The sequence below is a fragment of the Leptolyngbya sp. CCNP1308 genome, assembly GCF_034932455.1.
GTDB lineage: Bacteria > Cyanobacteriota > Cyanobacteriia > Phormidesmidales > Phormidesmidaceae > Nodosilinea.
The window spans coordinates 1-57,671 of record NZ_JAYGIH010000112.1; the positions used below are offsets into that span (position 1 = coordinate 1).

Here is a 57,671-nt window from a genome sequence, read left to right on the forward strand (position 1 = left end):
ATTTGTGGGCTTCCCGGCTTTTTCAGACATCACGAGATGACCTTGAGTACGTTAAAGTCCCTCGCCCTATCTTCGACACCTGGACCGAGCTACTTTGCCATGCCGCCTGATTGGATAAAGTCGAGCTCAGGGGGAGTCAGATCCTTGACTATTTTGAACAACAACGGCTTCTTTTTTGGGAAGCGTTTTTTTCAGGTGGTCTGCCAGCCGCAATGTCAGCGCCAGTATGGTCAGCGTGGGGTTTGCGTATCCCCCCGTGGGAAAGACAGAGCTACTGGCAATGTAGAGATTGGGAACTGAATGCACCTGACAGTTTTCGTTGACAATCCCTTGATTTGGGTCGGAGCTCATGCGAGTTGTACCCAAGTGGTGGGCCATCCCCGCCGGCCCCGGAATGCTGAGTTCTCCATCTTCAAAGTTGCTGACATAGCGCCCTAGGCCTGTGGTTTCTGCTGCCGCCGCGAATAAATCTTGGGTTCGCTGAGCATCGTCGATGTTGAAGCGCCCCCACCGCCAGTTGAGTTCTACCCTCGGCATCCCCAATGGGTCTCGATCGCGGCTGAGCTGAACCCGATTAGCTGGATCGGGAGCCTGTTCCCCAACGAATAAAACTTCGTAGGTCTTGAAGCGATCGTAGATTTGAGGACTCTCGGACCATCCGCCTCGGCCAAAACCATGCATGAGAGATTGATCATATTTTCGAGCGTCGGAGACGACGCGGGCTACATAGTCTAGCCCCCCGGCTACCTTGAGAAGTTTTTGGGCGATCGCAGGCCAATGCTGAGGAGTAGGATGGTTTAGATAGCCATTCTCGATTAGATCTTTGAGCGCCAGCACAGCCTGGGTTTGGCGTTCACTAGGCCGAGGAAATAAAACCAAAGCATTGTTTAACAGCTGTTGCTCAACCATCGCCTTTTTAGTGAAAGCGATGTGCCCCATGACGGGGCTACCCTTGACCTGCCGCAGGTCGTAGAAAGCTGTTTGGGCAAAGGCACCCTTTTCGCCGGGCGTCAGTCGCCCGATATCCAGCAAAGGGTGATCCATAAAGAAACGGCCAACCAAGTCGTTTTCATTGCCCACACCGCCAAGTTGATGCCGATTTGATGCCAGCATTAGCCTGGCGGTTTCGATGCCCCCCGTGGCCAGAACAAAGGTTTTAGCCTCTATCCAATAGCTCTTGCCCGTCAGGTTGCTGACCCGCACCCTCTGCACAGCTTTATTTTCCTGGGGGGCATCTAGCTCAACAGCGGTTGCGTAGAGGTAAATATCGACATTGGGTGCAGCGCGCAATTCTTCGAGATAGTTTTGGTGAAATACGGTTCGCGTGCCAAACTGAAAAACCTTTGAGGTAAAGGCAGTATTGGCAAAGTCAAAGGGTTTTGCCTGAGGGTCTGCCCAAGGGTCTACCCCGTAGGAAAACGGCCCAGAATGAGCTACCTGCTGGGCCTTTTCATAGTATGGAATCAGCTCTTCACGACGAATGGGCCACCCACTGTGGGGCACCCAATCTCTTTTCTCAAAATCAATGTCGTCTAGGGGTACGTAGCGAACCCCAATCTTCCACTGCCTGTCTTCCTTGCGCCCCAGTTTGATAGACCAAATATTGGAATTACCGCCAAATTGCCGATTGCGAATATCTTTAAGGGGCAAAAATTCTTCCCCGATGCTATATCCATGGCTGAGATCTTGAATCTCCGCATCCTGGCTGATGCCACCGCTTTCTAGAAGGCAGACATGGTTGGTCGTACCAATAAACTCTCTGGCCAGGGTTACCCCCGCGGGGCCAGAACCAATAATGCAAATATCAGATTCGACAACCTGATTTTCAGATATTTCTCGAGAATCAACGATCATAAATAGGGTTTGGTGGCAAAGCCTGTAGGGTTTAGGTCAAGACGGCCTCCGCCATGGGTCTTTAGCTACCAAAATCTGCAAACTTTAATGCTGCGCTGCCAGCTTCTGCCGACTAAGAATTTCGCTTATTTCTCCTAAAGTGGAAACAAGTGAAATTCCGCACCCTCGGTGAGGAAAGCAGAAGCTAGCGAGGCTGTAGACCAAGGTCTTTTAGCCCACGCAAATAGGGTTTGCACAATGATTGCAGCTAGACTTGCAGACAGCCATCAGCGGAGAGAGATAGGCTGATCTGCAAGATATTTAATTGATTGCTCTGCACTGTCCTTGACACCGGGAGCAATATGCAAAAGCAAGATTTAATATGATGAGAATAATAGCAATAACACCGACCTTCTCAGCATGTGTTGCTGTAGCTTTATCTTCTCTTCATCTAAGTGCTGTTTCTTAGTTTAGTGGCAAGCCGCGAAGAACAGAACTTTATATTCCCTTCGAATTTCTTCAAGATTATTTGAAGGATAGGGAGCTTTTGCAAAAAAGTTCTACGCAAAAATGACCCGCTAGCCCAGGGTTGATTCATCCAGAGCATCCACCACCTGATCGTAGATTTCGCGGGCGTGGTTTGGGCTGGTGCCAATGCAGGTGAGGCCCACTTTGCCGTACTCCGACAGGCAGCCCATCAGGTGAAAGGCCGCCCCCACCCCACTGATGGAGTTGAAGTGTAGCTGTTTGGTAACGATGATATCGATCAGGTCGCTGGGCAGCAGGCCCCGGTAGTGGGGCTTTTGCAGGTTGTCAGAGGCGCGGTAGTAGCGCACCTGCTCTTGCTTGGTGTAAAACAGCCCGTCAGTCTGGTGAAACTGCCCTTCGGTGAGCATTTTCATGGCCATCAGGGGATGGGTGGTGCCGCCTTTGCGCAGGTTAATTTCAATGGCCTGAAGATCCCACTCGGGGGCTTTAGGGTCACCCTTAGCCACGGCAATAAAGTCTACGCCGTAGCGCTCTAGAGCACCCTGGCGGGCTAGCTCTTCGCCAATGCGCTGGCCCATTTCCTGAATCTCTAGTCGGTAGTCGGGCCGGGCCGGGAAGGAGCAGCCGAGGAAGATTTGGCCATCGGGGCCGCCCAGTTCTTGGTCGTGGGTGGAGAGAATTTCGACTTCGCCCAGGGGGGTAATGCGGCCCTGCACGCTGGGGGATTCTTTGTGGTTACCTTCGACAAAGGCTTCGGCGATCGCCCCCAAGACCGGTATTTTGGCCGAAAAGTGCTCCCAGGTTTCGATATCGCTCTGAAAGCTCAGGGTGTGGAAGGCGGCGGTTAGGGCCTGAACGCGATCCCCATGGCCCGCATTTCCGGGAGCCACGTCCGACAGTTTCCGCAGATCTAGAATCGCATTGCCTTCCCCCGAAAAGCCCTCGTTGAGCTTGATCACCAGGCGCTGGAGGCTGGGGTCTTGCTCCCACACCTCAGCGGTCACCGTAGCGAGGGAATCTTCGTCGAACACTAGCTCGCTGCCGATGGGGTGAGGAATGTTGCAGCGCCTAAAAATTTCGCGGCTGCCGCTCTTGGTGCCCCAGTGCAGCAGGTCGGGGTCGAGGGCCAGCAGGGGCAGGCCTAGCGCCAGGGAGAGATCGCGCTCCCAGCGGGTGGAGTTGTAGCAGGTCATGTAGGCGCGGTCGGGGTTCACCGCTTTGCGAATGCGGTTGAGCAGCCGAGGGCGTTCGAGTAGCTTTTGGCTGAGGGGCTTGCGCGAGCTGTCGTAGGCCGACAGCAGGGTGAGGCGATCGCGCGCGTGGGAGCTGGGGATACCCGGCAGCAGCTCTAGGTAGTAGTCAACGATGCTGGGGTGCAGCGGCTGGGAGGTGACGTAGACCAGGTGCGTATTGGGGTTGCGCAGCCGAATCAGCGAAAACAGCAGCCGTTCTTCGTAGTGGTTGACTCCCTCAATTTTTTGCAGCTCTTCTTGGTCGAGACTGAGGGAGGGCACGACGACGATGTACCGCTCCTCGGTGTCAAACACGTCGGTGGAAGACCAGCGATCGCGCAGAGCCTGCTGCAATTCTTGAAAGCTGGGCTCTGCCTGAGCGGGTTTCTCTAGGCCGGTCGTTGCCGATCGCACAGGTTCCGTAGCCATAGCCGCCTGTTTCGCCGTCACCATTCTGACTACCCCTCGCGATCGCTCAATCGATTCTGGAATGACATGAGTATAGACGAAAGCCCTGATCAGCCTGGCCCAGGCCGGTCAACGAGCGCTGTTTCTATCCCTCCATAAGTATTTTCACACCATTCTCAAACCCTGCTATCCCCACTAGGGCATAGGCTTTAGGGCTTTGGGTGCTGTTCTGTTAAAGTTGCTCAACCGACTCGGTGACCCGCGCTAGCAGTCATTGCTGAGCTGCGCTACCCGCAGCAAAAGTTCATCAATTTTTTGCCGCAGAACGCTGGCGTGCTGGTTCGAGTGGTTGATTACGATGCTAAACACCAGCGGCTCGTAGTTGGGCGGCTGCACGTAGCCCGACAGCGCCACATTGCCGGTCAGCGCCCCCGACTTGCCCTGCAATCGCCCCTCTAGCGCCGTGCCCCGCAGCCGATTGCTGAGGGTACCGCTCTGGCCTGCGATCGCCAGCGATGCCCGAAAGGCTCGCCCCTGGGGATGGGTGGTCATTACCTGAAGGGTGTCTACCAGGGCGATCGGCGACACCAGGTTGTGCCGCGATAGGCCAGAGCCATCCGCCAGCCGCAGGGCCGATGCCTCCACCCCCAGCTCAGCGAGGGAATTTTTGACGGCCTCACCCCCGGCCTGGCTAGCTTCCGTGACATTGCCCCCCGCCGTCACGCCCAGGGTTTTGAACAGCACCTCGGCGTAGAGGTTATCGCTATCGCGATTGGCCACCAGCATCAGCTCCCCCACCGAGGGCGACTCCAGCACCGCCAGTTCTTGGCCCGCCGGGGGGGAGGGGTTTTGGGCGATCGCGGTTTGCCCCACCGCGATGGATTGTCGCTGCAGGGCCTGCTCCATCGCCGCCGCAAACTGTTGGGCGGGGTCGAGCACTGCCAACGTTAGGGTCTGAGCACTGCTGCCTTGGGCCAGCTGCCCCGTCAGCCGTACCGTGGGCGAATCTCCCCTGCGCCAAAGGGCTAAGGGATTGGCGGGGGCTCCAGCCGCCACAGTTGTGGAATCATTCGCCAGCGGGTAAGGGCCAGCGGGGAGTGGCTGGGGCCACAGGATGCTCAGGGGATTGCCTACCTGGGTAGGGGCTATCTGGAGGGCGATCGCATTGCGGTTGAGAATTAGGCTATTGACCGGGGCGGCGTAGGCGTACTGCGCGTCTTCCCACTCCCAGGTGGGGTTGGTGGCAAACCCTGGGAAATACGAGTCATCGAGAATGAGGCGGCTGACCTGGCTCACCCCAGCCTGGGTGAGCTGCTGGGCGAGGGCGTCGAGCTGGGCCGCAGTCAGGGTTGGATCACCCCGCCCCACCACCCGCAGCACCGTGCTTTCTCCTGGGCCAGGGATGCCATAGATCGACGTGCGCAGGCGGTAGTCAGCTCCGAGGGAATGGGCCGCCGCCGCCGTAGTGAGCAGTTTGATATTCGACGCAGGGGTAAAGAGGCGATCGCCGTTGCGGTTATATAACGTGCGAGGATTTTGCCCCTGGGTTTGCAACACCAGGCCGGTATAGGCCGTATCCAGCGGAGCCTGGTCGAGGGCGGCGTTGAGCTGGGTCGTCAGCTGGGCCGGGCACAGGGCAGCAAAGGCTTGAGAGCTGGGCAAAATTGAGCCCAATACACCAAAGCCCAAGACAATGCTCACGCGCCGCACCTGACGAAGCACCGGCATAACACCCTCAATCATCTGCAACCATCCTCAATACCAACGCTGTCTGGGTTCTATGGAATTGACCATGCTTAGTAGACCACAAGTTCCCTCAAAGACTACTCAGCTAGGCTCCGGGACTACTCGTCTAGGTTCAGAGACTACTCGTCTAGGCTCGGGGACTACTCGTCTAGGCTCGGGGACTACTCGTCTAGGCTCGGGGACTACTCGTCTAGGCTCGGGGACTACTCGTCTAGGTTCAGAGACCACTTGGCTAAGCTTAGAGACTGCTCGACTAGGTTCAGAGACTACTTGGCTAAGCTTGGGAACTACTCCACTAAGCTCAGCAACTACTCAACTGGGTTCAGAGGCTACTCAACCGGGTTGGGAGATCCCCCGGTTTTTTGGGGTCTTAGTGCTATTCGTCACTCTCTTAAAAAGGGGGAAGTTTTTTGTTGCTGAGCTAGAGATTTAGGCGGGGTTGTTGTCTTCACCCCCCTTTTCAAGGGGGGATCAAGGGGGGATCTCTGCGAGTATTGCTGCCCGAGGGCACTTTGCCGCCCTTGATAAGGATGCTCAAGTTGTAACAAAGTTGACTTGTTTGTGCGGTCTGAATAGGATATCTTACTGAGCTATAGCTGTGTGAGTGCAGCTTGTCTTCCCAAAAATTTGGTCGAGCGCTACTGGAAGGTGTTGGCGCACCAACCAGCAGCTAACCCCGTCGACAGGAGTAGCTGTCTCGGAGGCTAAGGTGATTATTACCCAAGGCCGTCCTGAACTGCACAAAGTCTGGGGCGGCCAAGTTTTTGGGGAATTTCCTACCCATCCGTTTTTTGGAGGAATTCCTCATGTTGTGTTTGCCATTTTTGGCGTCGTCGGCCCGTAGGGGTGCGGCGACCAGTCCGCTGCTGCTAGCGAATCCTGATGCCCAGCCAGGGCGCGAGCGATTGCGCCATTTGGTGATTGGTTCGCCGGAGGGGGTGCAGGGGGCGATTAACCACCTGCACCTGCTGCAATACGCCGAGCGGCTAGAGTGGAGCCGCCAGTTCACGATACCGGAGTCGGGGATTTTGATTACCCCGGAGCAGGGGGAGGTGTTTAGCTTGCTGCTGCGCGATATTGACCGATAACTTGATGAGGCTGAGCTTCAGGAAGAGACCAGACAATGCTAGGCATCTTCGATGAAGCTCAGTCTCTGATGCCACAATAGATTTAGGCTTTTGAGGAGATTGGCAGAATGACGCTACAAGAGCTCATGCAAGAGGCTCAGCGCTTGAGTTGGCAAGAGCAGTTTCATTTAGCCACTCGCCTGCTCCAGTGGGCTGAGGCTAAGATGCCTGGGCATGGGCGACAAGACTATCAAGATGAGTCGTTGGTGATGGCTGCGGCGCAGGTCTCCGAAGCGTCTTTTGCTGAGGTCTGGGACAACCCAGAAGATGCTGCCTACGATGACCTATGAGTTTGGCGAAGTGGTGTTGGTTCCCTTTCCCTTTACCAACCAAAACGCTCAAAAGAAGCGACCTTCGGTCGTCATTAGCTCAGGTGAATATAATGCGGCGCGACCAGACCTGATTTTGATTGCAGTGACGAGTCAGGTGAAAACGCCTTTGCTGTTTGGGGAAATTATGATTTCTGATTGGCAAACAGCCGGGCTGTTAAAACTGTCGGTTATCAAGCCTGTGATCACTACGGTTCAAAAAGACTTGGTGATCAAGAAACTCGGAAAGCTCATGCCTACAGATCTTCAGTTGCTCGAAGAGTTGCTGGGAAGCTTATTTAAACCTGTGGCAACCTGATTTCAGAGCTCAGAAGCAACCATGAATTGTGTCATTTGTAGATAAGGACAAACTCGATCGGGGCTGGTGACAGTCACCTCGACGTTGGTAGAGCAGGGCTTAGTGTCTACCCCTGATGAAAATTTGATCGAGGTCTGTCGTAGAGAGAGATGTTGCTTAGTATCTCTGGATCTGGATTTCAGTAATCCGCCCAGGATCGAGATGCGATCGCCATCTCCTACTGGTGGGATTAGGTGCGCCAAAACCCTTGTGCCACAATAGGAGCAAGCAAACCCCCACGTATCTTTATGACTGCTGCCACAGACCTGCGATCGCTGAGCGTGCAAGACTATCACCGCATGATAGAAGCGGGAATTTTGGCGGCAGACGAACGGGTGGAACTCATCGAAGGACAGCTCTATACAATGGCAGCCAAGGGAACGGCCCACAGTGCAGCGGTCACACGCATTGATCGAGTGCTGTCGCGGCTGTTGGCAGGGCGGGCGCTGCTGCGGTTTCAAGACCCGGTGCAGCTTAGCGACCTTTCTGAGCCAGAACCCGATGTGGCAGTTGTTCACATCGACCCGCTGGATTATGAAGACCATCACCCCACACCGGGGGAAATCTTTTGGCTGATTGAGGTGGCCGATAGCACCCTGCGGCGAGACCGTGGCCTAAAGGTGCCGGTGTATGGGCGATCGCACATTGCCGAATACTGGATTTTAGATGTGCAGGAGCGCTGTCTGTATGTATTTCGGCAACCAGAAGCAGAGGGGTATGGGATGGAGCAAAAGCTCTATGAGGGAGAGAACATTGCACCCCTGGCGTTTCCCGATTGTGAGATTGCGGTGGGGGAGTTTTTGCGATCGGGTGAGTTAAAGAAAAGAGGGAAATGAGAAAAAACATAGAAACGATCTCAACATACTTTTAGTTATTTATTAAAGAGATAATTAAAATATTGTGAGCAGAAAAGAACATATCGAAATATTAAAACAAGGAGTGAAAGCTTGGAATCAATGGCGGAAAGAGAACCCTAAAATAACTCCAAATCTTCGTGAAGCCGCTTTATGCAAATCAACTCTTATCGGAATTGATCTGAGCGGCGCGAACTTACACAAAGCTGACTTAAGCTCAGCTAATCTCAGCGTAGCCAATCTCGTTGAAGCAGATTTAAGAAAGGTTAATCTTGAGAACACAGACCTTAGTGAAGCAGATTTTAGCGAAGCAAATTTGAGGTTTTCAAGACTAATTAGTGCCAATCTTTCCAATGCTTATTTTATTCTGGCAGACCTTAGTTTTGCCAATCTCAGTCATGCAGATCTGAGCCATAGTACGCTAGGAGAAACTAATCTTCACTCAGCCAATCTTAGAAATGCTAGCTTATTCAATGCTGACTTAAGTGCCTGTGATTTAAGTAAAGCAGTGCTCATAAATGCTGATCTTAGCCAGGCAGATTTGACTAATAGCGATTTAAAAGGAGCTGATCTTTCTGGTGCTGATCTTAGCTTTTCTCAAGTATTAAGCGCTGATTTTTCAGATGCAAATCTTACTGGAGCCTGCATTGCAGACTGGCATCAGGGAAATTCCACGAAATTCCAACGAGTACATTGTGAATATATCTTCAGGACTCGTATGGGAAAATGTTTCTCTGGGCGGCTCCCTGTAAGTCCCAATAACATCTTTGGCATAGGGGAGTTTGAACTATGGGCGAACGTTAGAGCTAGCGCTTTAGAAACAATAGATCTTACTTTTACAGAGGGGTTGAAGTGGCAAGATTTCTTCAGCTCACTTCAAGAAGTTAGATCGCAAAATCCTGATACAGGAATTTTCCTTCAAGGTGTTGAAGAAAAAGATGGACAGTATGTAGTTCGCCTAAGAATTGAAACTGATAAAACTGGTGATAATCGCACTGTACTGGAAGCAAAAATTGAAACTACTACAAAAGAGCTAGTAGAGACAAGGCGACAATTACACGAAGCTCATGGTGAGATAAAAGCATTAGACCGTGTATTAGATCGCAGGGATCGTTCCTTAGAAGAGGCGCTTCTCATGGCAACCAACCAAGGCCCAAAGTATGATCTCAAAGGTGCCCAGTTTGCTGGGGGCTTTGCTGAGACAGTTCAGGGTAATCAAACTGGTGGCATCATCAATAACTATGGTCAAAATACTGAAGATATTATTCGTTTGCTGACATCTCTCCGTGAACAGGTTCAAGCCTTCCCGACTGAGCATAGAGAAGAAGCCCTTGACCTGCTCGATGACGTTGAAATTGATTTAAAGAAGCCAAAGCCCAACATTAATCGCATGGGGCGAAAGCTTAAGCGCTTTGCTGAAATTGCGACCACAATTGGCATCCTTACTGCTGGCGCGGTTACCTTTTCAGGAAACCTAAATGAAGTCGTAGGCAATGTAATTGAACTGACTGAGACATTAGGGATTCCAATCGACCAAGTGCAGCCCAGTCAAATTTCACCAGAAGATACAACACAGTGAATCAAGATGTTCATCCCATGGTTTAAACCACGCCACAAGGCTTAGAAACGCTTTGGGCTAGGGAGCAATAGCACCAGAGAGCAAGCAAGACGAGTTACTCTTAGCCTAATGGCTGAATCGTCCCAGCGTGAGAAACCGTAGGGTGGGCATCGCCCACTACCACCCCTGCCGACGATTTAGTTGATGGTGGGCAGTGCCCACCCTACCAGGAGTTATTGTCAAATTAGATACTAGCTATCTTCAGTTCAGGGCATTGGCCAGCACGAACTTTGAACAATGCAGTGGGTGAAACCTATGCTGCTAAAAGCGGAACGCCCAGAGCTTGCAAATCGATCGTCTCTACATTGCGAGAATAGTTGTCTAGCGTAATCGCCACCACCTTGCCATCGTAATCGCCACCACCTTGCCATCGTTGTCGTAGTCAATAGTTAAATCATCCGTAATGGCATCTGTCGCCGCGATCGGCTTTGTCGTCAGCTCAATGGCGAGGGTATCCGTATCAGAAAAATATTGAATTTTCATTAGGGTTCTTCGCCTCGCTGTTGGTGTCTATTAAAAATTGCGGTCAAAGAAAGCATTGTGGTGGTGGGTCTACTCTCAGCTTAATGGCTGAATTGCTCCAGCATCAGAGCATTTCCCGCTCTCTCCCACCGATCGCAGGGCAAATTTCACCTATGAGCGAGCAAACCATTCCAGCGTTTTGCTCGCTCAGGCAACCATTACCCGCATCTAAAAAATAAGGAGACATCAGGGTATGCCCTACGAAAACATCAGCGCCGCCGTATCAGACCAGGCCATGGGCGAGATCAAAGAGGCGATCGCCGCCATTCACACCAACCTGCCCTTTCTCATCAACCTCACCCCCGCCGAACGCCGCAAGCGCTTCAAAATGGGCGACAAAAGCCTCGCCTTCGTTCGCAACAGCGTCACCGTCACCCAAAACAATCCCAGCATTGTCCCAAGCAACTTTGACATTGCCGAGTTTAACCGCGACTACCAGCTCACCGTCGCCCTCAGCGAAGTACTGGGCCTGCTAGAGCAGCTCACCGAAACCGACGACGACACCCTACTCGCCGTCGGCAGCGAATCGATGAACAGCAGCCTGCTCGTCTACGACTACGCCAAAACCGCCGCCCGCCACTCCCCCGGCCTCAAGAGCGTCGCCGACCAGCTGGGCGAACGCTTCAAAGCCCTGGGCCGTCGCCGCGCCAAAGCCAGCGATATGGCCGCTTAGACCCACCACTAACAAAACCAATGAAGGGGATGGCTAATTCCAATTGGCCATCCCCTTCAGCTTTCGCCATAGCTGGATGCAGCTGAGTCACCCAGCTATTTCCTGCTCTATCCTCCAAAGCCCCGATCGCGCTTTTGCAGGGTTTCGACCTGCTCGGCGATCGCCGGGTCGTACAGCCGCAGGTAGTTCCAGTAGCCGCCAAACACCGATTGCACATAGCCCTTGGTTTCAGGGTAGGGAATTTTTTCGGCAAAATCGTCGGCATCCACAAAGCCGCCCTTTTTAATCCACCCCGCCACAGCGCCCGGCCCGGCATTGTAGCTAGCCACCGCAAACAGAGAGTGATTGTCGTACTCCGAATGGGTGTAGTCGAGGTACCAGGTGCCCAGCTTGACGTTGTCCTCAGGGTTGTTGAGGTCGTAGGTCTCTAGGCCAGCGCGGCCCTTGATCCAATCGGCGGTGGCGGGCATCACCTGCATTAGGCCAGCCGCCCCTACCCCAGAACGAATCTTGGCCTCAAAGCGTGACTCTTGCCGCATCAGCGCCGTTACGAGCAGCGGGTTGAGCTGTCGCTGAGCTGACCAGGTGGTGATCAAATCTTTGTAGGGCAGCGGATACACCCCGTGCCAAAAGTCGGGGCGCTGCTTGAGATCGTGAACCACCTCAAGATCCGCTGGATCATCGGCCAGGCTGAGGCTCGACACCTGATAAATGCCGTTGATGTTGTCGTTGGTGCCGAGGCGCATCAGCCCGTCAACAAACTGCTCTTCGGGGGTGGGGTCTTGGTAGTTGGTGTACTCCATTTGCCACTGCTCCCAGGCCCGCTGGTCTTGCCCCAGCAGGTACAGCTCTTGGAGGGTGGCGGAGCCGGTGGGTAGCGGGGTGCGCTGGGCAGGCGGGGCGACCGCTGGGGTCTGCGATCGCAGCGATTGAAAGTCCCCTACATTCCAGCCCAGGGCCACCGCCGCCCGCCAGGCGTAGTAAGACTCGGGGTGGCGGGCAATCACGCTTTCTAAAGCCTTTTGGGCGACATCGGCCTGGCCTAGCTGTCGGCCCCACTTGCCCACCCAGTACCCGGCATCGGCGGCCAGATCGCTGTCGGGGCTGTACTTGAGCACGTCGCTGCCCCAGCTCAGAGCCATATTCAGGTCGCCCTGGTCAGCGGCATAGAGGGCGTTTTTCAGGCGAATATCCGCCGCCGCATCGGAGTCTTTGTACTCTTTTAGAATCAGCTCGCGGGTGCCCTGGGCCGATTCAGTACTGTTCAATTTGTCGAGAGTTTCAGCCCGCGCCAGCAGCGCCTCACCCGCTCGGTCAGGGAAGCGATTGACTACCTGGTCGAGCACCCCCAGGGCGGCTTCATCGGGTACGCTCTGGGCCAGGCGCAGCAGCCCGGTGGCGGTTTCAGGCGCGTCGGGAAACTGCCGATCGAGCTGGCTGTAGAGGGCGATCGCGCGATCGCGCTTGCCACTTACCTGGGATCCTCGCGCCGCCCGGTACAGGTTGCGGGGCGACGGCGGAGCCTGGGCGTAGGCCACCGCCGCATCCCCATAGCTGTCAATGCGCCAAAAGCCAAAGCCTACGGTCTGCCAATCTTCGGGGCTGAGCTGGCTGGCAAACTCTGTCTTGAGCCGCAGCAGAGCTGCCCCAGCACTGGGGTGGTGCAGCCCGGCCCGCGCCATAATCATCAGCAGCGGCAGGGTGTCGGCCCGGTTGGGGTCGGCGGTCAGCCGCTGGTGGGCCACCTCCACCGCCTTGGGGTGATTGGGGAACTGCTGCACCAGCCGATCCCAGTAGGCCGGGTCTTGCTGGCCCAGCTCAAAGAGCAGCGGGGCGATCGCCCCATTCTGCTCATACTCTTTCAGCAGCCGCTGCTGGGTTTGCAGCGCCGCCTCGGGCTGCCCCGCCGCCCGCTGGGCCTGGGCCAACGCCAGAGCCACATAGGGGGCCATGGCCGGATACTCCGTCTCCAGCCCCTCCAGTAGAGGAATGGCGCTGCCGCCCTGATTCTGGTTGATCAAATCTAGCGCCAGCAGATACCGAGCCCGGCTCTGGCTGAGGGTGTCTTTGCCATCGGTTGCCACCTGTAGCGCCTCTTGACGCTGCGCGGCGGGCTGTAGCGCCACCGCCAGCACCGGGTCGTCGGCATCCAAACCATAGGGCCGTCCCAAGCCTGGCAGCAGCGATTCTTCTAAAATTACTGAGGTGTCACCCGTGGACGACACCGTATTCACCAGGGCAGCCGCCATGCCCAACGACAGGGCGCTGAGCCCCGCGATCGCCATCAGGGGCAGTCTCGCCTTTAACCATTTCACCATGGCACACCCATGCCTTCTAGATAGGAGGTAAGCCGAAAAATCAGCCCGTGGCGCAACAGGAAAGCCGAGGTCGTTACCGTCCTGGCTGACCCATGCCGTTCTATCTTACCTAGCCAATTCAGAATTGATTGACTTCTCCCGCCTTCCCCGCCGAGGGCTGCCCAAGGTTTATAGTAAACAGAGCCTATTAGCCCCAAGGTCGAATGGAATTTCACGCCTCTAACACCCCCCTTCTAGACTGGTCTGGCGACGCCCTGATCATTGGCCTCAGCGAAGACGCCCTGCCCCTCACCGGCATCCTGGCGGAGCTCAACAGCCGCGTCTCTGGGCTACTGCAAGACCTGATTGACGATGTTGAATTTACCGGTAAAGACGGGTCTACCGCCATTACCCGGGTGGGCAGTGGGGCCAGCTTTCGCAAGCTGGGGCTAGTGGGAGTAGGGGCTAGCAGCGCCATGACGCCCGAGACCCTGCGCCGCGCCGCCGCCGCCGCCGCCCGCCTGGCTAAAAAAGAAAAATCGGCCTCCCTGGGGCTGAGCATGCCCCAGGTGCACAGCGATCCGGCACTCACCGCCCAGGTTCTCGCCGAAGGGGCCAGCCTGGCCCTCCACCAAGACAACCGCTTCAAGTCAGAGGATAAAACCGGCAAGAAGAACGGCAGCGCCACGGTTGAGCACATTTATCTACTTGGCCTAGCCGGGCAAGAGAGCCAGCTCCAAACCGCTCAGGCCATCTGCGACGGCGTTATTCTCGCCCGCGAGCTGGTATCGGCCCCGGCCAACGTGGTCACCCCAGAAGCCCTGGCCCAAGCCGCCCAAGACATTGCCACCGCCCACGGCCTAGAGCTAGAGATTCTAGAGCAAGCCCAGTGCGAAGCCCTGGGCATGGGAGCCTATCTGGGGGTGGCCAAGGCCTCCGAGCTACCGCCTAAATTCATTCACCTCACCTACAGACCGACGGGTACCCCCAGCCGCAAGGTGGCGATCGTGGGCAAGGGTCTCACCTTCGACTCCGGCGGTCTCAACATCAAGGGTGCGGGCAGCGGCATCGAGATGATGAAAATTGACATGGGTGGAGCGGCGGCGATGCTCGGGGCCGCCAAGGCGATCGCCCAGCTCAAGCCCAGCGCCGAAGTTCACTTCATCAGCGCCGCCGCCGAAAACATGATCAGCGGCCGTGCCATGCGCCCCGGCGACATTCTCACCGCCTCCAACGGTAAAACCATCGAGGTCAACAACACCGATGCCGAGGGCCGCCTCACCCTGGCCGATGCCCTGGTGTTTGCCGAAAAATTGGGCGTCGATGCGATCGTAGATCTGGCCACCCTCACCGGAGCCTGCATTATCGCTCTCGGGGACGACATCGCCGGACTGTTCAGCGAGAACGAGGAGCTAGCGGGGGCGATCGCCGCCGCCGCCGCCACCGCTGGCGAAAAGTTCTGGCGCTTGCCCATGGAAGAAAAATACTTCGACGGGCTTAAATCTATTGTGGCTGACATGAAAAATACCGGCCCCCGCCCCGGCGGATCGATCACTGCGGCCCTCTTCCTCAAGCAGTTTGTCACCGCCACCCCCTGGGTACACCTCGACGTCGCCGGCCCGGTGTGGACTGAGAAAGAAAGCGGCTACAACAACCCTGGCGGTACCGGGTTTGGCGTACGAACCCTGGTGCACTGGGTACTCAGCCAAGGGGCATAGCTCCAGGCAACCTGTCTCTGAAAAAAACAAAACTGCGAGCCGCCGTAGTCCCGCCTGAAGAGAATGCGAGGCTACAGTGGCCGTGCGTTGATTGATATTTTGACGACGAGCAGGGGCCAGCGGGAACAACCTATCTTCAAACCCGTCTCATAGGCTTAGCACACACGCGATCGCCTCTACAGAGCCAGTGACACCAACCTGAAATCGCTAACATCACTGACATTCCAAGCAGTTTTTGTACTGCATATCACTTAGCCAGTCATGTTCTTTGTGCTAAAACACCGTAGAGCAAGCCTACTTTGGTATCGGCCTGCTAGGCTCTGAGTTTGCTGCTGTCTTTGGGCAATCTACCAGTTCAATCAGCCTTTGCTTGTCTATCTCTGGACGTGGCTGTTCTTCGTCCGTGGTCGTTCCGTTAGCAACCTGTTAGTTTCTGGTCGTGGCTATTCTGAACGATTCAAGTTTTTGGACTTCTAGACCAGTCCTAGTCTTTTTGCTTTTTTAAGCATTAGTCAGCTTATTTAGACATTAGGTATTTACAATCGCTCCTGCCCTCGCTTAGCACCATTGCTCAAGCCAGATTTACTGCGGAAAAATTGCTGACTAGCAGGCGATAGAAACCGCTATTGCGGAACTAAAAGTCTCATCCTAAAGGTAGTTATTGTCCTCCTACTCTGGCTGTAGCGTTAGTTTGGATATGCCTTTTGCCTGCCTCAAAAATGCATTCATGGTTTGGGAATGAGCACACCACCTTAGCCTGTCATTGTTTTTGATGAAAGTCAGATGTATGCCGTAGAAGCATCATCACTGTTTATTTGTGTTGTCTCATTGGAATGATTCCATGAAGTTCACCGACTATTTTGACCGGATTGCGATCGTCTATTTGCCGGAGCGCAAACGGCGGTTCAGAAGCATTCAGCGCCAAGTTAAGCGCTTAGGCATAGAAAATAAAGTGCAATGGTTCCAGGGCTTAAAGTTCAAGGATGCCGGGCAGTTCCCTAAGGCCAGTGTTAGGGGCTGCGTTATGAGCAACTACGAATTGCTGCGCAAAGCTGCTGACGACAATGTCGAGCGCCTCCTGCTATTTCAGGAAGACTGTGTACTGAGCCAGAGACTCATTCGTCAGGAGTCTATGATTTTAGACGAGCTAGCCAACCGCAGCTGGGACTTTGCCTACCTTGGTTGTCAGCCCTACGCCAACGATCGGGCCAATGGCAAAAAGATATCTCTCAGCCCTACGGGCGATCGCTTTTTCTCCCAAGTTAGAGTACGGCAAAACGTTCGTGAGACCCATTTTTGGGCTTGCCAAGGTTCTGCCATTCCCAAACTGGTCGAATTTATGGAGGCATCTTTCGATCGCCCCATGGATCACCCCGATTACGGCCCCATGTACTTTGACGGGTACATGAACGAAATTCGCTATCGCAACCCAAACTTAGTTACCTTAGCCGCTACGCCAAACTTAGGGTGGCCCTTAAGCAGCGTCAGCAACCTCAACCCCGGTAAGTTAGACCGCGTTCCTGGATTGTCTTCAGCGTTACAGGTTGTTCGAGGAACCAAAAACTTCTGCTTAGAGACCACAGACTTTGTCCGCCACGAATTAACGCCCAGCGATCAACAGGCTGGCTAACGGCTGGCCAGGCGTCAGCTTCTCTCGCACTGCTCAGTTTCCATAGAAACGACTTTTGAGCTAGCGTCTATCCCCCAAAGCCGTGGAATGGCAATGCCTCGCTAGATCTGCTGTCTGGCCAGGCATTGCCATCCGCCCTAAAACAGTCATGAATTGCTCTGAGGTAGAGCTGAAAAAAGCTGCCTAGGTGTGAGGTGGGCTACTGCTATCGACTTGCCAATCGGCTATCATGGCATCAAATATTGTGTCTGAGGGCTTTAGGGATAAAGCGTCTGGCTTCCTGGCCCGTGGGTACAACACACAACCCCTTGGCATTTTGGTTCGGAGAGACTCGTGACTATCTACATTGGGAACTTGTCCTTTCAGGCTTCTGAGGACGATATCAAAAGTGTTTTCGCCGAATATGGTGAGGTCACTCGGATTAGCCTCCCCATAGATCGAGAAACCGGTCGAAAACGAGGTTTTGCCTTTGTCGACATGGCTGACGAAGCTAAAGAAGACCAGGCGATCTCTGAGCTAGATGGCGCCGAGTGGCTAGGTCGCGAACTGCGGGTCAATAAGGCTCGCCCTCGCACTGAAAATGGCGGCGACGATCGCCCTAACCGCAGCAATCGGTTTTCCCATAATCCTCTCTAACCTTCCTCGCTCCTACGTCAGGCTGGGGAGCAAGCCAGATAGCTTTATTCAAAGTTATTTGTCTTGACCCCTAGCTCTGGTTTTACGCTATTCTTCATCCACTGCCGTTGGTTAAGTAGGATAGCTATGGCACGGTGGCGATGGGTGGTTCTCCCGCTGGGGCTACTGGTTAGCTTAGGGGCATTATTGCTGCTAGCCGATGCGCTGCTGCGCCTTTATACCGTTCTAGCCCTGCTGTCTCCCCTACTGGCCCGAGCAACGCTGGGCGCAATTGTAGTCCTTGGCCTAGCATCGGTCGGGCTGGGGATCTACCGACTCTGGCCATTTCTACGTCCTCGCCGCCGTCGCCGCCACTTGCCGGTCCCCCGTCATTCTGGAGAAGCAGCAACGGTCAATTTACTCGCTGTGCAAAGCCAGGTTGAACAGATTCAAGACCAGGTGGCCCGCCAAGCGCTACAGCAAAAAGCGCTAGATCTTCAGTCAGACCGCAACACCCGTGCCCTAACCATCGCCGTATTTGGGGTGGGGTCGGCGGGCAAAACAGCGCTTGTCAACGGGCTTTTAGGGCAACCCGTAGGTGAGATCGGTGCGGCCATGGGCACCACCCAAGTTCAGCACACCTACCCATGGACGATTGCCAACAGCCCTAGAGAGCTACAGATTATTGATACTCCTGGTATTGCTGAGGTCGGCATTGCTGGCACAGAGAGAGAAGCTGCGGCTCGCAAAACCGCCGCCGCCGCCGATTTGATTGTATTTGTTGTTGATGACGATCTGCGGCAGGCAGAATATGTCGTCTTGAAAACGCTGTTGGGCCTAGGCAAACGATTGCTCCTGGTGCTCAACAAGGCCGATCGCTACGTTGAATCTGATTTAGAGGCACTGCTAGACCGGCTGCGATCGCGCGTCGTGCCGCCCCTTAGCTCCGATGATGTCGTTGCGGTAGCCGCTTTGCCCCAGCCTTTACCCCAGATGGGGGGCGGCTGGCTGCAAATGCAGCCCAACCTCCTCCCCCTCCAGACCCGCCTCGCCGACCTGCTCCGTCAAGAGGGCGAAACCCTCATTGCCGACAACCTGTTGCTACAAAGTCAGCAGATCGGAGAAGCCGCCCGCCAGCTCATCGATGGGCAACGCCAGACCCAGGCCGACGCGATTATCGATCGCTACCAGTGGCTGGGGGCCGGGGCGATCGCCGTCACCCCCCTCCCCGGCCTCGATTTTTTAGCCACCGCCGCCATCAACGCCCAAATGGTCGTCGAACTCAGCCAGATATACGGCTGCGAGGTCAGCCTAGAAGAAGGCAAAGCCCTGGCTCTGTCAGTTGCCAAAACACTCGCCGGGCTAGGGCTCGTCAAGGGTACTTTAGACCTTCTGGCCCTGGGTCTACAAACCAACCTGGCCACTGTAGTGGCTGGGCGTGCCCTCAAAGGTGCTAGTGGTGCTTATCTGACTCGCATTGCGGGCAAAAGCTTTGTAGAGTACTTTCGCCAAAACCAAAGCTGGGGAGACGGCGGCATGGGTGCTGTTGTCGAGCAGCAGTTTCGCCTTAATCAGCGTGATGCCGTCATGAAAGCCTTCATTAAAGAAGCAGTTGCCCGGGTAGTTCCCATAGCCTAAGGGCAATTTTGAAGAAAACCAACGATCAGTCTCCAACTGGCTAATCCCTGAAGTACGGCTATAGCCAGTTTGGTCAAGACATTTCTCCCCTAGGCGTTGGAATGTTTTACCGTCGGAACGGTTTTTGGATGTTCCAGCTTAAGTGACTATGGCTATAGCTTCACCCTTCTGGGCATACTACAGGATAGCCATATCTATTCACCTTCGTCAGCTCTAGTCCCGGTAACCACCGGTAGGGCTGACTTTTTTACAGGGCTGTATGCTTCTACATCAACCCTGATTGTTCAAAGTCGGTGCAATCGATAGCAGATTCTGATAGAGCAATTTTGGGATGGATGGGGCACTTAAGCCGATGATCATTGGTAAAGTAGCGACAATCCGCACAGGGGATTTTATGCATCGCTGTCGCCCTATCCATCCCGTCCCGCACCGCCGTCACTAAATTCCAGGCGGCAAAGCCCATCAGTCCCCAGGCTACAATAAAGCAGACCGGCACCAGCACAGACTGCACCACTAATACCAGCCCCGCTGGCAGTGCCATGAGTTGTAGCGCCATACTTAATAACCTAAAGTTCTGTTCGTACAGCTTCGTCTATTCCTTTAGTTATAGCGACAGATCTAGCGCCCGGCAGCCCCGCAAATTATTTATCTAGACGTTTGGCAATAGACCACTACATTGACCTCGCACTCAGAACAGCTAAGGTTGGCCCCCTGCAGTTGCGATCGCCAACTGCACCCCCGGCAGCGTCCGTAATTGATCCATCACCGCAACCACTCGCCCATGGTTCACCGCCTGGTCAGCCCGAATCACCACCATGCCACCATCAGCCAGAGTGCCCAAGGTTTGAATGGCCTCTAAAAGCTGCTCATCGGCCACCGCTCTATTGCCCACAAAGACCTCACCCTCGGCATTTAGTGTCACTATTACCTGTCTTTGATCCTGGGTTTCAGCCGTCTCTGCCCCCGGCAACGTCACGGGCAATCCCTCGTTGCGGGTCAAAAACAGACTAGAAAGGATAAAAAACGCCAGTACTGCAAACACCACATCAATCATCGGCACGATGTTGATCTGTACTGGTGCCTCCGGATCTTCAGGGAGATGCATAGTTTAAAAAAACCTGAATAAAAGGCAGTATTTTTGAAGAACTAAACGGTACGGGCCATATACAAAAGCTTCTCAGCGATCGCGTCGGCGACCGGCATCACAGACAGCCGATTCCCCCGTCGTACCACCCATAAATCATCGGGAGCAAACGTCTCTCGAAGTTGATCTAGGCTCATACCCGTCTCAAACGTTTCTAGGTAGCCCACGGTAACGGTATACCAGCGTGGTTCTTCTTTAGAGGACTTCGGGTCGTAATACTTACTGGCTGAATCAAACTGGGTAGGATCGACAACGTTGGTTTCTACAACTTCCATCAATCCCACAATCCCCGGTGGCTTTGTATTTGAGTGGTAGAAAAAAGCCTTGTCACCCACCGCCATGCTGGTGAGAAAATTGCGCGCCTGGTAATTGCGTACTCCATCCCAGATATCGGTGCGATCGCGCTCCAGATCGCCAATGCTATACACATCCGGTTCAGACTTCATCAGCCAGTAGGCCATCGCCAATTACCTTTTCCAAAAACGCAATCTGATTTTCTCCAGCAGCTACTAGCGTAGCCCGCCGCCCACCGCTAGAATCGTTCTCCAACCGCAGCCGAATCGCCGACTTGGGATAGTCGAGCATCCGCTCCGACCATTCAATGGCGAGCAGACCAGGCGCTATCTCCCTACCATCCCAGTAGCTCTCCAGCTCTAACGAGTCCACCTGAGCCGGGTCTAATCGGTATAAGTCCCCATGATAGAGGGGAATACGCCCCTCCAAATACTCATTGATCAGGGTAAACGTTGGGCTGCCAATCGGTTCAGCGATGCCTAAGCCCGCCCCGATTCCCTGCACCAGCGTTGTCTTGCCGCTACCTAAATCTCCCGACAGCAGCAGTACCGTGCCCGCTGGGCACAGCTGCCCTAGGCGATCGCCCAACCTGTGAGTCGCCCGAGCATTCGGCAGGTCAATCACAAATACCCCGTTTCCCATAGCCTCCACGACAGCGATATTAAATCTACAGACCGACATCCACCCCTAGCCATATTCCCGGCTGGGCCTGGTTTACAGCAAACCGGCTGATACCTTGGCCAGCGCTGTACCTCGACTCCTTAATCTGATAGGCCAACTGCAGAGCGGCTAGCTGCGAAACCTGATAGCGGGCACCCGCCAGCAGGCTCCAAGCAAAATTTTCATCAGCGCCAATGCCTAACCCTGAAATACTGCCCCGTAGGCCCACTGCCCAGCGATCGGACAGTTCTAAGCCCAGTTGGCCACCTAGCAGCGGTTTCACCAGTGTGGCTGACTGGTTTAGCGGCACATTGTTCAGCGGTAGCCCACCTACATTAAAGCTAAAGTCAAGATCGCCGCTGAGTCGAGCAACACGCAAACCCAAATAGGGATCTACTAACAGCCGGGGATAGGTTGGCTGATTGACTTCAGTTCGCCCTAGGTACCGATCTACCACCCGGTAGTAGCCGCCTACATCAACGGTGGTCGTCCGTCCTGTTGCCTGCACAGCGACGTCCACGGGGATGCCCGGTGGCACCGCAACCCCCGTCCGCTGAGTTGCCAAACCGGCCAGCGTAGGGGGTAGCGGAAAACCCGTTATCCCCCTCCCTTCGCGCACATAGACGTGAGACAAATCAGCAAAAAATCCGTACTGGGGTTGGCGAGCTTCAACTCGCAGCGCCCCAGCAAAAACTCTGTCTAAACTAAACAAATCTCCTAAGCCCACCGAGACCGACTCTGTTACGCCACCAACGCTGATGTCGGTGCGCACGTTAAACGGCACAAAGATATAGGGCTCAATCACAAACTCCCACCCTTCACCATCGTTAGCCTGTCTAACCTGGGTCAGGGTTCGCTGAGGCTGACTGGTGGGGATCTCAACCTCAGAAAGAGTAGTCAGTCCACTTTTCACAGGTATTAGATGCTGGGCCGTAGCCTCTGGGGAACCTCCTGGGCTGGGGGGCGCAGCGAATGACAGAGCGAGGGGCGGGGGTAGGGCAGACTCGCTTTCGGCGGGCAGGGTTTCAGCGAAGATTTCGACTAGGTTTACCGAAGCTGCTGAATCTTCAGCCTGTTCCGCAACAGTTGCAGTTTCAGATACCTCAATCTCTATAGTTTCAGTTAGTAGAAGAGAGGGTAAGTTAGCCTGGGCAGGGGTGGCAAAACATGCGATCGCTAGTGCACCACTGCTAAGCAAAGTCCTTTGCAGCAACCGGCAGCTTAAAAGCATTTTTCCTACTCAATAAAATCAACATGTACCCATTAACCTTTAGCTATCAACCGAGGCGATTCTTATAAATTACCCCGTCTTTCATAATCACCAAGAAATTGGCTTCCGGATCTTCAATTAGCCGTATACTCTCCAGCGGATTGCCGTTCACCAGCAGCAAATCCGCCAGGGCACCTTCTTCCACTACGCCTAGTTTGCCGGGGTAGGGGTTGCGTGGCCCCGACAGCGCCAGCAGTCTGGCATTGGTGCTGGTGGCCATGCGCAGTACCTCAGCCGGGGCGTACCACCGCACCAGCTTGGCCAGCTTGGCTCCACGTCGCGTGGCCCCCTCAGGGTTGAAGAGGGTGTCGGTGCCCCAGGCGGTTTTCAGGTTGTACTTTTTAGCTAGGTTGTAGGCGTTGTCGGTGCCTGCCGCCACGATCAGCTGGTTGGCCCGGTTCTCAGAACCCTCAGGATAGGGGTTGGCGTCTTCATCGTCGAGGAACGGTTGCAGACTCAGCCAGACATCGTTCTCGGCAATCAGCCGAGCGGTCTCCTCGTCGAGCAACTGGCCGTGCTCAATGCTCTTCACCCCCGCCCGAATCGCCTTTTGAATGGATCGGGGAGTGTAGGCGTGAACCGCGACGTAGGTGTTCCAGTCCTCGGCGGCTTCTACGGCTGCCCTCAGCTCCGCGTCGGTGTACTGGCTCACATCCAGCGGGTCGTGGTCAGAGGCGACCCCTCCCCCGGCGGCCAGCTTAATCTGGCTGGCCCCCCGCATCAGTTGCTCCCGGGTGCGGCGCAGCACCTCTGGCACTCCGTCGGCGATCGCCCCTACCCCAAACTGTTCCGCCAGACTCAGCTCTGAGGTCGGCGTGCGGGGTAACTCACTTAGCTCGCGAAAGTCGCCGTGGCCACTGGTCTGGGAGATCATCGCCCCCGACGGCCAAATGCGCGGCCCTACTACATCTCCTCGATCAATAGCCCGTTTCAGGTCAAACACCGGCCCTGCCAGATCCCGCGCACTGGTAAACCCCCGCATCAGCATGGCAGTGGCATTTTCCTGAGCCTTCTGAAACAGTAGCTCCGGTGCAGTGGTCGCTGCGATCAGATCCTCCTGGGTACTGGTCTCCATAAATAGATGGGTGTGAGCATCAATCAGCCCCGGCATCAGCACCCGCGCCTCACCGCTGATTCGAGCGACCCCAATGTCCGCTGGAATCGGCAGCGGTTGAGTATCAATCGCCTGAATTCTGTTGCCAATGACTAGGACATTCGACGGGGCCGTCAGGTTGTCCGAGACGCCATCGAAAATGCGCACATTTTCAAAGAGGACAGCCGCCGCTTGAGAATTTTGGCCGTTGCCGGGGCTTTGAGCAAAGCTCACCTGGGTCGTTAGACCAAATAGTCCTAGCAGCAAGGCCCCCACGGCCAGCAAATAGCGCGATCGCCTCTGCATAAATTTTCACCGCAATCAGTACATGTGCCCCAAAAATTTTAGTTAGGGGATATTGCAACGACAAAGAATATCAGCGCCCGAAACGCCATGCAAACAGTAGCAGTGCCTTCCACATAAATCAAGCTTAAGATAAATCAAGGTCAAGCATTGACTTACGTAAACTTTGAAAGCAATGCCCAACCGACGAAAACCCTGACGTTAAGCACTCCGTATGCCCAACCACTCGATTGGTCGCAACAGTTTTTCTGCGTAGGATTGCAGCTAAAATTTTGCGTCGATGCCTTATCCCAAATCTGAATCACACAACTCCAATTCCCAACAGGCGAAACCGTAAGGGCAAATGCCATTTGCCCAGAGGAACCGGGATTGGCCAAGTAGAATTTAGTATTACCAGAGGACTTTACAGGTTGAAAATGGGATGGAAAGCGCCCTCAGCTTAATGTATGAGGTCTTTATGGTTGGTTCGACGCCCAATCGCTTAGCCGTTTCCAGCCGGTTAAAAAAAAACAGTATTATGAGGGCCATAGCACATCAGAAATTGGCCGCCAGCGCCGGGCAAAACATTCTGAATTAGTTCGGCAGAGATTGGGCCGGTAAGCGCAGGGCTACCGTGTAGGAGGGGCGCTGAGATTTTTCTCGCTGGGTTTTGACGAGACGAAAATCTTGGTCAATATACAGGTGATCGAGCCGAGGTCGAGCTTGGGAAATTTGCTCGTACTGCTTGGTCGTAACGCGATTTTTACCCGGCGCGGTCACGGCGGTTTGTGGCTGAGGCGCAGGATGCTTTTGATAGTTGGCTACGGTTTGATTAAACCAAGTTTGAGCGGCTTCAGCGCTAAAGGAAGGCGAACCAAAGCGCAAAATCTGCCGGATGCAGACATTTTGAATTTCCCAATAGTCTTGCCCTAGTTGCCCTGGGGCGGAGGGGTGATCGGCTTCGGTCAGCGTCTGAATTTCGTAGCTCTGCATGATCATAAAATCGTAGCTGAGCAGCCAGCGAGAAACCCAGCTCAAGATTGGGGTTTTACGGCCCGGTTTGTAGCGGGCTAAATTGGCGTAAAACCCTTTGTCGTCAAAGATCTGGTACGACTCGTGATGCACCCGACCGGGGATGATGTCTTGAAACGGAATGGTAGACCACACAGGCAGCCAAATCCCTTTTAGCAAAGGGATTTGTTGATTGAGATCGGGAGTAGGGTTACGGCATTCTAACTCGTTAAAGAGCGGCAGCAGGGTCTCGTTGGCGAAGCGCACTTTTTGGGCCATGGGCTCGGCCTCCTGCCCGTCTACCTGCTTGAGAAGACTGGACTTTAAAGTGGAGGCGTTGGCCGCCGCCAGGGCAGCGGCTTCAAAGGGAGGGGCCAGTAAACCAGAGTCCATAACCTAGATTAGCCTTATGCAATAAGCTTATGGGCTGCGATCGCCATTTCATCCTTAAGCAAAGGCCGAGTCGCCCAGGGAGGGGGGCACATCCTGCCATCGCCCGTTACCCACCGCGCGCACGGCTTCTTTGAGGCTCACATCCCCCGTGTAGAGGGCGCGGCCTACAATTACGCCGGTTACTCCCTGGCTCTCTAGGGCCAGCAGACTGAGCAGATCGCGCAGGGCACCGACGCCACCGGAGGCGATCACCGGCATCGACACCGCCTCGGCCATCGCTCGCATGGCCGGAATGTTGGGGCCTTGCAGGGTGCCGTCGCGCTGGATATCGGTATAGATCACCGCCGCCGCGCCGCGCTGCTCCATCTGCTGGGCGAGGGCGATCGCCTCTACCTCCGACGTTTCAAGCCAGCCCCGCGTGGCCACCTTGCCGTCGCGCGCATCGATGCCAACGATGACCTGGCCAGGAAATTCGCCAGCCAGATCGTTGACCAGCTCGGGGTTTTCGATCGCAGCGGTGCCTAAGATGGCGTAGCGCACGCCAATGGAAAATAGATCGGTGACGCGGGCGCGATCGCGCAGGCCACCCCCCACTTCGATGGGAATGTCTACGGCTTTGGCGATGGCTGCGATCGCCTGCCAGTTCTCGGGCTTGCCCGACTTAGCCCCATCGAGATCGACCAGGTGCAGCCGCGTTGCCCCCTGGTCTACCCACTGCCGCGCCACCTCCACCGGGTTGTCGTTAAACACCTCAGTTTGGGCATAGTCGCCCTGGTACAGCCGCACACAGCGACCCTCAATCAAATCAATAGCGGGGATGACTTCCATGGGTAGCGGAGACGTAAACGTTCAGCGGAATAGCCTATTCATTCTATCGGGCTATACCCTATTCACCGGCCCCACATTCCCGTAAACTCCTATATGCGAATCACCACCGCCCAACCGTAACGACACCATGCTAGACCTGACCGGTAAAAACGCCCTGGTAACGGGCATTGCCAACAATAAATCGATTGCCTGGGGCATTGCTCAGCAGCTCCACGCCGCCGGAGCCAACTTGGGCGTTACCTACCTGCCCGACGAACGGGGCCGGATGGAAGGCAAGGTCAAAGACCTGGTTGACCCCCTCAACCCCAGTCTGTTTTTGCCCTGCAACGTGCAGGATGAAGCCCAGGTCGAGCAGGTCTTCAGCACCATTCAGGAAAAGTGGGGCAAGCTCGATATTTTGATTCACTGCCTGGCCTTCGCCAACCGCGATGACCTGACGGGTGACTTCAGCAACACGTCTAAAGCAGGCTTTCAGCTGGCCCTCGATGTCAGCGCCTACTCGTTAGTTACCCTGGCGCGTGGTGCCAAGCCGCTAATGACCGACGGCGGTAGCATTGTCACGCTCACCTACCTGGGCGGCGCGCGAGTGGTGCCCAACTACAATGTCATGGGCATCGCCAAGGCGGCGCTAGAAATGAACGTGCGTTACCTAGCCTCTGAGCTTGGCCCCAATAATATTCGCGTCAACGGCATTTCCGCTGGCCCCATTCGCACCCTGGCTTCGTCGGCGGTGGGCGGCATTCTCGATATGATCCACCACGTCGAAGAAATTGCGCCCCTGCGCCGCACCGTCACCCAGACTGAGGTGGGCAATACGGCGGCATTTCTGTGCAGCGATCTCTCGACGGGCATGACTGGGCAAATTCTCTACGTTGATTCTGGCTACTGCATCATGGGCATGTAGGGGGCCGTAGATCCCGGGGCTCTTGAACGACAAGCAGACCTTGGATAGGGCCAAAAAGAGCCCTGGGTCTGGGTCTAGCCATTTGGAACGTCTCGACTGGCTAGAATGGGGCAAAGCACTGATGCTCTGGCGCTCCCATGACTTCAACTTCTGTTTTACTTACTTTTGAGGATTACCTGGCTCAGACTGACGGGCTAGAGGGGCGTTACGAACTGGTTAACGGAGCGCTGGTTTCAATGCCCCCTGAATCGCCAGAAAACCTTGATATTGCCAAAGGGCTGATGTTTGCCCTGGCCCGCTATATCCCAATATCTCTGATTGCCTACAACACTGAAATTGAGGTTTCTGGCGGGCGGGCGACCTGTCGCTTGCCCGATTTGGTCATTCATACCGAAGACTCGAAAGCGGCAATTCAGGGAACTACTCGCGCGACCGTTACCCGTGATATGCCTCCCCCGGCACTGGTGGTAGAGGTTGTTTCGCCGGGTGAACAGAATCGCATCCGCGACTACCGTTATAAACACACTGAATACGCGGCTCGATGCATTGCCGAATATTGGATTGTGGATCCTCAGCAGCAGCAGATTACTGTGTGTCAGTGGGTTGAGGGTCAGTATGAAAATGCAGTATTTACTGGAGCACAGCCCGTTGTCTCCTACGTTGTCCCAACCTTCGACTTGACGGCCCAGCAAGTGCTTACCCTACGGCAGGGATAACTCAGCGGCACGATGACGAGAGCATTCCTTCGACCTCAGCTGTGGACGGTGGTGGGTTTGGTGGCGGTGGGGGGGCTGCTGCGGGTTGCGGTCGATTGGCGACTGCTGGGGCGATCGCTCACCTACCCCAAGACCCCTATTACCTCAGCGAACTGGTATCAGCCCCGGCAGCTCGTCCCCGGCGTTGGCTCTCAATCCCCACTGCTGGCGAAGGCCGAGACGACCGAGATTCTTCCTGAAGCGCTGCAAACGGCGCTGGAATTTGCTGAAGAGCAGAACTCGGTGGCGCTGCTGGTGATGCACCGCGATCGCCTCGTACTAGAGCAATACTGGCAAGGCCACACAGCGAACGACCCCGTTAACTCCATGTCGATGGTGAAAACCCTGCTGGCGCTGCTGATCGGCGTGGCGATCGACGAGAAACACATCGGCTCCATTCAAGACCCTGTCGGCACCTACATTTCAGAATGGGCCGACGACCCCAGGGGCGACATTACCCTGGCCGACCTGCTCTACATGCAGTCGGGTCTGCGCAACGACAACCGGATTGACACCCTGCGCTCCGACCTGGTGCAGCTCTACGGCGGCTCGAATACTCAAAAACTCGTTCTGAATATTCCTTTAGAACGCGCTCCTGGTGGGGCTTTTGACTACAGCAACTTCAACTCTCAACTGCTTAGCCTGGTGCTAGAGCGGGCCACGGGAGAATCCTTTGGGGATTATCTGAGTAGCCGCCTTTGGCAGCCCCTAGGGGCGAGAGATGGCTTTCTCTGGCTCGATCGCCCCAAAGGGAGTGCTAAACCTTTCTGCTGTTTCTTTGCCACGGCCCAAGATTGGGTGCGGCTGGGGCAAATGCTGCTGCACGGGGGCAAAGTAGGCGATCGCCAAATCATTCCCAAAAGCTGGCTGGAGCAAATGCTTAAAGAATCACCCCTAGAGCCCACCTTTGGCCTGCACATTTGGCTGAAGGCCCGCACCGCTGACTACCCCCAGGTGAACTTCGCTTCGTCAGCCCCCTTTGCTGCCAGCGACACGTTTTATCTCGATGGTCGTCACCACCAGCGGGTCTACGTGATTCCGTCGGAGGAGCTGGTGATTGTGCGCTTGGGGGAAGAGCCCCCCGCCTGGGACGATGCGGTGATCGTGAATGCGATTTTGGAGGGGCTGCGATCGCCTCGGCCATAATCCAGCAGGCCCAGCAAGACCACTTGTAGCTAATAGCAGACGGTTTTGCCTAAGGAAACAGGGACTCAGCATGCCAATTCCCTGCAATAACCTAAGTATTGCTACTCATGGAGCCGAAGCTTTGGTTTTCCTTAAGGCTAACTTTCCGGAGGGGCGAATGTGGTTTACTAGCGTTCTCCTGTTGCGATGGTGAAGGTTACCGATGCTACCGCTTCCTGATCAGGACTTGCCCTTGTCTCCCCGCACCCGACGCCTGGTGCAGAGGATTGTCGTCATTGTTGCCGTGGCCTGTTTTTTGGGGTTGCTCGCGACGAAAGCTGGAGGCGCAGCGTCGCCACCGCCCTCACTGTCTCCCGAATTTCTGGTATCTCAAGCTCCAGATAGCGAGGCCGCCGCCGACGCCGTCGTGACCAACTACGATCGCGCCCTCACCCTACCGGCCAACCGCGTCGAGACCTTTCCCCCAAAGCCGCTGCCTACCGCTCCCTCTCTGCGCCCCAACGGGCTGTGGAACGGTAGGCTGATTCTCCCTGGCGAGGCCGAGTACGCCGCCGACCCCGGCGACTGGGTGTGGATGGAGCTGTGGCACAGTTCCCCCGACTTTCCTGAGCTGGAGGGCCAAAGGGTAAAGCTTACCTGGAAGCCCAGTGCCCTGGCTCAAACCTACGTGGATACCGTCACTCGCAATGTGGCGTTTAATGCCCAGGCCGAGCGGTTTTTGGCCAACGGTAACCTGGTGCCTACCCGGCTAAACGGTCGTAGGGCGGTCGGCCCGCTGCAATCTCTGGCGGGGGCGCGACCCAACGACGACGTTGCCGTGCGCCTGGTGGAGGTAGAGGTGGTTAGCGAGGGCGATCGCCCCATTCTGCAGGTCGGGCTAGAACCCATTCAAATTACCGGGAGAGAGTACGGCCTGGTAAAGCTTCTGGGGCCTGACGAGACGGTCAGCGCCCCTCTCCCTACCGTTTGCCCTGGCGAACAGCCCTGCCCAAGCGAGTATTTTCGCGTTCAGTTTTATAACGCCGCGTCGGGCAACTTTAGTGGCCCGATGGGTACTGTGCGTATCCCGCAGCAGCCGGTTATGGCGGGCGATCGCTTCATGTCTAACCTGCGCAACCTGGCAGAGTCGCCCGCGGGCATCGACGGGTGGTACATTTACGGCTCCCGTGCGGAGGATGGCCTGTTTACGGTGCAGGCCCTTAAACCCCGATCGCTGTTTCAGGTGCAGCCCGACGAGGTGGTTCTGGGGCTAACCCCAGGCCGCCGCTACCTCGACCGCGACAACTGGCGCGATACCCCCCAGCGCCAAGGCACCCTCCAGCGAGTGCTCGCCAGCCCTACGGCGGGCAGCGCCGAGACGGCCTTGGCCCAGTGGCAAGAGGGCGGCTATGCCCTGATGATCCATCTCTTTGGCGGCATCGGCGGCGAGAAGGCAGAATTTATCCCGGTGGGCACCGTTACCGGCCATTTTTCCTACGGGCTAGGGCGAGTGGTGCGCGAGCCCATCACCAACGAGCTGCAATTCGATATTCAGTACCAGCAGATCTACGCCCACAACCCCAACGGCATTGTCTCCGGTACCCACGACTGGGCCGATTACATGGGTGACATGCAGCGGGGCTGGCTCGGCATTCGCCCCGTGTCGGATGTGGTGGTCAAGCTCGACGCCTTCATCGCGCCGTTTCAGTTCGGCGATACCCGTATTTCGCTGTTTCGCGAGCTGCTGATGCAGCTTCAGGTGATTGCTGCCCGCTACCGCACTGGCGACGGCACCGGGGTCGCCCCAGTTACCCCGGCGGTCTCCTGTGTGCAGGATTCAAACCAGGCGTTGTTTATCGCGATTCAGCAAATTCGCCGCCAGATTGAGAGCCAGCCTGAGATTGCGGCTTGGGTGCAGCAAAACCCCGACAGCCCGGAGGTTGAGCGAGCCAGACGCTTTGTGGCCCTGGGGGAAGATCTAGAAGCCATGCTGGTGCCCTACGGCGTGGTGCGCCGCGACTGGCAAACCAATGCCGAAGCGCTGGCTGGGGTGGCCCCCGCGGGCGATTTTGCCAGCAGCCGCAGACTGGTGAGCGGCATTCTCAGCTGGCACAGCATGATGCCCCGCTGGGCCCACGACCAGGTAGCCCGCATTTTTTTGGAGCACGGCGCTCAGCTGTGGTTTTTGCGTACCAACATGGTGGGCGGCTTTGACCCGGCGGTGCAGCCGGTTGCCCCTACGGCTCTGTTTGGAGGAGTTCCCGTTTTAGGGCGAATGGCCCAGCGGCTGGCCGATGCCGTTGCCACCGGGCTGAGCTGGCCGATGGGGTTGCTGGGGCTGGTTATGCTGGCGCTCTACGGCCTGGTGGCGCTGCCGTTTGGCTTGAGAAACCGATTTTTAGTGCGGCAGAAGCCTGGGCTGAGTCCGGTGGGCTTTGCTCTAGACGCCGTGCGCCGCTTCGTTGCCCCTGCCCTGCTCGAAGAAACGATCTTTCGAGTGCTGCTGCTGCCCCACCCGGTGGAGGGGGTACCCGGCGATCGCTGGCTGCTGTGGGGCATTGTCAGCTTTGGGGCGTTTATTCTGTACCATGTCGTGCTCGATAAAACGCTGTACAGAGTGGCCGGGGCGGGCCTCTCTGACCCTCGCTTTTTGGTGCTGGCGGGCTGGTTGGGGCTGGTGCTGATCGCCGCGTACTGGATTACGGGCTCCCTCTGGCTAGTGGTGCTGATGCACTGGGCGGTGGTGCTGGTGTGGATTTACGGCTTTGGTGGCTGGGCGCGGCTGCAGGGGGCGGGGCGATCTGCTAGAGGGGCGATCGCCGGTTTCCGGTGACGGGTCTTTAGTGGTTAAGTCCAGCGGAGTCAGCGATCCCCAGTTTGATAGGGCTGCGGGCGGCTACCCGGCGATCGCCCAAAATTTTCCTAGGCACGCTTAACTTCCTGTGGCACAATACCCAGCGGAGCATTGCAGACCAAGGGGTGGCTCAGCGCCGCCCGCGACAGATGGCTGTCGCTGATGTTTATCTAAAGGAAAGCAAGGGTGTTCCCTATGTCTTCTACTGATTTGTCGCCCAACCAAGATTTTTTCAACGAAGAAGAAGCCGTCGTTGAATTTATCCCCAACGAATCCTTCTTCAGCAGTACCAGCGTGCTGACCCTGCTGGCCGCCTTTGACCCCGGCTTTGCTGACCTGGTAGCTGATTTTGCCAGCGCTCTGCCCGATGCCACCGGCCAAATTTCTGTGGAGGATGGCCGGTTTGATGCCAACCTGCTGCTGGCCGACGGCACAGCTCTGACAGGCATCTTTGATGCTCCCACGACCCTGGGAGGCTTTGCCGATCTGGCCGCCGTCTCGGATGGCACCGTCACCCTCAACGGGGGAATTTTAGAGGCGGCGATCGCAACCGACGGTCAAACAGCCACCTTGCCAGCGTTTGACCTGTCTGCCGCCGCTGGCACCCTAGTGCTAGACGCCATCAATGCCATTGATGCCACTGTGCCTTTTGCCAACGGCGCGTTTACCCTAGACCTAGCCACGGCCCTCGGCCCCATTAGCGGCACCGTGGATGTGGCTGGGGGCGACCTCAACCTCGATCTGGCAACGCCCTTTGGCCAGCTAGTAGCCGACATCGACTTTCAAGATGACGCGGTATTCCCCTTCTCGACGTCGCTGCCGCTGGTGGGCGACATCAACGGTGCCGTGGACTTTAACAGCGGCAACATCGTGGCACCCCTGGGTGCCTTTGGCGATCTGGCGGTACCCCTCTCGGCGGTGACTGGGTCGTTGAATTTAGCTGACGGGCTGGCTAGTCTCGATGCTTCAGTACCCATCGGCTCTGGTTTGAGCTTACCGATAGCAACTGAGCTAGCCATTGGGCCTTTGGCCAGCGAATACGTGGCTGGGTTCGTGCAAGACCTGGATGGTGCGGGCACCCTCACCGACGGCGTGCTCGATGCTGCGATCGAAAGCCCGCTAGGGCTGTTTGAGACCACCTTTGACGTGGTGGCCTTTACCAACCAGGGGGCCGATTTCTTTGCCGGTATTGATGGCGTGATTGATGTCAGTGGTGGCATTGCTACGGCTTCGTTGACCACGCCCCTTGGCTCTATCAACGATAGCTTTGACCTAGCAACCGTAGCCCCAGCGCTGGAAGGTTCCGCTGCTGGGACAATCTAGGCGATCGCAAATCCTCTCAGACAGTAGTCAAGGAGGGTGCCTGATCCGTTCGGGAACGGGTTTTACCGTTGCACCCTCCTTTTTTGGGTTTTTGAGAATGGCCCAACTTATCCCTCCCTCGGGTAACCATGACGGCGTTGCGCGCCTGTATTGCCCTGAACACCTAACTGAACCCTAAGCCCCCTGGGGTGTTTCTTGCCAGAGCTGGGTGGTTTGCCGCAGGCTGCGGAAGTCGCCGTTGCCAATGATTAAATGATCGAGCACCGGCACGGCGAGAATCTGCGCCCCTTGCAATAACTGCCGAGTTAATGAGAGATCATCTGGACTCGGTTCGAGATTTCCTGAAGGATGATTGTGCGCCACGATGCAGCGCACCGCACCGTGGCGAATCACGGTTTTGAAAATTTCTCTGGGGTGGGCAAGGGTTTCGGTGGCGGTGCCGATGGTGATGACCTTGGTGCCCATCAAGCGATGGCGCACGTCGAGCAGCACCACCGCGAAGCGCTCCTGGGCTTGCCACATCAATTCGTGGCTGAGGGCGGCGGCGGCAATGGCGGGGTCATCCACCACGGTTTTTTCGGGCGGAATCGCTTGCAGCACCCGTTTCCCAAGCTCAATGGCGGCTAATATGGTGGTGGCTTTAGCCGGGCCAACACCTGAAATTTGCTCCAGATCGTGGGCCGACACATCCCTTAGCGAGGTGAGCGGGTCGCGCTGGTTTTGCCCCATTTCTTGCAGAATGAGCTGGCCTAGCCCCACCGCTGACAGCTTGCCTGGCCCCTGGCCAGTGCCCAGCAAAATGGCCAGCAACTCGGCGGTCGAAAGGCTTTTAGCCCCGTAAGATAGCAGCCGTTCTCGCGGGCGATCGCTCGACGGCATGTCCAACACGCGGACATGGTAGGTCATGGTGGCACCTCTGGTAGCTGGGCCAGAGGCCCACTGCTAGTAAGCCCAAACCGCTTTGAGATGTATTCACCCACAAACTCAGACGATAGAAAACCGACTATGATCCCCTCGCCTTCTTTCCCCGCCGCCGCTGAGATCGCCGCCATTCGCCAGCGGCTGAGTCAGTTTAGCTGCCTGACCACGCCACCCACCCTCAGCGATGCTGAAACCGCCCAGGTGCGGGTTGACCTGAGCTGCTTTAACGACTGGTCTGACTACCAGACCCTGGGGATTTGCGCTAGCACCCTGGCCGACGGTCAGCAAGCCCTAGAGTCGTTTTTAGCTGCCCTGGGGATTTCCATCAGCCTTGACTTGCCTGCCCGTGAGGGTGCGGTCTTTCTGAAATTCAACACCCTCAAAGGTGCCTGGTATTTAGACGACTACAGCGGCCCGTCGCGGGGGGTGCTGATTACCTTCCACACCTCTGACCCTGAGGTGGCTGAGGTGTCAGGCACCTACGGCCCGTTTCCGTTTGACCTATTCTCAGCGCGCTAGGGATGAATGCGATCGCGATCGGCCTGCATTGGATATTCTCCAGTTAAAAGGCTCAGGATTGCTAAAATCCCCAGCAATCCTAAGCCTTTTTGATTACCTGTCTGCTTGGTCAGGGCGGAGCTACCAGCCGCCAGCGCCCCACTCGCGGCTGGTCTCTGGAGCAGCGGCAATGGGAATCGCGCGGGGAATATCTTGAATCACCTGCACTTGAATCACCTGGTTTGGCTCAATGACAACGTACTGGGGTGAGGTGCCCACTACGGTTGTGGCTCCGACCAGCGCGCCGCCGATTAGCCCAATGCCGCTAAAGCCGGTCAACACTAGCAGCGCTAGGGCACCCAACCCCGCCCCAGCGGCTAGGCGTGGGCTGCTGACCTCGGTGTTACCGACCATGTACTCGGTGGTGCTGGCAAAATCGACCTGCTGCCCGGTGGGGGCGATCAGCATTTTGCTCACCCAGCGCTGGCCCTGGGGGGTGGGTTCAAATTGACCAATCAGCTGACTGCCCGCCGGGGCGACAATGCCGTTGGTGATGGGGTCGCGAATGTCATGGGCCAGCAGCAGCACCTGGTTTTGGCTGGAATTGGTGTTGAGGTCAAGAGGCTCGTCGCCGACGTAGCGTAGCTCTAGCACCGTGCCCGCCGCCACCAGCGTGTCGGGGGAAAGGGGGCGATCGCTAGGAGCCGGGTTAATTGCGCTGGGCAGAGCGGACTGGTCGGTGTTGCCGGGCAGCGGGCTGCCAAATAGAATGGGCTCTCCGGCTGCGGCTAACATTACTGGGTCAGCAGGGGGCACGACGTTGCCCTGGCTCGTGGTGGTCGGGGCGGTGGGTACGGTCAGAAGATTGGGGTCGGTGCCAGCTAACTCAACGGGTACCGTCGCAATTGCGGGTGGCTCTTGGCTAATGGCGTTGGGCTGAGTGGCGATCGCCCCAGCGGGCTGATTTTCGACCATTGCCGTCTCGGTGGGTAGCTCTGGTAAAGCTGGTGGGTCGGCGGCAATGACCGGGGCCGGGCTGCTAGCTTCGACAGGCGGGGCGGCGGGTGGATCAGCCGCGATCGCCCCAGGCTCTACCGCTGGTTGCCCAGGGGTGGGCAACTCCGGTGGGGTGACTGCAATGGGCACGCCGCTGGTCTCGGTATCGATCGTGGGTGTGGTAGGCGATCCAGAGGGACTGACGGGCTGGGTTGTCACTGCTTCGGGGCCGGGGGTGGGGGGTGCAGCGACCGGTGGCTGGGTTGCTCTGGCAACAGTGCCGTCGGCTAGCGGCGGTGGCTCAAAGGTCAGCACCGGGCCGCTACTGGCAGGAGGCTGGACGGCAGGCAGTGGGGCGATCGCCCCAGGCTGTGGTGCCGCCGCCCCATCGCTAGGCGGTTCGGCGGCGGCCGAGCTTGGTGCCTGGGGCGCACTAGCGACAGGGCCGATCACAGCGTCGAGTTCAGCCAGGCTGGGCACCGATATCTGCTCTCCGGGCTGGCCGAGGTTGAAGGGATCTACGGGTAAGGTTTCAGGCAGATTGGTCAGGCTGGCAATATCGCTGGGCAGCATCAGGTTGGCAGCCGAGGTACTCAATCGCCCGGTACCCGCCTCCGGAAAGCCCAGCCGAGGATCATTTCCTGGAATCACCGGCAATTCCACAATCATGGAGCCGTTGCCGGGTGCCGGGGGGCTGCTGGGTACAGATGCTGTGGCGCTGCTCGGGCCAGCGGCTAAGGCGGTGAGCACCCAGCGGGTTTGGTCACCAGCCGCAATGGAGATCAGGCTAACTCCCTCTGCTGCCAGTGTGGTATTGGCGGCTAGCTCTAGCACCACCACAGTGGCATCATTCGCCTGGCTAAGGCTCACCTGGCTTACGGCCCCACCGTAGGTCTGCTGGGTTGCGACCGTCCCTAGCTGGGTTTGGGGCAAGGTCACCACAATTTGGGAGGCGTCTGCTGCAACGGCGTATTGCGGAGTAATACCGCTGGGCAGGGTAAAGGTCAACTGCTGGGTGGCCGGGTCAAACTGCCAGGCAGCCAGGGTTTCGGCCTGGGCGGCAGGGCTAATCATCAGTAGGGTAGACACCATCAGACCAGCGCCTGCCCAGCCACCCAGACGGTAGCCGGTGCGCGATGCAGCAGAATGGTGGATTGGGTGTTCCATGGGTTAAGTCTCCCTCTGGGGCGGTGTGAGTGTGGAGTGAGCGTGAGTTTTTCAGCAAACGCTAGATGCAGCGTTAAGACTGGGTTGACCTAGCCTAAATACAGCGTGAGCCCAAAGCCTAACTAAGGATACGCACAATCTTGAGAATTGCAAGGGGGCGACGGGGATTTTGGAGAGATTGGCGGGGATATGAGGATAGGGACGGTGAGGTGGGTGGGCTGGGGAACTTGGGAAGGGGCGATCGCGTCGCGAACTTATAGGAAACCGCTTCTTTAGGGTTAAGCAACCTTGCCGGCTGGTCTGTATTTCACCCGCTGGGGAACCCTGAGCAAATATGTACTCACACGCTAAATCGACTTCTGGAGGCAGCACACCATGGTTCGTTCTTCGACTGGCTCGTTCGCTAAAGTATGCATGGGTGGGCTAGCCACCGCCCTACTGGTTGGGCCGTTTGGTGCCGTAGGCCAGGCCCAAACCCCAGACACCCCTGAAGGAACTCCCGAAACTACGCCGACCGAGCCCGCTGAGGCCGACACCACCCCTCGCTTCACCTGCCAGATGCAGAACGGGCAATACACCGTGATGTATTCCCCCACTAGCCAGCCGGGTCAGGCCTACCCCTGGGCGGTGCCCCAAGACCTGGGCAGCGCCTGGCCCGCCGAGCGTCGCTGTGCCACCATTAGCGCCCGCCTAGAGGAGTACCGACCCGACGGCCTGCTGGCGCTGGAGACTGCGGTAGAAAATGGCTACAACACCGTGTGCGTGACCACAGAATCAACCCCTGGCTGCCGCATCGTATTCACCGTGCCCCCGGGGCAAGATGCGACAGCAACTCGCGATCTGGTGTTTGATAACCTGGCGATCGCCGACCGAGGCGACCAAACCCAGGGGGTGACCACCTTCGCAGGCGGCAACAGCGACGTGCTGGGACAAATTGGCAATATTCTGGGTCTGCCTGGTTCCACCAGCAGTTCGCGCAGCAGCGGCATTAACCTCAAGCCCTTTCTCGACCCCACCGACGGGGGGACTGGGGCGCGTCTGAGTGGCGGCAGCCCCGCCGGTCGCCCCCTTGATCCCGATGCGTTTCGCTAGGCAGGGCTACTCCGAGTCCGGTTCGATGACTCATTAGCCCAACCAAGTCCAACCGCACAGGCCGTAGGGAGATATAGATTGCCCTCAACTCTTCAATAACAGCGCTGGCTCAGTCATCTGAGCCAGCGCTGTTGCTGTCTATTGTCAGAACCAGCACTATGCCGTCAAAGAATCCCCAGCAGGATTCGGGATGACACCATTGCCCTGAGGCCAGTGGGCAATTGGCAAGGCTTCGTGGTAATCAGAAGGCAGTAACGGCGTGGTTCTATGTTTATCCCTCCCGGTTTTATTCAGCGATCGGTAGCCCTGAGTTTGGGCACCGTGGCCTACATCGAAGCCGATCCCAACTTTTGGCCTGCCCCTCCAGCCTCGTCTGTACCGCTGCTGTTTATCCACGGTTTTGGCGGCGGGTCGTCGAGCTATGAATGGTCTAAGGTGTACCCGGCCTTTGCCGCAGAGCACCCGGTGCTGGCCCCCGATCTAATCGGCTGGGGCGACTCCGACCATCCCGATCGCCCCTTGACCACCGCCGACTACTTAACCCTGCTGGGCGAGCTGCTCGAAACGCTCTGCCCCGTCCCACCTGTAGTAGTTTCATCATCCCTCAGTGGAGCGATGATGGTGCGGGTCGCCATCGACTACCCCGATCGCCTGCAAGGGCTATTTCTGGTGGCCCCGGCGGGGCTGGCCGACTTTGGCCAAGACCCCAGCAGCTCGCTGATCAACCAAATTGTGAAGCTGCCCCTGGTCGATCAGCTGCTCTATCGAGGGGCGATCGCCACCACCGAAGGTATCAAGCTATTTTTGGCCCAGCGCCAGTTTGCCGACGCCAGCAAAATTTCTGACGAGATAGTGGCAGCCTACCTCAAGTCGGCCCAGCAGCCCAATGCCGATATCGCTGCCCTGGCCTTTGTGCGAGGCGACCTGAGCTTTGATTTGGCCACCTACCTACCTCAGCTCACCACCCCCACCGCGCTGCTTTGGGGCGAAGCTGCCCAGCTAACCGATGTGGCCCTGGGACGCCGCCTCGCCGCCCTCAGCCCCGCCGCCATCCGTCGCTTTGAAGTGCTGCCGGGAGTAGGCCTGACCCCCCAGCTAGAGCGGCCTGGGCTTAATGTTGGGCTGATTCAGCAATTTTTGGCCGATTTGGCCCAGTAGGGCTACTCTAGGCCTTTAAACCCGACCCCGGTGAGGGCGTTGCCCTCGGTGTCGATAAAGCCCCAGCGGTTGTCGATCTGCACCCGCGCTTGCCCCTGGGAAAATCGCCCGGCATTGCTGTACTGGGGCTCGACGACCCAGGCTCCCTTTGAGTCAATATAGCCGTAGAGCCCGTCTTTCTGTACGGCTGCCAGGCCTTCGGAAAAGTCGGCGGCGTAGGCGAAGCTGGGGGCAATGGCGATCTGGCCAGTGCGGTCGATATAGCCCCACTGACTCTCGATCAGCACCGCTGCCAGCCCCTCAGAAAAGTCTGAGGCAAAGGGTAGGGTGGCCTCGACCACCATGGTTCCAGTGGAATCGATAAACCCAAACTGGCGACCCTGTCGCACCCGAGCCAGCCCGTCAGAAAAGCTAAAGGCCCCGTCGTAGCTCGGGGCAATGGCCATGGCACCGCTGGGGTCAATATAGCCGTAGAGCTGGTCTAGCCGGGCCACCGCCAGCGATTCAGAAAAGCTCCAGGCATCCTTCAACTCTAGGGGAATAGCGGTGCGGCCTTCAGTATCCACATAGCCATAGGTCTCGCCCAACTTTACCAGGGCGCGATCGCCCACAAACCGTTCCGCCAGGTCAAACTGGGGCTCAATCACCCACTCGCCCTGGAGGTTGATGTAGCCGTACTTGGTGCCCCCCTGCACCGCTGCCAGCCCCCCAGAAAACGACTTGGCCTGGCGAAACTGCACGGGGATGGCCCACTGGCCCTGGCGGTCGAGGTAGCCGAAGTAGGCCCCGGCCTGGGCGACTGCTAGACCCTCGGCGTAGTCGGCGGCCGTAGTAATGTTGTCGTCGCTCACCCTGACAGCCAGATTGCCTTCGCGATCGATGTAGCCCAAGCTCATTTTGAGGCGCACCAGGGCCACCCCTTCGGCAAAGTCTGAGACAGTATCGAACAGCAGGGGACTAGTCATCGCGCTGGCCAGGGCAATGGGTTGAGGGTTTATGAACTCTAGCATTGTGGTGGTCTGCGGCGGCGTGCCGCCAAACTCCGCCGGCGGCGGTTCGCAGGCCACTAGGGTCGGCAGCACCAGCGCTACGCCTCCCCAGCCCCACGCTCCCCACTGTCGGTTTTGGTGCGATCGCGCCATCATCTCCCCCTGGCCTCAGCCCTGCGCTCTGGCAATAGCAGCGTCCCTAACCCCTCTCTCTGTAACCATGACGAATATTTTTCCAGCTGTGGGAAAAAATATAAAAAAGATTAGGCTATAGGTCGTGGGGAACCCACCAAAGCAGAACCCGCTAGCCGCTTCCCTCGCTCAGGTTGAGCGACAGCTGCTCTGGGTAAAGCTCACGGTAGAGAGTTTCTAAATCGCCCCGGCGATACATGTGGCGGTTGCCCCGGCGTGAGGTGCGGCGATCGCAGCCCCGGGCATCGAGTTGCCGCTGCAAGTCGGCGCGAGGGCAGCCAAATACCTTGACGGCGTCCCGCAGGGGCACCCACTGCTCGGCAAACTGCTGTCTGAGGGCATCGTCGGAGGTGTTGGCCAAGCGCTCTAGCAGCAGGTTGGACAGCAGCCAGCAGGCCTTAGTGTCGGCCAGGGCACGGTGCGATCGCCCCACGTCAAAGCCAAAGTGCCGCACCAGCTGCGGCAGACTGCGGGAGGGCAGATCGGCCAGCAGCAGCCGCGACAAAATCACCGTGCAAAACTGCTGGGCCTCGGGGCGCTTAAAGCCCAGGCCCAGCCGCTGGTACTCCGCTTGAATAAAACTGTAGTCAAAAGCCAGGTTGTGGCCGGTAAGCACCCCCTGGTCGAGGGGCGATCGCAGCGCCTGCCACACCGTATCGGCGGCGGTGCCCTGCTCAACCATAGCGGTGGTGATGCCCGTCAGCCGGGTAATGGTGTGCGGCACGCGCACCTGGGCGTTGACTAAAAAAGAGGCCTCGTGGGTAATGCCCTGGTCGAGCGACCCCTGCACCACTGCAATTTCAATTACTCTGGCCTCGGGGGGGCGCGACCCGGTGGTTTCCACATCGACCACCGTCAGCAACCCATCAGACAGCTGGCGGTAGTAGGCCAGTAACTGGTCTGTAAAAAGCGCAGATTGAGCAATGCCGCCCACCGACACAGGAACCATAGGGCTACGACCACAGGGAACCTTCCTAAGGTACCGCCCCAGGCCAAAAAAATTACCCAGTTAGCCACGAAGGTTACCTGGGTAAGAGTGTTTCAACCAAATACTTGTCCAGACCTCCACCGCAACCGGATCACGGGTGGAGTTCGCGTCCTAGGTAAAGAAGGGCTTTTTTAGTTGGGATCCTTTGAGGGAAACACTGACGCCCAATGGGGCGTACTGCGACGGCTCCTCGGGCAACTCTGAGTTCAACGACTTTAAGGGAGCAAGACTATTGAGCCTTGCGCGATGCAGCCTCATCCACGGTGGGTTTGCGCCAGAGCCGAGCAAAGCGCTCTTTAATGACCAGCCACAGGAAGGGAAAATCATCTACCAGGTAGCGCTTCCACAGTCGCCCAGGCTCGGTACTTAGGCGGTAGAGCCACTCTAGACCCAGCTTGCTCAACAGCTCTGGGGCCCGGGGCTTGTTGCCCGCTTCAAAGTCGATGGCGGCCCCAACGGCCAGAAAAATGTCAATGTTGGGCAACTGATCGCGGTATTTGGCGATCCACTTTTCTTGCTTAGGTGCGCCAACCCCCACCACCAGCACGTTGGCGGGCGACTGGCGGATCATGGTGAGGATGCGATCGCACTCCGCCTCGTCTTTCTCAAATCCAAAGGATGGCGAGTGGGCCTGCACAATAATCTGCCGACCAATGCGAGCATTGATGCGCTCCATCGCCTGGGCGGCAATGCCCTCTGCTCCCCCCATGAGGAAAATCTTGGTGGATTCGTTGTTGCGGTGGTGGTCACAAAACATCGGGAACAGGTCTGATCCCGAGATCTTAGCCTTCAGGGGCGTGCCCAAAAATTTAGAGGCAAACATCAGTACCTGGCTATCGCAGACGCGATAGTCGGCCTTGCTGTAGGCCTTGACAAAGTCCATATCTTTCTGGAGCTTCATCAGGTGATCAACGTTGGGGGTGAACACCACGCCCTTCTTGAGCTGGCTCAAAAAGTCATTGACCGAAATGTTGTCGATCGGGATGCTGAGAATTTCGACCTGGGTTTGAATGCGCTCGTACTGCTGCTTGCGCAGTTCTCGGGCGGTAGATTCTAGGGCGGCCTTGCGAAACTGCCGATACAGCTGCTTGACATTCTCTGCTGGCACCGGCTGACCAGCCTGAACCGCCGCCAGGGAAGCACCTGTCGGATCGATCGATGACAAGTCGCTGGGCTCTAAGCCCGGCTCCATAGCTGGATTGATAACGGCTTCATCGATAGTGGCAGCATCAATAGCTGATGTAACAACCCGTCCAGTAGACTGAGACTCCATAGGATTATCCAACTTCAAGAACCAGAGAGATCATCGATTAACTAAAGCGCTCAACAAGTAGTTGTCTGCCCTAAACCAGAACTCTACCCGTGGCTTGCTCCAACCCTCGATGGCCCGTTGGGCAGATGCGACCGTTGTTATAAACTAGCCTAGTGTTATAGAAATAACCAATCATCTCAGTATAATTGCGGTATTTTATGGAAATGCTGGTGGGGTTTAACTAGGGGTTAACTAAGCTTCAACCCGTTGATCAGTGTTGCCCTCATTATCTTGATTGTCTCAATCAGTCTAGGGCTAGGGTGCGAGAAAGCACGGATGTCATCCCACGGTTCATAAAAGCTGAATACCTCTGTAAAGCTGACCTAACATCCGTTTAATTTCGGTGTTTGGATGGTCTAAGCTCCTGCGTCTCGGGATGCCGTTCCCTCAATCCTTTAGAATTGCAGCAGTTCTGATCGGATGTCTCAACGGTTCTGTACGGCCTCTCACCGAGTACAGATTACCCACGGGGCGCTCCAAACCTGCCGTTACCTATTGCCCATGACCTCTCCTCCTCGCGATGTTCAGCTCTATGCTATGGCCGCATGCACAACGGTGCTGCGCTGCCGCAGTTGGAACCGCCTCCGGTTTGAGATTGAGTACGGCTTAGAGCGTGGCACCACGGCAAATAGCTATCTGATTCAGGCCGATCGCACTGCGCTGATCGATCCCCCCGGCGAGTCGTTTAGCGACATATTTTTGGCCGCCCTAGAGGGCCATATCGACCTCCATCAGCTCAACTACATTGTCTTGGGGCACATTAATCCCAACCGAGCCGAGACTTTAAAGATTCTGCTAAGCCGGTTGCCAGAAGTTGCCGTGGTGTGCTCAAACCCCGCGGCCCTGGCCCTCCAAGACCTGCTGCCCGAGGCCTCACCTCGCGTTCGGGTCATCCGCAGCGGCGATGATCGCCTCGATTTGGGCCAGGGCCATCACCTTCAGTTTGAGCTGATTCCGACCCCGCGCTACCCCGGCGGGCTGGCTACCTTTGACCCTTACTCTGGTGTGCTGTACTCCGACAAGTTTTTCGGCGCCCACCGCTGCGACGATACGGTCTTTGACCTCAGCTGGCAAGACCTGCTCGAAGACCGGCGCTACTACTTCGACTGTCTGTTTGCCGCTAGCACGCGCCAGGTGCAGGTTGCCCTGGGCAAGCTAGGCACCCTGCCCTTTCAGACGCTGGCACCAGGCCACGGCCCGGTGGTGCGCTACAGCCCCCGCGAGCTGGTGCAAAGCTACCGCGACTGGAGTCAGGCCCAGACCGCCCAAGACCTCTTGGTAGCGCTGATCTATGCCTCGGCCTACGGCAATACGGCCACCATTGCCCAGGCCCTGGCGCGGGGAATTACCAAGTCGGGGGTGGCGGTAGAGTCGCTCAACGCCGAGCAGGCCAGCCCGGATGATATTAAGACGGCTGTGGAAAATTCCGCTGGGTTTTTAATGGGGTCTCCCACCTTGGGCGGCCATGCCCCTACCCCCATGCAGACGGCCCTGGGTATTGTGCTGTCGACCGCCTCTAAGACCCAGCCTGCTGGGGTATTTGGCTCCTTTGGCTGGAGTGGAGAGGCCATTGACCTGCTAGAGGGCAAGCTCAAGGACGGCGGCTATACCCTGGCTTTTGAGCCCATCCGCGTCAAGTTTAAGCCCACCGATGTCACCCTCAAGTACTGCGAAGAGGTGGGTACCGATTTTGCCCAGGGGCTGAAGAAGGCGACGCGGGCGAAGCAGCCTCGCACCCCCGCTTCATCGGTGGAGCAGGCCGTGGGCCGGATTGTGGGGTCGCTGTGCATTGTGACCGCCCGCCACGGAGAAGTGTCGAGCGCCATGCTGGCCTCCTGGGTGTCCCAGGCCTCCTTTGCGCCGCCGGGGTTTACGGTGGCGGTGGCTAAAGATCGGGCGATTGAGTCGCTGCTGTACCCCGGCTATGGGTTTGTGCTGAATATTTTGGCGGAGGGGCGGCACTTGGGGCCGATGAAGCATTTTCTCAAACCCTTTGCCCCCGGCGAAGACCGCTTTGCCGAGATTGAAACCGAGGTGGCCGAGAATGGTGCGCCGATCTTGACTGAGGCGATCGCGTACTTAGAGTGCACCGTCGAGCAGCGCATGGAGTGCGGCGACCACTGGCTGGTCTACGCCACGGTGCAGGCCGGCCGGGTGCTAGACGGCAACGGTAAAACCGCTGTTCACCACCGTCAGACCGGTACCCACTATTAAGCTGCGTGAACGACTGGCCTCGAAGTGGTTACGCCACAACCGAATATGCTACCAGTAGGGATACTGCCCGAGGGGCTGAGCGGCTTAACTGGAGCCTGTTTTAGCTTCCCCTAGGGTCTAGATCGTAGGCTTGGTGGGCGGGGCAAATTGGGTCCGGGTGCCGGTGGTTTGGGTTCAATGCCCCAGCTGTCCGAGGCGGCTGGGGCATTCTATAGCCAACACCGCCGACCGTGACATAGGTGAACCGCTCATACAGTAAACCGCTTTAAAATCCCAAGGTTTATGCCCGTTGTTTCTCACTGCTCCGATCGCGACCAGACGTTGCAGTCGGCCTACCGGTTTTTAGATCGTCGGCTGGATCAGGCGCGGCAGAGTCATCAGCCCCAGCTGGTGAGCCTGAGTTTCGAGATTCCCCCGGTTGACCCACTGGTGGTGCTGGCTCGGCTGGCCCCTAGGGGCGATCGCCACCTGTACCTCGAAACCCCCGTGGCTCAGCAGTCGGTGGTGGGCTTTGGGGCCGCGCTGGTGTACGAAACCGCTGGAGCCCGCCGGTTCGCCCAGGCTCGCCGGTTTATTGAACAGTGGCGTGGCAAGACCCACCGCTACAGCGAAGCGGGGCCAGCTGCGGCCCTCAGCGGGGCCGATGGGGCCCGATTTTTTTGCGCATTTACCTTTTTCGCCGACTCCCAGGACGGCGAGGCAACCTTTCCGGCGGCGACGGTGGTGCTACCCCAGTGGCAGCTGGTGCGCCAGGGGGGGCAGGGCGTACTGACGCTAAATCATCTGGTGACAGCGACCTCCGACGTGGAGACCATCATTGATGACCTGGCCAACCAGCTGCGAGCAGTAGAGCGCCTGGGCACGGCTGCCTGGCGCAATCCGCTACATCCGGCGCGGCTGCCCGTACAGCCGGTGCCCGAGGCGGGCCAGCAGTTCAGAGTGGCCGTAGATCGCGCCCTGGGCTACATGACCCGGCACCCGGTGCAAAAAATTGTGCTGGCCCACGCCCTAGACTGGGTGAGTGCCGAGCCGATACAGCCCCTAGCGGCCCTGGGCCGTCTGCGGCAGCGCTACCCAGACTGCCACGTGTTTTCGGTGGGTCAGGGCAACGGCAAAACCTTTATGGGGGCCAGCCCTGAACGGTTGCTCAGCCTGACCCAGGGGCAGTTAATCACTGATGCCCTGGCCGGGTCGGCTCCCCGAGGTACTGCTCCATCCCAGGATGACTACCTGGCCCAGGGGCTACTGCACAATCCCAAGGAGCGGGGAGAGCACCGGCTGGTGGTGGAGTTCTTGGCACGGCAGCTCCAGGGGGTAGGGCTATGGCCCCAGTACCAGCCTCAGCCTGGAGTGCGGCGGTTGTCCAACATTCAGCATTTGCACACGCCGATGCGAGCCCGGGTGCCTCGCCACATTCACCCGCTGCATATTGTGGAGGCTCTGCACCCGACCCCCGCCGTTGCCGGGGTGCCGACCCGCGAAGCCTGCGACCAGATTCTTCGCTTTGAGGATTTTGACCGGGGGCTTTACGCTGCGCCCCTGGGCTGGGTCGGGGCGAACGGCGACAGCGAATTTATTGTGGGCATTCGCTCAGCGCTAGTGGCCGATACCTGGGTGCGGCTGTACGCCGGGGCTGGTATTGTGGCAGGGTCTGACCCCGATCGCGAGTGGGCAGAAATTAAGCTCAAGCTGCGCGCCCTGGGCGAGTCGCTGGTGTAGCCCCTGGCCCCTGCTGTTCCCCCATGACCTTTGACTTTCGCAACACTAACGCCCTCTGGGCCTCGGTACTGGCGGCCACGCTAGCTCGGCTGGGGCTGAAAACGGCGGTGATTTCGCCCGGCTCGCGCTCTACGCCCCTGACGGTGGCCCTGGTCAGTCATCCTGACATTGAGGCGTTGCCCGTGCTCGATGAGCGATCGGCGGCATTTTTTGCCCTGGGTGTGGCCCGGCGTACGGGGCAGCCGGTGGCTTTGGTCTGCACCTCTGGCACCGCCGGAGCCAACTACTACCCCGCCGTGATTGAGGCTCGAGAAAGCCGCGTCCCCCTGCTGGTGCTGACCGCCGATCGCCCCCCTGAGCTGCGCGACTGTGCCTCGGGCCAAACCATTGACCAGCAAAGGCTGTTTGGCACGTTCCCCAACTGGTACGCGGAACTGGCGGTGCCTGTGGCGGAGGTGGGCATGCTGTGCTACCTGCGGCAACTTTCGGGGCAGGCCTGGAGGCGATCGCTCTACCCAGTGGCGGGGCCAGTACACCTCAACTGCCCCTTTCGCGACCCTCTAGCCCCTATCGCTGACGCCTCGGTGACGTACCTCAAGGATGAACTCAACGACGACTTTTTCACGGCGGTTGGGGTACCAGCCCCTGGGGAATTCTCGATGCTGGGGGCAGATTTTTTACCGTGGCTGGAGATCTGGCGAGGGTGCGATCGCGGCCTAATTATCGCTGGCCCGGCTCAGCCCGTTGAACCGCTGGGCTACTGCAAGGCCGTCGCCGCCCTCGCCACCTATCTGGGCTGGCCCGTTATGGCTGACGGGCTATCGCCCCTACGTAATGCTGCTGAGCTGAACACGTCTCTGGTCACTACCTATGACATGGCCTTGGGACAGCCCGCCTGGGCGAAAGATCTAGTGCCTGAGCAGGTGATTCAGCTCGGCCCCCTGCCCACCAGCAAACGGCTGCGCCAGTGGCTAGAGGATGCCCAACCCCGCCGCTGGGTCGTTGACCCTGTAAACACCAACCTCGACCCCCTCCACGGCCCCGTCACGCCCTTGCCCCTCAGCGTCACAGCCCTATCCCAGGCCTTGCCCCCAGTCCCAGAAGCACTTCCGACTGGGGTTTACCACGGCCAGTGGCAGGCTCTAGAGGAGAGCCTGCGCCAACAGCTCGATCGCTCCCTAGCCGCTTTAGATCAACCCTTTGAAGGCAAAGTACCTTGGCTGCTGGCCCAATGTTTACCCATGAACACGCCTCTGGTGATCGCCAACAGCATGCCTATCCGCGATGTGGAATGGTTTTGGCCACCAGGCGATCGCGCGATTCGCCCCTACTGCAACCGAGGCGCTAACGGTATCGACGGCACGCTGTCTACGGCCCTAGGCGTTGCCCACGGTGGCCCACCCACGGTGCTGCTGACGGGGGATCTGGCCCTGCTCCACGACACTAACGGCTGGCTCAGCGTGCCGCGCCTGCGGGGACATCTCACTGTGGTGGTGATCAACAACCAGGGAGGCGGCATTTTTGATCGACTGCCCATTGCCACCCTGCCCGCCCCCGGTGATCGCTGGTTTGAAGACTTTTTTACCACCCCTCAAACCGTCGATCTCAATCGCCTCTGCGCCGCCTACGGAGTCAACTACGAGCGAGTCGACACCTGGAGCCAGCTTAAGGCTAGCGTCAGTAGCTTACCCACTACCGGAGTGAGAGTGCTGGAGGTGCGATGCGATCGCGCCCAATCCCACACCCTCCGCCAACAGCTCCTCACGCCCCCAAAAGATTGATCCAACCCTTTGAACCAAAACTTCTAAACCACAAAGCCCAACGTCATCAGTAGACGCCCTCACCTAAACCACCCACCCATCACTCACCCTTCAACTGCCCTTCGCCTGGGGTAGCCAAAACGTAAACTCACTGCCCTGGCCCAGAGTGCTTTTAACCTCAATTTTGCCCCCCTGCACCTCGACCAAGCGGCGGCAGATGGTTAGACCCAGACCTGTGCCCCCAGAGTTGCGGTTGCGGGAGCGATCGGCTCGCCAAAACCGCTCAAACACGTAGGGTAGATCTTCCTCAGCAATGCCAATACCCGTGTCAGTCACGCTGACGTAGACTCGCCCAGGCTGAGCCCAGGCATTGACTGTTACCGAGCCCTTCTCGGTGTAGCGCAGAGCATTGCCCAACAAGTTGATGACAATTTGCTCGATGCGGCTGGGGTCAGCGTGAACCAGCGGTAGCTCGGGCGGGCACTGCAGTGTAATGGCTATGCGATCGGTGCTGACAAACTGGTCGGCAAAGGGGCGCACCAGCGCGGTCAGAAGAGGGCAGAGGGCCACGGTCTGCGCCTGAATGGGCAGATAGCCCGCCTCTAGCTTAGACAGCTCTTGTAAGTCATTAACCAGGCGCTGGAGGCGCGTTGTTTCCCCCGCTAACCGTTGATAGAGTTCGGGCTCGGGGTCAACGGTGCCATCGGCCAGCCCCTCCAGATAGCCGTGAATGATCGTCAGCGGGGTGCGCAGCTCGTGGGTGAGGTCGCCAATTAGCTCGCGACGGTGCTCTTCCACCCCCTCTAGGTCTGCCGCCATGCGGTTAAAACTGCTGGCCAACCGCTGAATTTCCAAAATTTCTGAGGGCGGCACGCGAGCATTTAGGCGGCCCGCGGCAAACGATCGCGTCACCTCCGTCATCTGATCGAGCGGGCGAATAATGCGCCGCGACACCAAATAGCTCAGCCCCCCGGCGGTGCCGCCACCCACTAAAATAGCCCACAGCATGCCCCGGCTCCAGGCGGCCTCAAAGCCCTTTACCAACTGGGTGCGACGCTGCACGCTCAGCACCCCATTCTCGTAGCGTTCCAGGGAAATCACGAACAGGCGGGGGGTGTAAAGCCTGCCGAAGAGGGCCAGCGCCAAAATGCCAACCCCCATCACCGCCAGGTGAGAGAGAAAGAGACGACTACGGAGGCTAACTTTAGCCATGGCACAGAAACCCCTTGAAGTTTGGCCCAGATCAGGGAGACGTTGGAACCCCAGACTAGACCAAACTAAGCCGGAGTGTTTTGTAAATCGGGCTGTTCTTCGGGTAAAATCGCGCCTTCAACCGGGCACACCTGGAGACAAATGCCGCAGTCAATGCAGGTGGAAAAGTCAATCCAGTACCAATCAGTGCCCTTGGTATTTTTGCCGGGGCCCTCGCTGATGCAGGCTACCGGGCAGGCATCGACGCAGTCGGCGACGCCCTCACAAACGTTAGTCACAATGGTATGGGCCACAAGCTCTCCTCACGGGCACAAAAGAATATCGAGGAATCAAAGTTCCCCTGGTTAGACAACTCGGTCACCCTAACCCTGTAACTCTCTCCCCGTAAGGAATTGAGCCAGGGCGGCTGCCATCCCCCACGTTAGTTCAGAGCTTCAATATCTGGCAACCCGTCAGGACCGATCCAGGCGATGCGGCTAATGCGGCGCTGGTGGGCCAGGTCGCGGATGGCAGCGGGCGGCTCGCCGTCAGCCAGGTGCACCTCGGCCCGCACCAGACTGGCCGAGGCCCGCAGGGTTTGGGCGTAGGTAAAGGCTGCTGCCGCCGCCTGGGGCACCGTAGGGACTACGAGCCAATCGCTAGGGGGCGTATCCTGGGGCAAGTGGCCCGTGGGCAGCAGCGCTTGGTGCAGGGCCTCAATGTTTAGCACAAAGCCAATGCCTGGAAACCCCTGGCCCTGACCCTGAAAGACGCCCAGCAGATTGTCATAGCGGCCCCCCTGCCCCAGCACCTGACAGCCCTGCTCAGGGCCAGTGACTACCTCAAACACCAGGCCGGTGTAGTAGTCAAAGGGTTGAATTAGGCTTAGATCGAGCGTCAGGGCGGGGCGTTGACGCCCTGGGGCCAGTCGCTGACTATCCCCTCCCATATTAATCACGTCTCGCACCAGGGCGACCAGCGACTTAAGCCGCTCTACTGCTGTCTGGGCCTCGGCTTCCAGGGCCATCTGCCCCAAAGCCTGGAGCACATCCTCGGGGTTGCCCCGCAGGTCGAGCAGATGTAGGGCATGCCGATGCAGCTCTGGGGATAACCCCATGCCGTCGAGGGCTACCCGATCGAGGGTAGCCAGCGCCTGGCGCACCGCCTGGCGCTGGCCGGGGGCAAAGGGGGTGAGCAATGCCTGGGTGAGCTGGGCATCGCCCAGAATCAAGCACCAAGAGTCGAGGGAGAGGCTGTGGAGACAGTCCAGCAGCAGCAGCACAATCTCGGCATCGGCTACCGTTGCCCCAGCCCCTAGCAGCTCGACCCCGGCTTGGTAAAACTCTTGCTGGCCCCCGTGGCTGCCCTGGGTGGCCTGGCGAAATACGTTGGCGTTGTAGTAGAGCCGCTGGGGATAGGTTACTCGGGCTAAGCGGGTAACGGCTGTGCGGGCGATCGAGGCGGTTAGCTCAGGCCGCAGCCCCAGGCGCTTACCGGCAACGGGCTGAAGCTCAATCACCGCTTCTTGATCGATAGCGCCCCCAGCCATCAGGGTATCCATCCGCTCTACGGTGGAAGTGATAATACGGTGGTAGCCCCAGCGCTGAAACACCTGCTCTAGGCGATTCTCAATCCAGTATTTTTGGGCAACATCCAGGGGCAGTAGGTCGCGTGCCCCGGCAGGGGGTTGATAGGTCATCATTTTTTCTTGCCTCCAAACAGGCCAAAGAAACCGCCGCCCTTATCAGAAGCTTTGGGGTTAGAGGCTTTTGCGTTGCCACCTTTCGATTTGGTGGTCTGGGTCGATCCTGAGGTAGATGCACCGCTAGCCTTATCTACTCGGGCCTGAACTGCGATCGCTCTTTCGTCGTTGGGGTCAATTTCGAGGGCGCGCTTGGCGTGGATACGGGCCATGGTGCCTTGGCCAGCTTTGAGGTAAAGCGCCGCCAGATAGCTATGGCACTGAACATTGTTGGGGTAAGCTTTGACAGCTTCCCGCAGCTCTAAAATAGCTCGGCTATAGTCACGGTTTTGGTCGTACTCCTGGGCTCGGTTAACGTAGCTCTCTAAAATAGCCGCCTGGTTTTGGCGAGGGGTTGGTACTGTTGGTGCAGTGGCGTTAGGCGCGGCATTGGGCCGCGGTTTAGCAGCGCTGGCTGGGGAGCTAACCGATGGGCCATCGTTGGCACTGCTTCGGTATAAGTAAATTAAGTTGAGCTCACTCAGTTCGCCGATTACCTCAGTCACATTCTCCAGGTCGTTGAATTGGCTTTCGGCTAAGTTACTGATGGCTTTGCGGTAGGCTGCATCAGCATGGGGGGCTTTGAGCAGGGTCTGGGCGGTTGTAGAGCTAACCGTAGGGGCTGTGCCGACTTGACGGAGTGACTGCCCTTTGAGCTTGAGCATGATGCCATGCTCGGTACTGGATTTCTCTTGGCTCAGAGCCTCGTAAGCGGGATTGACCAGCTTGGAGAGAACATCGCTAGCCCGCTGGGCATCGGTGGCGGTGGCCCCAGACAAACTGTCGGGATGTAGCAAGCGGGCGATCGCCAGATAGCGCTTGCGCACGGCCTTGGCATCGGCGGTCACGGGTACCCCGAGCACGGCGTGATGATCGTCAAAGTCAAGTTGGAACAGCCCTTGTTCTGGTTTCATGGTCACTTACCCGAGGGACGACTCAGGGAGCAATAAGACACAAATTAAATTCTCTTCACTCTACCCAGCCAACCTCAGTTTAACCATCCCCTGGGTTTTTAAAGCGTTTGGGGCTAACTAGAGCCGCCGTTAGGGGCATGGACTGACTATCTAGGTGAGGGCAGGCAGCACTAGGGGCGTAATCTTCCCGAGCGTCTGGCTCATGGTCTGGTGGATATGACCGTTGGTGGCTAGCAGCCTGCCTGACATGACATCTAGCGGCGCACCGTCGTAGCCAGTAACTTGGCCACCGGCTTCGCGCACGATCGCAACCCCAGCGGTAATATCCCAGGGCGATAGCCCGCGCTCCCAATAGCCATCCAAGCGGCCGCAGGCGACGTAGGCCAAGTCGATGGCGGCAGCGCCCCCCCGGCGAACCCCCTGGGTGAGGTGGGTAAAGTGGCAAAATTCGGCGTAGTTGTTGTCGGGGGTTTCGCGGCGATCGTAGGCGAACCCGGTTACCAGCAGGCTTTGGGCCAGTTGATCCGTAGTTGATACCTGGATAGGGCGGCGGTTTAGGGTGGCCCCTAGGCTCTTGGCGGCGCGAAAGAGATCGCGGTGGATGGGGTCGTAGATCACCCCGAGCACAGGCTCTCCCTCTGCTAGAAGCCCGATGGACACTGCGCAGAAGGGGTACTGGTGGGTGTAGTTGGTGGTGCCGTCGAGGGGGTCGATGGCCCATAGGAGACCGCTTGCTTGGTCTCTAACGGCCCCTGACTCTTCGGCCAAAATGCCGTGGTTGGCGGGCACGTGCCGCTCTAGCACGGCCATGACAGCGTTCTCTGCTTCGCGATCGGCTTCGGTGACTAGGTCGCCAGAACGACCTTTTTCGTCAATGGTGGTGAGGTTACCCCAGTGGTGCTGGAGTACAGCCCCGGCGGCTAGGGCGGCTTCGGTGGCGCTGTCTAGCCAGCGCTGCAAATCAGATTCAGGAGGAAGAGGCATGGGAGTAAACGCTGGGCAGCTTAGGGCAAAGGGATCGGCAGGATTAGTCCTCGTCTAGGGGTAGCCCTCGGCGAACTTTGCCTTTGCCAAAGTAGCGGCCAAACTGAAGCTCGTAAACCTCATCTTCGTCCTGGGTTTCGGCCTGAATGTTGCTGCGGGGGTAGCTGACGCACAGCAGGGCGTAGCCCCGATCGCGTAGATCGGGGGAGAGCCCCATGGCCTCGGGTTGCTCGACCTCGCCTTCGAGTAGACGTACCGCGCAGGTGGTGCAGGCCCCGTTGCGGCAGGCAAAGGGCAGCTCGACTCCCTGACTTTCGGCGGCTTGAAGAATGTAGCGGTCTTCGGGCACCTCTACGGTGTATATGCGCCCGGTTTGGCGGTGGTGGACGGTGACGGTGTGGGTGCGGGCCATGGGGTAGGTCGGGTTTGGCAGAGTAATGGTGGGTCGGGAAAAATTGAGGCAGAAGGGGCGATTCCGGGACGGATCGCTTCGCGAATCGCAGTCCATTACCCCGATCGCCTCTCGCCCCTGCTATGCTCTCACAGAAACAATTCCTCTAGGGCAAATGGGCTAATTCTGCACTGAAACTGGCAAGGCCTCTGTTCTGTGACTCCATTGTTTGCTACGATAGCCTCTCAGCGGTGATGTACCGCCCCCTGGAGAGATGGCCGAGCGGTTGAAGGCGCAGCACTGGAAATGCTGTTTAGGGGTGACCTTAACGAGGGTTCGAATCCCTCTCTCTCCGTTTTAATTGAGCTACGGCCATTGCCCTGTATTGGGGGGCACGGCGCTGCGGCGTTTGGCCTGGCGTCGTTGGCTGGCTAGGCGCTCTAGGCTCAGGGAAATGACCCCCAGGGTGACTAAAATTACGCCCATCCACTGAATAAACAGCAGGGCTGACTTTTCGCCGGGGGTGATCAAGTAGGCCAAAATAGCAGTCACCACCGGCCCGCTGGCGGCCACAATTGAGGCCTGCGATGCCCCCAGCAGCTTAACGCCGTAGTTGTTGAAGAGATAGCCCAGCAGGGTCAGCAGCCCCAGTAGCCCGGCTCCGACATATAGCCCGAGGGGACGGGTGGGCTCGCCGGGGTCGAGGCCAAAGAAAGACCCCACAATCAAAATTAGGCTGGTGAGAATAAAGATGGTCGAAAACTGAAGCAGGCTGACTGAGACCGGGTGCAGCCGCTTAAAGCACAGCTGCATGGCTACCAAAAATAGTGAAAAGGCGACGCTGGCCAGCAGGGCGGCCCCGACACCCCACAGCGATACACCGTCGCCGAGGTCGGTGTAGATTCGCGGCAGGGTAGTGAACACAATGCCCATGCTGATGGCAAACATCACCACCAGGCGCAGGGGCGTAGGGCGATCGCCAAACAAGAACCAGGCTAGCGGTACCGTAATCAGGGGGTACATAAACAACAGCGTTACTGCTACGCCGGGGCCGACGTCAGCGATCGCCTTGTAAATCAGCACCTGCGATAGAAACAAGAAGCTGCCGCTGGCGATCACCTGCGCCAGCGGACGCCTTTGGTCACTGCGGAAGATCTGGCGCAAATCGTTGCCGACGTTGGGATAGAGGCGGGGCGCTACCAGCGCCAGCAGGGGCACAACTACCACCATGCGCAACCACAGCAGCAGCAGCGAGTTGGGAATGGTTAAGGGTAAGACCTCCGCCACCGAAATTTGCCCAAGGAGCTGTCCGCCATAGCCGATTACGCCCACAATAACGTTGTGCAGCGATAGGGCCAGGGTCGAAAACACCACCATCATCAGCCCTAGCTGGAGGTCAGTGGGAGAGGGCCTGCGGCTGTTCTCGGTCGGTGTAGATTCTGCGGTGGTGAGCGGTGGACGGAGCAGAGAGGCTTGAGAATGCGACGCCGGCGGTAAAGGCGGGGGTGGAGGCTCCGAACCTGGGTAGCCTGGAGGCTGAGGCCCTCGGTAGGGACTGGGGGGGAGCGCTGGGCCTGCCAGGGGTTCACCGACGGGGGGTGGGGGCAGGGCGCTATGGCCATTTCTAGCTGGGGCGGTGGTTCCTGAAGGAGACACCATTTGGCTTTGCAGCTGTTGACTCAGGCGAGCGACCAGAGCTTCTAGGATTGCTTCCCCCTGCTGTTCGACGCTCTGCATGCGGTTGAGTTGTTGGGAGATGCTGCTCTGGTAGCTGGTCAAATCGTGCTGTAGCGAGGCCAGCGTATTTTGGAGCGTCGCATCTAGGGCGGCTAGACCCTGGCTGGCGTTCGCCAAAGGAGAGATAGCGACCTCGGAGGGGGCAGCCTGGAGGGCATTGGGGCGGGCGGTGGTCAGGGCGGTTTCGAGCCGGCCTTGCAGGTGGGTGGCCAGGGCGATCGCCAGGCGTTTAGCCCAGGCCTGCTGCTGGGCGATTTGCTGCTGGCTCAGCCCTTCGGCGTAGGAGGTTTGCAGCTGCTGGTGCTGGGCCTGAAGGCTTTCAAAATCGCCCTCTAACGCCTCAATGTCGGCCATCAGCCGCTGCTTTTTGGCCTGGAGATGGGCGATGTCTTCTGACAGATAGCCTGAGACCTGATGGCGCAGGGTGTCTAGGTCGTGGCCCAAAACCCGCAAAATGGCCTCAGCCGACTGAGGTTCAGGCTGGGAAGGGTTGGAATCGGGTAGATGGTCAGAGGGCCCCATGGGTATGTCTCTCAGGGTGCGGTCACGGGATGCGGTCGGTCAGCAGATCTACGGGCTGCCCCAGCGCGAATGCTAGTATTGTGCTCAAAAAATCGAAAAAGATCTCTAGTAGCGTCAGATTTAGGATGGCCCGGCTCAGCCCAACACGGCAATCTCTCGGTGATTTCTTAACGGCCAGGCTATCTCAACGTATTGCCTACTGGGTGTTTGTGAGCATTGTTGTGATTGAGGGGATAATTCTCGTGCCCTCGGTGATGCGGCGGGAGCGGGAGCTGCTGAACTACCTGCGATCGCTGTCTACGGCCCAGGCCCTCGGACGGCTGGATGAAGCCACCCTGGCCACCCTCAAAGACGACATGCTGATCAACTACCTCCAGGGCATTCAAATCAATCAGGTAATTCTCGGTGGGGCCATCTACGATTTGGAGGGCACCCAGGTGGGCGGGTTTGGCGAGCTGCCTCAGCTTACCCTAGCCGAGAGTGCACAGGGCGACAGGGGCGATCGCTACTTCCGCCGCCAGCAGCGCTACGACGCCCCTTGGGATATGCCACCCCTACGCGATCGCTACGTGCTGATCGTGCGCCACGACGCCAGCGGAGTGCAGCGAGAATTTTTTGCCTTTATTGGTCGCATCATCGGGCTGGTGGTCATTATTTCGGTGTTTGTGACCGGGGCTACCCTGGTGGTGCTGCGGCGGCTGGTGATTAAACCCATCATGCTGCTGCGGCAGGATCTGATTACCGCTGGCCAGGCCATTGGCGACGATAGCGATACTCAAACCCTGGCTTTTGCGTCACTGCCCTACGCCCGCGCCGACGAATTGGGAGACGTAATTGCGGCCTTTGAGCAGATGTTTGGGCAGATTACCACCGCCGTAGCCACCCGCAAACAGAGCGAAATGCGGTTTCGCACCTTGGTTGAGCAGGCGGTGGATGCGTTTTTTGTGGTCAATGCGGTGGGGCAGATCATCGATGTCAACCAAAATGCCTGCGACAGCCTGGGCTACAGCCGGGAGGAACTGCTGCGGCTGTCGGTGACCGATATTCAAACCACCCACAGCCAGGCCGACTTTGAGGCGCTGTGGCGACAGCTCAGGCCGGGGGTGCCCCAAACCTTGGAGGGCTGGCACCAGCGCCAGGACGGCAGCGGTTTCCCGGTAGAGGTGCGTGTGGGGCTGCTAGTGCTGGCTGACGCGCGCTACGGGCTGGCCCTGGCTAGGGATATTAGCGATCGCAAAGTTTCCGAAGCGGCCCAGGCCCGCCTGGCCGAAATTGGCGAGCTGGCCGCCATGATCGTCCATGAGGTGCGCAACCCCCTCAATACGGTGCTGCTGGGGTTGAATTCCTTTCGCGCCCTAGAGCTGCCCGATCGCTTTCAAACTCGCCTCGACCTAGCCCTAGAGGAGTCGGAACGGCTGCAAAAGCTGCTCAACGGCATTTTAATGTATTCGCGGGAGCCTGCACTGGCGGTGGAACCGTTGGAGATCAACGGCCTTGTACAGCATCTTGCCACAACCCTGGGCCACGAGTTGGGAGAGACACAACCGCCGCTACGGGTGACTACCCTGCCCTATCCAGTAGCTGTCAGCGGCGATCGCGACAAGCTCAAGCAGGTCTTTATCAATCTCATTTCCAATGCCCGAGAGGCCGCCTCTGATGGGGTGATTACCTGGGTTGTGCGGCCCCCCGAGACCGGGCAGGTGACCATCAGCATTCACAACGGGGGCGAGCCAATCGCGCCAGACCTACTGCCCAAGCTCACCCAACCTTTTTTTACCACTAAGGTCTCGGGCAATGGCCTTGGCTTAGCCATCACCAAACGCATTGTAGAAGCCCACCAGGGGACGATGACGATCACCTCTACCGCTGCCGGTACTGAGGTCATAGTTACCTTGCCCCTGGCGGGCTTTCGACTGGCTAGGGCATCGGGTGTTGCCGATCGGTTGAGCTGAGTCCCTCAAAAAGGGGCTTAAAATGCGTCGAGATCGAGAGCTTTAGAGCCACCCTCTTCAATCAGCAGCAAAATTTTGCCCAGCTGCGACCAGATCAGCAGTCCGCAGAGTAGGGTCATAGGGACACCCATGGCATAGGCCGCTTTGGCCGAAAACCCAAACAGCTGAATGCCTGAGGCCAAAAATACGCAGACCCCGGCACAGATGCCAAAAAAGGGAATTTGCAGCTGG

49 protein-coding genes and 1 tRNA gene (1 of these 50 running past the window's edge) are annotated in these 57,671 nt (G+C 57.8%); 24 read left to right on the plus strand and 26 right to left on the minus strand.

Annotated features, from left to right (window positions below):
* Positions 1-126 precede the first annotated feature (126 nt).
* The 3 genes from VB780_RS29235 to dacB all read right to left on the minus strand — a co-directional run bounded on the left by VB780_RS29235 (position 127) and on the right by dacB (position 5,705).
* Positions 127-1,854 (minus strand): GMC family oxidoreductase, encoded by a 1,728-nt coding sequence (locus tag VB780_RS29235; RefSeq protein WP_323354719.1) that lies wholly within the window; start codon positions 1,852-1,854, stop codon positions 127-129.
* Between the two features lie 557 nt (positions 1,855-2,411).
* On the minus strand, positions 2,412-4,007 hold the full coding sequence (locus tag VB780_RS29240) for a peptide ligase PGM1-related protein (protein WP_323354720.1): 1,596 nt from the start codon (positions 4,005-4,007) through the stop codon (positions 2,412-2,414).
* 219 nt (positions 4,008-4,226) lie between these two features.
* Positions 4,227-5,705, minus strand: a complete 1,479-nt coding sequence (gene dacB / locus VB780_RS29245) for a D-alanyl-D-alanine carboxypeptidase/D-alanyl-D-alanine-endopeptidase (RefSeq protein WP_323354721.1) — start codon at positions 5,703-5,705, stop codon at positions 4,227-4,229.
* Positions 5,706-6,514: 809 nt separating this feature from the next.
* Between dacB and VB780_RS29250 the strand changes: the two genes are divergently transcribed.
* The 6 genes from VB780_RS29250 to VB780_RS29270 all read left to right on the plus strand — a co-directional run bounded on the left by VB780_RS29250 (position 6,515) and on the right by VB780_RS29270 (position 9,934).
* A complete protein-coding gene (locus VB780_RS29250) occupies positions 6,515-6,796 on the plus strand; it encodes a hypothetical protein (RefSeq protein WP_323354722.1) in 282 nt (93 codons plus the stop codon).
* A gap of 107 nt (positions 6,797-6,903) precedes the next feature.
* The gene (locus tag VB780_RS29255) at positions 6,904-7,125 is read left to right on the plus strand and encodes a hypothetical protein (protein WP_323354723.1); all 222 of its coding nucleotides are present in this window, start codon (positions 6,904-6,906) and stop codon (positions 7,123-7,125) included.
* On the plus strand, positions 7,115-7,462 hold the full coding sequence (locus tag VB780_RS29260; RefSeq protein ID WP_323354724.1) for a type II toxin-antitoxin system PemK/MazF family toxin: 348 nt from the start codon (positions 7,115-7,117) through the stop codon (positions 7,460-7,462). The genes VB780_RS29255 and VB780_RS29260 overlap by 11 nt, the downstream gene beginning before the upstream one ends.
* A gap of 66 nt (positions 7,463-7,528) precedes the next feature.
* Positions 7,529-7,723, plus strand: coding sequence for a DUF5615 family PIN-like protein (locus VB780_RS31550; protein ID WP_416349278.1), 195 nt, complete (start codon positions 7,529-7,531; stop codon positions 7,721-7,723).
* Between the two features lie 26 nt (positions 7,724-7,749).
* The gene (locus VB780_RS29265) at positions 7,750-8,337 is read left to right on the plus strand and encodes a Uma2 family endonuclease (RefSeq protein ID WP_323354725.1); all 588 of its coding nucleotides are present in this window, start codon (positions 7,750-7,752) and stop codon (positions 8,335-8,337) included.
* Positions 8,338-8,401: 64 nt separating this feature from the next.
* Positions 8,402-9,934: a pentapeptide repeat-containing protein gene (locus tag VB780_RS29270; protein ID WP_323354726.1), complete on the plus strand. Its 1,533-nt coding sequence runs from the start codon at positions 8,402-8,404 to the stop codon at positions 9,932-9,934.
* Positions 9,935-10,294: 360 nt separating this feature from the next.
* Here VB780_RS29270 and VB780_RS29275 read toward each other — a convergent pair whose 3' ends face one another.
* On the minus strand, positions 10,295-10,456 hold the full coding sequence (locus VB780_RS29275) for a DUF2283 domain-containing protein (RefSeq protein ID WP_323354727.1): 162 nt from the start codon (positions 10,454-10,456) through the stop codon (positions 10,295-10,297).
* A gap of 232 nt (positions 10,457-10,688) precedes the next feature.
* Here VB780_RS29275 and VB780_RS29280 point away from each other — a divergent pair, with 232 nt between their 5' ends.
* Positions 10,689-11,168: a hypothetical protein gene (locus tag VB780_RS29280; RefSeq protein WP_323354728.1), complete on the plus strand. Its 480-nt coding sequence runs from the start codon at positions 10,689-10,691 to the stop codon at positions 11,166-11,168.
* 107 nt (positions 11,169-11,275) lie between these two features.
* Here the strand turns inward: VB780_RS29280 and VB780_RS29285 are convergent, their stop codons facing one another.
* Positions 11,276-13,486 carry a transglycosylase SLT domain-containing protein gene (locus VB780_RS29285; RefSeq protein ID WP_323354729.1) on the minus strand — a complete coding sequence of 737 codons (2,211 nt, stop codon included), beginning with the start codon at positions 13,484-13,486 and terminating at the stop codon, positions 11,276-11,278.
* Positions 13,487-13,689: 203 nt separating this feature from the next.
* On the opposite strand from VB780_RS29285, the gene VB780_RS29290 reads away from it, so the two are divergent.
* The 4 genes from VB780_RS29290 to VB780_RS29305 all read left to right on the plus strand — a co-directional run bounded on the left by VB780_RS29290 (position 13,690) and on the right by VB780_RS29305 (position 19,066).
* Entirely contained in the window at positions 13,690-15,183 is a 1,494-nt protein-coding gene (locus VB780_RS29290; protein ID WP_323354730.1) for a leucyl aminopeptidase, read from the plus strand.
* An 841-nt stretch (positions 15,184-16,024) separates the two neighbouring features.
* Entirely contained in the window at positions 16,025-16,813 is a 789-nt protein-coding gene (locus VB780_RS29295; protein ID WP_323354731.1) for a hypothetical protein, read from the plus strand.
* 333 nt (positions 16,814-17,146) lie between these two features.
* The gene (locus VB780_RS29300; protein ID WP_323354732.1) at positions 17,147-17,449 is read left to right on the plus strand and encodes an RNA-binding protein; all 303 of its coding nucleotides are present in this window, start codon (positions 17,147-17,149) and stop codon (positions 17,447-17,449) included.
* Positions 17,450-17,575: 126 nt separating this feature from the next.
* Positions 17,576-19,066 (plus strand): GTP-binding protein, encoded by a 1,491-nt coding sequence (locus VB780_RS29305; protein WP_323354733.1) that lies wholly within the window; start codon positions 17,576-17,578, stop codon positions 19,064-19,066.
* Positions 19,067-19,331: 265 nt separating this feature from the next.
* Here the strand turns inward: VB780_RS29305 and VB780_RS29310 are convergent, their stop codons facing one another.
* From VB780_RS29310 to hisA, 8 genes are all read right to left on the minus strand, one after another.
* Complete coding sequence (locus VB780_RS29310; protein WP_323354734.1) at positions 19,332-19,622, minus strand: hypothetical protein; 291 nt, start codon at positions 19,620-19,622, stop codon at positions 19,332-19,334.
* A gap of 141 nt (positions 19,623-19,763) precedes the next feature.
* Positions 19,764-20,171 carry a biopolymer transporter ExbD gene (locus tag VB780_RS29315; RefSeq protein ID WP_323354735.1) on the minus strand — a complete coding sequence of 136 codons (408 nt, stop codon included), beginning with the start codon at positions 20,169-20,171 and terminating at the stop codon, positions 19,764-19,766.
* 41 nt (positions 20,172-20,212) lie between these two features.
* Complete coding sequence (locus tag VB780_RS29320) at positions 20,213-20,671, minus strand: EVE domain-containing protein (RefSeq protein WP_323354736.1); 459 nt, start codon at positions 20,669-20,671, stop codon at positions 20,213-20,215.
* Positions 20,646-21,146 (minus strand): tRNA (adenosine(37)-N6)-threonylcarbamoyltransferase complex ATPase subunit type 1 TsaE, encoded by a 501-nt coding sequence (tsaE, locus tag VB780_RS29325; RefSeq protein ID WP_323354737.1) that lies wholly within the window; start codon positions 21,144-21,146, stop codon positions 20,646-20,648. Before tsaE ends, VB780_RS29320 begins: the two co-directional genes overlap by 26 nt.
* A gap of 25 nt (positions 21,147-21,171) precedes the next feature.
* Positions 21,172-22,077 carry a hypothetical protein gene (locus VB780_RS29330; protein WP_323354738.1) on the minus strand — a complete coding sequence of 302 codons (906 nt, stop codon included), beginning with the start codon at positions 22,075-22,077 and terminating at the stop codon, positions 21,172-21,174.
* Positions 22,078-22,441: 364 nt separating this feature from the next.
* Positions 22,442-23,833 carry an amidohydrolase family protein gene (locus tag VB780_RS29335; RefSeq protein ID WP_323354739.1) on the minus strand — a complete coding sequence of 464 codons (1,392 nt, stop codon included), beginning with the start codon at positions 23,831-23,833 and terminating at the stop codon, positions 22,442-22,444.
* A 570-nt stretch (positions 23,834-24,403) separates the two neighbouring features.
* On the minus strand, positions 24,404-25,213 hold the full coding sequence (locus VB780_RS29340; RefSeq protein WP_323354740.1) for a hypothetical protein: 810 nt from the start codon (positions 25,211-25,213) through the stop codon (positions 24,404-24,406).
* Positions 25,214-25,267: 54 nt separating this feature from the next.
* A complete protein-coding gene (gene hisA / locus VB780_RS29345; RefSeq protein ID WP_323354741.1) occupies positions 25,268-26,041 on the minus strand; it encodes a 1-(5-phosphoribosyl)-5-[(5-phosphoribosylamino)methylideneamino]imidazole-4-carboxamide isomerase in 774 nt (257 codons plus the stop codon).
* Between the two features lie 127 nt (positions 26,042-26,168).
* Here hisA and fabI point away from each other — a divergent pair, with 127 nt between their 5' ends.
* The 5 genes from fabI to VB780_RS29370 all read left to right on the plus strand — a co-directional run bounded on the left by fabI (position 26,169) and on the right by VB780_RS29370 (position 33,002).
* The gene (gene fabI, locus VB780_RS29350) at positions 26,169-26,945 is read left to right on the plus strand and encodes an enoyl-ACP reductase FabI (protein WP_323354742.1); all 777 of its coding nucleotides are present in this window, start codon (positions 26,169-26,171) and stop codon (positions 26,943-26,945) included.
* Positions 26,946-27,082: 137 nt separating this feature from the next.
* On the plus strand, positions 27,083-27,661 hold the full coding sequence (locus VB780_RS29355; RefSeq protein ID WP_323354743.1) for a Uma2 family endonuclease: 579 nt from the start codon (positions 27,083-27,085) through the stop codon (positions 27,659-27,661).
* Positions 27,662-27,673: 12 nt separating this feature from the next.
* A complete protein-coding gene (locus VB780_RS29360; RefSeq protein WP_323354744.1) occupies positions 27,674-28,846 on the plus strand; it encodes a serine hydrolase in 1,173 nt (390 codons plus the stop codon).
* Between the two features lie 232 nt (positions 28,847-29,078).
* A complete protein-coding gene (locus VB780_RS29365) occupies positions 29,079-31,658 on the plus strand; it encodes a type II CAAX prenyl endopeptidase Rce1 family protein (protein ID WP_323354745.1) in 2,580 nt (859 codons plus the stop codon).
* Positions 31,659-31,874: 216 nt separating this feature from the next.
* Positions 31,875-33,002 (plus strand): hypothetical protein, encoded by a 1,128-nt coding sequence (locus VB780_RS29370; protein WP_323354746.1) that lies wholly within the window; start codon positions 31,875-31,877, stop codon positions 33,000-33,002.
* Between the two features lie 174 nt (positions 33,003-33,176).
* Here the strand turns inward: VB780_RS29370 and radC are convergent, their stop codons facing one another.
* Positions 33,177-33,908, minus strand: coding sequence for a RadC family protein (gene radC / locus VB780_RS29375; RefSeq protein WP_323354747.1), 732 nt, complete (start codon positions 33,906-33,908; stop codon positions 33,177-33,179).
* A 99-nt stretch (positions 33,909-34,007) separates the two neighbouring features.
* Here radC and VB780_RS29380 point away from each other — a divergent pair, with 99 nt between their 5' ends.
* Positions 34,008-34,442 (plus strand): DUF1824 family protein, encoded by a 435-nt coding sequence (locus VB780_RS29380; protein WP_323354748.1) that lies wholly within the window; start codon positions 34,008-34,010, stop codon positions 34,440-34,442.
* A gap of 120 nt (positions 34,443-34,562) precedes the next feature.
* Here the strand turns inward: VB780_RS29380 and VB780_RS29385 are convergent, their stop codons facing one another.
* Entirely contained in the window at positions 34,563-36,584 is a 2,022-nt protein-coding gene (locus tag VB780_RS29385) for an AMIN domain-containing protein (RefSeq protein ID WP_323354749.1), read from the minus strand.
* Positions 36,585-36,959: 375 nt separating this feature from the next.
* Between VB780_RS29385 and VB780_RS29390 the strand changes: the two genes are divergently transcribed.
* Positions 36,960-37,676 (plus strand): COP23 domain-containing protein, encoded by a 717-nt coding sequence (locus VB780_RS29390; protein ID WP_323354750.1) that lies wholly within the window; start codon positions 36,960-36,962, stop codon positions 37,674-37,676.
* 267 nt (positions 37,677-37,943) lie between these two features.
* Positions 37,944-38,834, plus strand: a complete 891-nt coding sequence (locus VB780_RS29395) for an alpha/beta fold hydrolase (protein ID WP_323354751.1) — start codon at positions 37,944-37,946, stop codon at positions 38,832-38,834.
* A 2-nt stretch (positions 38,835-38,836) separates the two neighbouring features.
* Here VB780_RS29395 and VB780_RS29400 read toward each other — a convergent pair whose 3' ends face one another.
* The 3 genes from VB780_RS29400 to VB780_RS29410 all read right to left on the minus strand — a co-directional run bounded on the left by VB780_RS29400 (position 38,837) and on the right by VB780_RS29410 (position 42,276).
* Positions 38,837-39,976, minus strand: a complete 1,140-nt coding sequence (locus tag VB780_RS29400) for a WG repeat-containing protein (protein WP_323354752.1) — start codon at positions 39,974-39,976, stop codon at positions 38,837-38,839.
* A gap of 151 nt (positions 39,977-40,127) precedes the next feature.
* Entirely contained in the window at positions 40,128-40,964 is an 837-nt protein-coding gene (locus VB780_RS29405) for a 3'-5' exonuclease (protein WP_323354753.1), read from the minus strand.
* 268 nt (positions 40,965-41,232) lie between these two features.
* Entirely contained in the window at positions 41,233-42,276 is a 1,044-nt protein-coding gene (locus tag VB780_RS29410; RefSeq protein WP_323354754.1) for a WecB/TagA/CpsF family glycosyltransferase, read from the minus strand.
* A gap of 540 nt (positions 42,277-42,816) precedes the next feature.
* Here VB780_RS29410 and VB780_RS29415 point away from each other — a divergent pair.
* The 3 genes from VB780_RS29415 (at position 42,817) to menD (ending at position 48,029) form a co-directional block, all read left to right on the plus strand.
* Entirely contained in the window at positions 42,817-44,529 is a 1,713-nt protein-coding gene (locus VB780_RS29415) for a diflavin flavoprotein (RefSeq protein WP_323354755.1), read from the plus strand.
* A gap of 282 nt (positions 44,530-44,811) precedes the next feature.
* Entirely contained in the window at positions 44,812-46,248 is a 1,437-nt protein-coding gene (locus VB780_RS29420; RefSeq protein WP_323354756.1) for an isochorismate synthase, read from the plus strand.
* A gap of 23 nt (positions 46,249-46,271) precedes the next feature.
* Positions 46,272-48,029 carry a 2-succinyl-5-enolpyruvyl-6-hydroxy-3-cyclohexene-1-carboxylic-acid synthase gene (gene menD, locus VB780_RS29425; RefSeq protein WP_323354757.1) on the plus strand — a complete coding sequence of 586 codons (1,758 nt, stop codon included), beginning with the start codon at positions 46,272-46,274 and terminating at the stop codon, positions 48,027-48,029.
* 90 nt (positions 48,030-48,119) lie between these two features.
* On the opposite strand, the gene VB780_RS29430 is transcribed toward menD, so the two are convergent.
* The 6 genes from VB780_RS29430 to VB780_RS29455 form a co-directional block, all read right to left on the minus strand.
* Positions 48,120-49,220: a HAMP domain-containing sensor histidine kinase gene (locus VB780_RS29430; protein WP_323354758.1), complete on the minus strand. Its 1,101-nt coding sequence runs from the start codon at positions 49,218-49,220 to the stop codon at positions 48,120-48,122.
* Between the two features lie 65 nt (positions 49,221-49,285).
* The gene (locus tag VB780_RS29435; protein ID WP_323354759.1) at positions 49,286-49,513 is read right to left on the minus strand and encodes a ferredoxin family protein; all 228 of its coding nucleotides are present in this window, start codon (positions 49,511-49,513) and stop codon (positions 49,286-49,288) included.
* Between the two features lie 128 nt (positions 49,514-49,641).
* The gene (locus tag VB780_RS29440) at positions 49,642-50,898 is read right to left on the minus strand and encodes an ATP phosphoribosyltransferase regulatory subunit (RefSeq protein WP_323354760.1); all 1,257 of its coding nucleotides are present in this window, start codon (positions 50,896-50,898) and stop codon (positions 49,642-49,644) included.
* Positions 50,898-51,854 carry a J domain-containing protein gene (locus VB780_RS29445; RefSeq protein ID WP_323354761.1) on the minus strand — a complete coding sequence of 319 codons (957 nt, stop codon included), beginning with the start codon at positions 51,852-51,854 and terminating at the stop codon, positions 50,898-50,900. Before VB780_RS29445 ends, VB780_RS29440 begins: the two co-directional genes overlap by 1 nt.
* A gap of 150 nt (positions 51,855-52,004) precedes the next feature.
* On the minus strand, positions 52,005-52,838 hold the full coding sequence (locus VB780_RS29450) for an inositol monophosphatase family protein (RefSeq protein ID WP_323354762.1): 834 nt from the start codon (positions 52,836-52,838) through the stop codon (positions 52,005-52,007).
* Between the two features lie 43 nt (positions 52,839-52,881).
* Entirely contained in the window at positions 52,882-53,250 is a 369-nt protein-coding gene (locus tag VB780_RS29455; protein ID WP_323354763.1) for a 2Fe-2S iron-sulfur cluster-binding protein, read from the minus strand.
* A gap of 247 nt (positions 53,251-53,497) precedes the next feature.
* Between VB780_RS29455 and VB780_RS29460 the strand changes: the two genes are divergently transcribed.
* Positions 53,498-53,584 (plus strand) — tRNA-Ser (locus VB780_RS29460).
* 11 nt (positions 53,585-53,595) lie between these two features.
* On the opposite strand, the gene VB780_RS29465 is transcribed toward VB780_RS29460, so the two are convergent.
* Positions 53,596-55,488, minus strand: coding sequence for a DMT family transporter (locus VB780_RS29465; RefSeq protein WP_323354764.1), 1,893 nt, complete (start codon positions 55,486-55,488; stop codon positions 53,596-53,598).
* A gap of 209 nt (positions 55,489-55,697) precedes the next feature.
* Between VB780_RS29465 and VB780_RS29470 the strand changes: the two genes are divergently transcribed.
* A complete protein-coding gene (locus VB780_RS29470) occupies positions 55,698-57,440 on the plus strand; it encodes a sensor histidine kinase (RefSeq protein ID WP_323354765.1) in 1,743 nt (580 codons plus the stop codon).
* Between the two features lie 17 nt (positions 57,441-57,457).
* Here the strand turns inward: VB780_RS29470 and VB780_RS29475 are convergent, their stop codons facing one another.
* A protein-coding gene (locus tag VB780_RS29475; protein ID WP_323354766.1) for a hypothetical protein crosses the window boundary here: on the minus strand, positions 57,458-57,671 show its 3' portion. It continues 149 nt past the right edge of the window; the window shows 214 of its 363 coding nt (coding positions 150-363); its start codon lies beyond the right edge, outside the window — the gene reads right to left on this strand; its stop codon occupies positions 57,458-57,460.

Coding starts and splice junctions, on each gene's coding strand:
- VB780_RS29320 (WP_323354736.1), bottom strand. CDS start 20,671: ATGGCCTACTGGCTGATGAAGTCTGAACCGGATGTGTATAGCATTGGC.
- VB780_RS29240 (WP_323354720.1), bottom strand. CDS start 4,007: ATGGTGACGGCGAAACAGGCGGCTATGGCTACGGAACCTGTGCGATCG.
- VB780_RS29415 (WP_323354755.1), top strand. CDS start 42,817: ATGACCTCTCCTCCTCGCGATGTTCAGCTCTATGCTATGGCCGCATGC.
- VB780_RS29440 (WP_323354760.1), bottom strand. CDS start 50,898: ATGACCTATCAACCCCCTGCCGGGGCACGCGACCTACTGCCCCTGGAT.
- VB780_RS29355 (WP_323354743.1), top strand. CDS start 27,083: ATGACTTCAACTTCTGTTTTACTTACTTTTGAGGATTACCTGGCTCAG.
- VB780_RS29310 (WP_323354734.1), bottom strand. CDS start 19,622: ATGGCGCTACAACTCATGGCACTGCCAGCGGGGCTGGTATTAGTGGTG.
- VB780_RS29465 (WP_323354764.1), bottom strand. CDS start 55,488: ATGGGGCCCTCTGACCATCTACCCGATTCCAACCCTTCCCAGCCTGAA.
- VB780_RS29295 (WP_323354731.1), top strand. CDS start 16,025: ATGAAGTTCACCGACTATTTTGACCGGATTGCGATCGTCTATTTGCCG.
- VB780_RS29360 (WP_323354744.1), top strand. CDS start 27,674: ATGACGAGAGCATTCCTTCGACCTCAGCTGTGGACGGTGGTGGGTTTG.
- VB780_RS29315 (WP_323354735.1), bottom strand. CDS start 20,171: ATGCATCTCCCTGAAGATCCGGAGGCACCAGTACAGATCAACATCGTG.
- fabI (WP_323354742.1), top strand. CDS start 26,169: ATGCTAGACCTGACCGGTAAAAACGCCCTGGTAACGGGCATTGCCAAC.
- VB780_RS29390 (WP_323354750.1), top strand. CDS start 36,960: ATGGTTCGTTCTTCGACTGGCTCGTTCGCTAAAGTATGCATGGGTGGG.
- VB780_RS29335 (WP_323354739.1), bottom strand. CDS start 23,833: ATGCAGAGGCGATCGCGCTATTTGCTGGCCGTGGGGGCCTTGCTGCTA.
- VB780_RS29450 (WP_323354762.1), bottom strand. CDS start 52,838: ATGCCTCTTCCTCCTGAATCTGATTTGCAGCGCTGGCTAGACAGCGCC.
- menD (WP_323354757.1), top strand. CDS start 46,272: ATGACCTTTGACTTTCGCAACACTAACGCCCTCTGGGCCTCGGTACTG.
- VB780_RS29380 (WP_323354748.1), top strand. CDS start 34,008: ATGATCCCCTCGCCTTCTTTCCCCGCCGCCGCTGAGATCGCCGCCATT.
- VB780_RS29290 (WP_323354730.1), top strand. CDS start 13,690: ATGGAATTTCACGCCTCTAACACCCCCCTTCTAGACTGGTCTGGCGAC.
- VB780_RS29385 (WP_323354749.1), bottom strand. CDS start 36,584: ATGGAACACCCAATCCACCATTCTGCTGCATCGCGCACCGGCTACCGT.
- radC (WP_323354747.1), bottom strand. CDS start 33,908: ATGACCTACCATGTCCGCGTGTTGGACATGCCGTCGAGCGATCGCCCG.
- VB780_RS29420 (WP_323354756.1), top strand. CDS start 44,812: ATGCCCGTTGTTTCTCACTGCTCCGATCGCGACCAGACGTTGCAGTCG.
- VB780_RS29250 (WP_323354722.1), top strand. CDS start 6,515: ATGTTGTGTTTGCCATTTTTGGCGTCGTCGGCCCGTAGGGGTGCGGCG.
- VB780_RS29340 (WP_323354740.1), bottom strand. CDS start 25,213: ATGGACTCTGGTTTACTGGCCCCTCCCTTTGAAGCCGCTGCCCTGGCG.
- dacB (WP_323354721.1), bottom strand. CDS start 5,705: ATGATTGAGGGTGTTATGCCGGTGCTTCGTCAGGTGCGGCGCGTGAGC.
- VB780_RS29255 (WP_323354723.1), top strand. CDS start 6,904: ATGACGCTACAAGAGCTCATGCAAGAGGCTCAGCGCTTGAGTTGGCAA.
- VB780_RS29260 (WP_323354724.1), top strand. CDS start 7,115: ATGACCTATGAGTTTGGCGAAGTGGTGTTGGTTCCCTTTCCCTTTACC.
- VB780_RS29455 (WP_323354763.1), bottom strand. CDS start 53,250: ATGGCCCGCACCCACACCGTCACCGTCCACCACCGCCAAACCGGGCGC.
- VB780_RS29285 (WP_323354729.1), bottom strand. CDS start 13,486: ATGGTGAAATGGTTAAAGGCGAGACTGCCCCTGATGGCGATCGCGGGG.
- VB780_RS29395 (WP_323354751.1), top strand. CDS start 37,944: ATGTTTATCCCTCCCGGTTTTATTCAGCGATCGGTAGCCCTGAGTTTG.
- VB780_RS29235 (WP_323354719.1), bottom strand. CDS start 1,854: ATGATCGTTGATTCTCGAGAAATATCTGAAAATCAGGTTGTCGAATCT.
- hisA (WP_323354741.1), bottom strand. CDS start 26,041: ATGGAAGTCATCCCCGCTATTGATTTGATTGAGGGTCGCTGTGTGCGG.
- VB780_RS29405 (WP_323354753.1), bottom strand. CDS start 40,964: ATGGTTCCTGTGTCGGTGGGCGGCATTGCTCAATCTGCGCTTTTTACA.
- VB780_RS29410 (WP_323354754.1), bottom strand. CDS start 42,276: ATGGAGTCTCAGTCTACTGGACGGGTTGTTACATCAGCTATTGATGCT.
- VB780_RS29280 (WP_323354728.1), top strand. CDS start 10,689: ATGCCCTACGAAAACATCAGCGCCGCCGTATCAGACCAGGCCATGGGC.
- VB780_RS29400 (WP_323354752.1), bottom strand. CDS start 39,976: ATGGCGCGATCGCACCAAAACCGACAGTGGGGAGCGTGGGGCTGGGGA.
- VB780_RS29275 (WP_323354727.1), bottom strand. CDS start 10,456: ATGAAAATTCAATATTTTTCTGATACGGATACCCTCGCCATTGAGCTG.
- VB780_RS29445 (WP_323354761.1), bottom strand. CDS start 51,854: ATGAAACCAGAACAAGGGCTGTTCCAACTTGACTTTGACGATCATCAC.
- tsaE (WP_323354737.1), bottom strand. CDS start 21,146: ATGGGAAACGGGGTATTTGTGATTGACCTGCCGAATGCTCGGGCGACT.
- VB780_RS29430 (WP_323354758.1), bottom strand. CDS start 49,220: ATGGCTAAAGTTAGCCTCCGTAGTCGTCTCTTTCTCTCTCACCTGGCG.
- VB780_RS29305 (WP_323354733.1), top strand. CDS start 17,576: ATGGCACGGTGGCGATGGGTGGTTCTCCCGCTGGGGCTACTGGTTAGC.
- VB780_RS29265 (WP_323354725.1), top strand. CDS start 7,750: ATGACTGCTGCCACAGACCTGCGATCGCTGAGCGTGCAAGACTATCAC.
- VB780_RS29370 (WP_323354746.1), top strand. CDS start 31,875: ATGTCTTCTACTGATTTGTCGCCCAACCAAGATTTTTTCAACGAAGAA.